49 protein-coding genes and 4 pseudogenes (2 of these 53 cut by a window edge) are annotated in these 57,507 nt (G+C 72.6%); 33 read left to right on the forward strand and 20 right to left on the reverse strand.

The features are described from left to right. A protein-coding gene (locus WJ438_RS33765; RefSeq protein WP_406729889.1) for an ArsR/SmtB family transcription factor crosses the window boundary here: on the forward strand, positions 1-176 show its 3' portion. It extends 166 nt beyond the left edge of the window; the window shows 176 of its 342 coding nt (coding positions 167-342); its start codon lies off the left edge, out of view; it ends in the stop codon at positions 174-176. Between the two features lie 135 nt (positions 177-311). On the opposite strand, the pseudogene WJ438_RS33770 reads toward WJ438_RS33765, so the two are convergent. Next, positions 312-515: pseudogene (locus WJ438_RS33770) on the reverse strand (DUF5131 family protein); the annotation flags it as partial. 94 nt (positions 516-609) lie between these two features. Further along, positions 610-999 (reverse strand): ArsR/SmtB family transcription factor, encoded by a 390-nt coding sequence (locus WJ438_RS33775; RefSeq protein WP_406728564.1) that lies wholly within the window; start codon positions 997-999, stop codon positions 610-612. Positions 1,000-1,092: 93 nt separating this feature from the next. Between WJ438_RS33775 and WJ438_RS33780 the strand changes: the two genes are divergently transcribed. The 4 genes from WJ438_RS33780 (at position 1,093) to WJ438_RS33795 (ending at position 5,137) form a co-directional block, all read left to right on the forward strand. Beyond that, positions 1,093-3,069 (forward strand): heavy metal translocating P-type ATPase, encoded by a 1,977-nt coding sequence (locus tag WJ438_RS33780; protein ID WP_406728565.1) that lies wholly within the window; start codon positions 1,093-1,095, stop codon positions 3,067-3,069. Then, the gene (locus WJ438_RS33785) at positions 3,066-3,470 is read left to right on the forward strand and encodes a (2Fe-2S) ferredoxin domain-containing protein (protein WP_406728566.1); all 405 of its coding nucleotides are present in this window, start codon (positions 3,066-3,068) and stop codon (positions 3,468-3,470) included. The genes WJ438_RS33780 and WJ438_RS33785 overlap by 4 nt, the downstream gene beginning before the upstream one ends. A 522-nt stretch (positions 3,471-3,992) precedes the next feature. Then, positions 3,993-4,757 (forward strand): HipA family kinase, encoded by a 765-nt coding sequence (locus tag WJ438_RS33790; RefSeq protein WP_406728567.1) that lies wholly within the window; start codon positions 3,993-3,995, stop codon positions 4,755-4,757. Beyond that, positions 4,754-5,137 carry a DUF3037 domain-containing protein gene (locus WJ438_RS33795; protein ID WP_406728568.1) on the forward strand — a complete coding sequence of 128 codons (384 nt, stop codon included), beginning with the start codon at positions 4,754-4,756 and terminating at the stop codon, positions 5,135-5,137. The genes WJ438_RS33790 and WJ438_RS33795 overlap by 4 nt, the downstream gene beginning before the upstream one ends. Positions 5,138-5,198: 61 nt before the next feature. On the opposite strand, the gene WJ438_RS33800 is transcribed toward WJ438_RS33795, so the two are convergent. After that, positions 5,199-5,669 (reverse strand): excalibur calcium-binding protein, encoded by a 471-nt coding sequence (locus WJ438_RS33800; protein WP_406728569.1) that lies wholly within the window; start codon positions 5,667-5,669, stop codon positions 5,199-5,201. Positions 5,670-6,180: 511 nt separating this feature from the next. Here WJ438_RS33800 and fabG point away from each other — a divergent pair. The 5 genes from fabG (at position 6,181) to WJ438_RS33825 (ending at position 11,102) form a co-directional block, all read left to right on the forward strand. Then, positions 6,181-6,945 carry a 3-oxoacyl-ACP reductase FabG gene (fabG, locus tag WJ438_RS33805; RefSeq protein WP_406728570.1) on the forward strand — a complete coding sequence of 255 codons (765 nt, stop codon included), beginning with the start codon at positions 6,181-6,183 and terminating at the stop codon, positions 6,943-6,945. 12 nt (positions 6,946-6,957) lie between these two features. Beyond that, entirely contained in the window at positions 6,958-7,716 is a 759-nt protein-coding gene (locus WJ438_RS33810) for an SDR family oxidoreductase (protein WP_406728571.1), read from the forward strand. Positions 7,717-7,965: 249 nt separating this feature from the next. Further along, the gene (locus WJ438_RS33815) at positions 7,966-9,558 is read left to right on the forward strand and encodes an ABC transporter substrate-binding protein (protein WP_406728572.1); all 1,593 of its coding nucleotides are present in this window, start codon (positions 7,966-7,968) and stop codon (positions 9,556-9,558) included. A gap of 117 nt (positions 9,559-9,675) precedes the next feature. Then, positions 9,676-10,359 (forward strand): uracil-DNA glycosylase, encoded by a 684-nt coding sequence (locus WJ438_RS33820; protein ID WP_406728573.1) that lies wholly within the window; start codon positions 9,676-9,678, stop codon positions 10,357-10,359. A gap of 206 nt (positions 10,360-10,565) precedes the next feature. Next, positions 10,566-11,102, forward strand: coding sequence for a hypothetical protein (locus WJ438_RS33825; RefSeq protein WP_406729890.1), 537 nt, complete (start codon positions 10,566-10,568; stop codon positions 11,100-11,102). Between the two features lie 52 nt (positions 11,103-11,154). Here WJ438_RS33825 and WJ438_RS33830 read toward each other — a convergent pair whose 3' ends face one another. The 3 genes and pseudogenes from WJ438_RS33830 to WJ438_RS33840 all read right to left on the reverse strand — a co-directional run bounded on the left by WJ438_RS33830 (position 11,155) and on the right by WJ438_RS33840 (position 12,905). Further along, complete coding sequence (locus tag WJ438_RS33830) at positions 11,155-11,541, reverse strand: hypothetical protein (RefSeq protein ID WP_406728574.1); 387 nt, start codon at positions 11,539-11,541, stop codon at positions 11,155-11,157. Between the two features lie 220 nt (positions 11,542-11,761). Then, a pseudogene (locus tag WJ438_RS33835) lies at positions 11,762-12,271 on the reverse strand (DinB family protein). A 43-nt stretch (positions 12,272-12,314) separates the two neighbouring features. Beyond that, a complete protein-coding gene (locus tag WJ438_RS33840; protein ID WP_406728575.1) occupies positions 12,315-12,905 on the reverse strand; it encodes a TetR/AcrR family transcriptional regulator in 591 nt (196 codons plus the stop codon). Between the two features lie 132 nt (positions 12,906-13,037). Between WJ438_RS33840 and WJ438_RS33845 the strand changes: the two genes are divergently transcribed. Then, positions 13,038-14,327, forward strand: coding sequence for an FAD-dependent monooxygenase (locus WJ438_RS33845; RefSeq protein ID WP_406728576.1), 1,290 nt, complete (start codon positions 13,038-13,040; stop codon positions 14,325-14,327). Positions 14,328-14,380: 53 nt separating this feature from the next. Next, positions 14,381-15,289, forward strand: coding sequence for a Gfo/Idh/MocA family protein (locus WJ438_RS33850; protein WP_406728577.1), 909 nt, complete (start codon positions 14,381-14,383; stop codon positions 15,287-15,289). On the opposite strand, the gene lnt is transcribed toward WJ438_RS33850, so the two are convergent. Beyond that, positions 15,210-16,787 carry an apolipoprotein N-acyltransferase gene (lnt, locus tag WJ438_RS33855; RefSeq protein ID WP_406728578.1) on the reverse strand — a complete coding sequence of 526 codons (1,578 nt, stop codon included), beginning with the start codon at positions 16,785-16,787 and terminating at the stop codon, positions 15,210-15,212. The two genes, WJ438_RS33850 and lnt, sit on opposite strands and share 80 nt — an antisense overlap. Positions 16,788-16,888: 101 nt before the next feature. Beyond that, positions 16,889-17,342: pseudogene (locus WJ438_RS33860) on the reverse strand (nuclear transport factor 2 family protein); the annotation flags it as partial. Positions 17,343-17,532: 190 nt separating this feature from the next. Here WJ438_RS33860 and WJ438_RS33865 point away from each other — a divergent pair. Next, positions 17,533-18,273 carry an SDR family NAD(P)-dependent oxidoreductase gene (locus WJ438_RS33865; RefSeq protein WP_406728579.1) on the forward strand — a complete coding sequence of 247 codons (741 nt, stop codon included), beginning with the start codon at positions 17,533-17,535 and terminating at the stop codon, positions 18,271-18,273. 62 nt (positions 18,274-18,335) lie between these two features. Here WJ438_RS33865 and WJ438_RS33870 read toward each other — a convergent pair whose 3' ends face one another. The 3 genes from WJ438_RS33870 to WJ438_RS33880 form a co-directional block, all read right to left on the reverse strand. Further along, complete coding sequence (locus tag WJ438_RS33870; protein WP_406728580.1) at positions 18,336-18,515, reverse strand: hypothetical protein; 180 nt, start codon at positions 18,513-18,515, stop codon at positions 18,336-18,338. 89 nt (positions 18,516-18,604) lie between these two features. Further along, the gene (locus WJ438_RS33875; protein ID WP_406728581.1) at positions 18,605-19,480 is read right to left on the reverse strand and encodes an undecaprenyl-diphosphate phosphatase; all 876 of its coding nucleotides are present in this window, start codon (positions 19,478-19,480) and stop codon (positions 18,605-18,607) included. A 217-nt stretch (positions 19,481-19,697) separates the two neighbouring features. Continuing rightward, positions 19,698-20,513: a TVP38/TMEM64 family protein gene (locus tag WJ438_RS33880; protein WP_406728582.1), complete on the reverse strand. Its 816-nt coding sequence runs from the start codon at positions 20,511-20,513 to the stop codon at positions 19,698-19,700. 49 nt (positions 20,514-20,562) lie between these two features. On the opposite strand from WJ438_RS33880, the gene WJ438_RS33885 reads away from it, so the two are divergent. The 3 genes from WJ438_RS33885 to WJ438_RS33895 all read left to right on the forward strand — a co-directional run bounded on the left by WJ438_RS33885 (position 20,563) and on the right by WJ438_RS33895 (position 23,746). Next, a complete protein-coding gene (locus tag WJ438_RS33885; RefSeq protein ID WP_406728583.1) occupies positions 20,563-21,285 on the forward strand; it encodes a DNA alkylation repair protein in 723 nt (240 codons plus the stop codon). A gap of 329 nt (positions 21,286-21,614) precedes the next feature. After that, positions 21,615-22,796: an elongation factor Tu gene (gene tuf / locus WJ438_RS33890; protein WP_406728584.1), complete on the forward strand. Its 1,182-nt coding sequence runs from the start codon at positions 21,615-21,617 to the stop codon at positions 22,794-22,796. Between the two features lie 104 nt (positions 22,797-22,900). After that, positions 22,901-23,746, forward strand: a complete 846-nt coding sequence (locus WJ438_RS33895) for a spermidine synthase (RefSeq protein ID WP_406728585.1) — start codon at positions 22,901-22,903, stop codon at positions 23,744-23,746. Here the strand turns inward: WJ438_RS33895 and WJ438_RS33900 are convergent. Further along, a complete protein-coding gene (locus WJ438_RS33900; protein ID WP_406728586.1) occupies positions 23,708-25,000 on the reverse strand; it encodes an MFS transporter in 1,293 nt (430 codons plus the stop codon). The two genes, WJ438_RS33895 and WJ438_RS33900, sit on opposite strands and share 39 nt — an antisense overlap. Before the next feature lie 169 nt (positions 25,001-25,169). Beyond that, entirely contained in the window at positions 25,170-26,183 is a 1,014-nt protein-coding gene (locus WJ438_RS33905; protein WP_406728587.1) for a hypothetical protein, read from the reverse strand. A 177-nt stretch (positions 26,184-26,360) separates the two neighbouring features. Between WJ438_RS33905 and WJ438_RS33910 the strand changes: the two genes are divergently transcribed. Then, a complete protein-coding gene (locus WJ438_RS33910; protein WP_406729891.1) occupies positions 26,361-26,798 on the forward strand; it encodes a DUF4442 domain-containing protein in 438 nt (145 codons plus the stop codon). A gap of 42 nt (positions 26,799-26,840) precedes the next feature. Here the strand turns inward: WJ438_RS33910 and WJ438_RS33915 are convergent, their stop codons facing one another. After that, positions 26,841-27,305, reverse strand: coding sequence for a Crp/Fnr family transcriptional regulator (locus WJ438_RS33915; RefSeq protein ID WP_406728588.1), 465 nt, complete (start codon positions 27,303-27,305; stop codon positions 26,841-26,843). A 262-nt stretch (positions 27,306-27,567) separates the two neighbouring features. On the opposite strand from WJ438_RS33915, the gene WJ438_RS33920 reads away from it, so the two are divergent. Further along, complete coding sequence (locus WJ438_RS33920) at positions 27,568-28,476, forward strand: universal stress protein (RefSeq protein ID WP_406728589.1); 909 nt, start codon at positions 27,568-27,570, stop codon at positions 28,474-28,476. A 101-nt stretch (positions 28,477-28,577) separates the two neighbouring features. On the opposite strand, the gene WJ438_RS33925 is transcribed toward WJ438_RS33920, so the two are convergent. Next, positions 28,578-29,111: a gamma carbonic anhydrase family protein gene (locus tag WJ438_RS33925; RefSeq protein ID WP_406728590.1), complete on the reverse strand. Its 534-nt coding sequence runs from the start codon at positions 29,109-29,111 to the stop codon at positions 28,578-28,580. A gap of 108 nt (positions 29,112-29,219) precedes the next feature. Between WJ438_RS33925 and WJ438_RS33930 the strand changes: the two genes are divergently transcribed. The 3 genes from WJ438_RS33930 to pspAB all read left to right on the forward strand — a co-directional run bounded on the left by WJ438_RS33930 (position 29,220) and on the right by pspAB (position 32,162). Beyond that, positions 29,220-30,011, forward strand: a complete 792-nt coding sequence (locus WJ438_RS33930) for an acyltransferase (RefSeq protein ID WP_406728591.1) — start codon at positions 29,220-29,222, stop codon at positions 30,009-30,011. 611 nt (positions 30,012-30,622) lie between these two features. After that, positions 30,623-31,537 (forward strand): zinc metalloprotease HtpX, encoded by a 915-nt coding sequence (gene htpX, locus WJ438_RS33935; RefSeq protein WP_406728592.1) that lies wholly within the window; start codon positions 30,623-30,625, stop codon positions 31,535-31,537. 22 nt (positions 31,538-31,559) lie between these two features. Next, positions 31,560-32,162, forward strand: a complete 603-nt coding sequence (gene pspAB / locus WJ438_RS33940; protein ID WP_406728593.1) for a PspA-associated protein PspAB — start codon at positions 31,560-31,562, stop codon at positions 32,160-32,162. A gap of 40 nt (positions 32,163-32,202) precedes the next feature. Here pspAB and WJ438_RS33945 read toward each other — a convergent pair whose 3' ends face one another. After that, complete coding sequence (locus tag WJ438_RS33945; RefSeq protein ID WP_406728594.1) at positions 32,203-32,610, reverse strand: CoA-binding protein; 408 nt, start codon at positions 32,608-32,610, stop codon at positions 32,203-32,205. A gap of 275 nt (positions 32,611-32,885) precedes the next feature. Here WJ438_RS33945 and WJ438_RS33950 point away from each other — a divergent pair, with 275 nt between their 5' ends. From WJ438_RS33950 to WJ438_RS33960, 3 genes are all read left to right on the forward strand, one after another. Continuing rightward, complete coding sequence (locus WJ438_RS33950) at positions 32,886-33,599, forward strand: DUF998 domain-containing protein (protein ID WP_406728595.1); 714 nt, start codon at positions 32,886-32,888, stop codon at positions 33,597-33,599. A 95-nt stretch (positions 33,600-33,694) separates the two neighbouring features. Then, complete coding sequence (locus WJ438_RS33955) at positions 33,695-34,918, forward strand: sensor histidine kinase (RefSeq protein ID WP_406728596.1); 1,224 nt, start codon at positions 33,695-33,697, stop codon at positions 34,916-34,918. Next, a complete protein-coding gene (locus tag WJ438_RS33960; RefSeq protein ID WP_406728597.1) occupies positions 34,915-35,610 on the forward strand; it encodes a response regulator in 696 nt (231 codons plus the stop codon). Before WJ438_RS33955 ends, WJ438_RS33960 begins: the two co-directional genes overlap by 4 nt. Before the next feature lie 33 nt (positions 35,611-35,643). Here the strand turns inward: WJ438_RS33960 and WJ438_RS33965 are convergent, their stop codons facing one another. Both WJ438_RS33965 and WJ438_RS33970 read right to left on the reverse strand, forming a co-directional pair. Continuing rightward, complete coding sequence (locus WJ438_RS33965) at positions 35,644-36,141, reverse strand: 3-oxoacyl-[acyl-carrier-protein] synthase III C-terminal domain-containing protein (RefSeq protein ID WP_406728598.1); 498 nt, start codon at positions 36,139-36,141, stop codon at positions 35,644-35,646. Further along, positions 36,138-36,680, reverse strand: coding sequence for a ketoacyl-ACP synthase III family protein (locus WJ438_RS33970; RefSeq protein ID WP_406728599.1), 543 nt, complete (start codon positions 36,678-36,680; stop codon positions 36,138-36,140). Before WJ438_RS33970 ends, WJ438_RS33965 begins: the two co-directional genes overlap by 4 nt. 216 nt (positions 36,681-36,896) lie before the next feature. On the opposite strand from WJ438_RS33970, the gene WJ438_RS33975 reads away from it, so the two are divergent. The 6 genes and pseudogenes from WJ438_RS33975 (at position 36,897) to WJ438_RS34000 (ending at position 51,237) form a co-directional block, all read left to right on the forward strand. Then, positions 36,897-38,405, forward strand: a complete 1,509-nt coding sequence (locus WJ438_RS33975; protein WP_406728600.1) for an NDP-hexose 2,3-dehydratase family protein — start codon at positions 36,897-36,899, stop codon at positions 38,403-38,405. Beyond that, positions 38,402-39,388, forward strand: a complete 987-nt coding sequence (locus WJ438_RS33980; RefSeq protein ID WP_406728601.1) for a Gfo/Idh/MocA family protein — start codon at positions 38,402-38,404, stop codon at positions 39,386-39,388. The genes WJ438_RS33975 and WJ438_RS33980 overlap by 4 nt, the downstream gene beginning before the upstream one ends. Positions 39,389-39,435: 47 nt before the next feature. After that, positions 39,436-39,810, forward strand: a pseudogene (locus tag WJ438_RS33985) (NAD-dependent epimerase/dehydratase family protein); the annotation flags it as partial. A gap of 62 nt (positions 39,811-39,872) precedes the next feature. Continuing rightward, positions 39,873-40,373: an NAD-dependent epimerase/dehydratase family protein gene (locus WJ438_RS33990; RefSeq protein WP_406729892.1), complete on the forward strand. Its 501-nt coding sequence runs from the start codon at positions 39,873-39,875 to the stop codon at positions 40,371-40,373. Positions 40,374-40,443: 70 nt separating this feature from the next. Beyond that, positions 40,444-41,790, forward strand: a complete 1,347-nt coding sequence (gene rfbH / locus WJ438_RS33995; RefSeq protein WP_406728602.1) for a lipopolysaccharide biosynthesis protein RfbH — start codon at positions 40,444-40,446, stop codon at positions 41,788-41,790. 45 nt (positions 41,791-41,835) lie between these two features. Further along, positions 41,836-51,237 (forward strand): type I polyketide synthase, encoded by a 9,402-nt coding sequence (locus WJ438_RS34000; RefSeq protein ID WP_406728603.1) that lies wholly within the window; start codon positions 41,836-41,838, stop codon positions 51,235-51,237. Between the two features lie 143 nt (positions 51,238-51,380). On the opposite strand, the gene WJ438_RS34005 is transcribed toward WJ438_RS34000, so the two are convergent. Both WJ438_RS34005 and WJ438_RS34010 read right to left on the reverse strand, forming a co-directional pair. Further along, positions 51,381-52,559, reverse strand: a complete 1,179-nt coding sequence (locus WJ438_RS34005; RefSeq protein WP_406728604.1) for a nucleotide disphospho-sugar-binding domain-containing protein — start codon at positions 52,557-52,559, stop codon at positions 51,381-51,383. Further along, the gene (locus tag WJ438_RS34010) at positions 52,556-54,274 is read right to left on the reverse strand and encodes an FAD-dependent monooxygenase (RefSeq protein WP_406728605.1); all 1,719 of its coding nucleotides are present in this window, start codon (positions 54,272-54,274) and stop codon (positions 52,556-52,558) included. The genes WJ438_RS34005 and WJ438_RS34010 overlap by 4 nt, the downstream gene beginning before the upstream one ends. 221 nt (positions 54,275-54,495) lie before the next feature. Between WJ438_RS34010 and WJ438_RS34015 the strand changes: the two genes are divergently transcribed. The 3 genes in view from WJ438_RS34015 to WJ438_RS34025 are tightly spaced (at most 59 nt apart) and all read left to right on the forward strand, a layout consistent with a single transcriptional unit that may run on beyond the window. Beyond that, a complete protein-coding gene (locus WJ438_RS34015; protein ID WP_406728606.1) occupies positions 54,496-55,434 on the forward strand; it encodes a hypothetical protein in 939 nt (312 codons plus the stop codon). A gap of 11 nt (positions 55,435-55,445) precedes the next feature. Then, positions 55,446-56,192 (forward strand): SDR family NAD(P)-dependent oxidoreductase, encoded by a 747-nt coding sequence (locus tag WJ438_RS34020; RefSeq protein ID WP_406728607.1) that lies wholly within the window; start codon positions 55,446-55,448, stop codon positions 56,190-56,192. A 59-nt stretch (positions 56,193-56,251) separates the two neighbouring features. Beyond that, positions 56,252-57,507, forward strand: the 5' portion of a protein-coding gene (locus WJ438_RS34025; protein WP_406728608.1) for a sialidase family protein. Its footprint extends 190 nt past the window's final position; the window shows 1,256 of its 1,446 coding nt (coding positions 1-1,256); the start codon lies at positions 56,252-56,254; its stop codon lies beyond the right edge, outside the window.

Raw genomic sequence — 57,507 nt, forward strand, 5'->3', positions numbered from 1 at the left:
CCAGGACGGCGGTGAGCCAGCATCTGGCGAAGCTGCGGCTCGCGGGGCTGGTGGAGACGCGGCGTGAGGGGCGGCACGTCTACTACAGCCTGCGGGATGGGCATCTGCGGCGGCTGGTGAGGGAGGCCCTCAGCCACGCCGACCACCGGGTGAGCGGACAGGCCCCGCACGACTGACCTGCCAGGGCACCCGGGATGTCGAGGCAGGCCCTCTTCACTCACAGGCCGGCGCGCGGTCCTTGGCCTGAGGGTGGTTCCCACCGCGGCGCGGCGGGGGAGCCGGTCGATCTCCTTGTGGTGTGCCCTGTCCCGGCACGAGCCCGGTTGCTTGACAGAGGCCGCCGTGCCGGAGGCTCGGCACTGTTCGATGATCTCGGTGGCCCACGAAAGGCCCATGGGATGAGCCCCGGGGTCGGACTCTCCGCCGACGACCACCCAGTCGATGCCGGACACGTCCAGACCGGAAAGCGGACCGAGCAACGGCTCGCAGGACAGGAGCCGAGTCGCTCGATTCACCGTTCGGCGGCATGTTCCTGCTGATGGCCTCTCTGTGCTTCACGGAGGAGGCCGCGCTGCCGGCCCGCGATGGCCGCCTGGCTGACGCGGTTGCTTATCGCCGGTTCACGGCCGGCGCTGCCTCGGAGGTGGGGGCGTCGCGCAGGCCGAGCCGCAGATGCTCCACATGGAAGAGGGCTTGCTCCAGGAGCTCGGCGACATGGTTGTCGTGCAGTGAGTAGACGATGGAGCGACCGTGACGCTCGCCGGAGACCAGCCCCAGGTTGCGCAGCAGGCGCAGCTGGTGGGAGCAGGCGGAGGCTTCCATGCCGACGGAGTCGGCGAGGTCGCCGACCGAGCAGGGGCCTTCCTGGAGCCGGGCCAGGATGTACAGGCGTGAGGGGGTGGCCAGGGCCTGGAGGGTCGCGGCGACGTCGGTCACCCCCGCCGCGTCCAGTCGCTCGCGCGGGGTGACGTTGTTCCTGTCGTCGGCTCCGTGACCCATGGCGCCCATCCTAGCGGTGACACTTGAAAGCCTGTTCAGATATTCCTGTACGGTGGAGGTCGGTTCCCCCGCCCACCCGGAAGGTTTTTTGTCATGCCCTCTGTCCTGGACCAGCGGCCCGCGCCGGCCGCCGCCGGGCCGCGTCCCGCCCCGCCGCGGCGCCGCACGCGCGTCCTGGCGCTGCCGGAGGCCCGGTGGGCGCTGGCTGCGCTGGTGTTGTTCCTGCTCGCCCTGCCGTTGTACCTGCTGGGTGCCCCGGGGTGGCTGTGGGGATCGCTGTTCGCCGCCACCTACGTCGCCGGCGGCTGGGAGCCGGGCTGGGAGGGCTTGAAGGCCCTGAAGGACAAGACGCTGGACGTGGACCTGCTGATGGTCGTCGCGGCGCTCGGTGCCGCCGCGATCGGCCAGGTCCTGGACGGTGCACTGCTGATCGTCATCTTCGCCACCTCCGGCGCCCTGGAGGCGGTCGCGACCGCCCGCACCGCGGACTCCGTGCGCGGCCTGCTCGACCTCGCCCCCTCCACCGCGACGAGGCTCCTGCCCGACGGCACGGAAGAGAGTGTCGACGCCGCACGGCTGGCGGTCGGGGACACGATCCTGGTGAGGCCCGGTGAGCTGGTCGGTGCCGACGGGAGGGTCCTCGACGGAGCCAGCGATGTCGACCAGGCCAGCATCACCGGCGAGCCGCTGCCGGTGGCGAAGCAGTCTGGGGACGAGGTGTTCGCCGGCACCGTCAACGGCACCGGTGCCCTGCGCGTGTGTGTCGTGCGTGACCCGGCGGACTCGGTGATCGCCCGGATCGTGAAGATGGTCGAGGAAGCCTCCGAGACCAAGGCCCCCACGCAGCTGTTCATCGAGAAGATCGAGCAGCGTTATTCGATCGGCATGGTCCTCGCGACCCTGGCCGTCTTCGCCGTCCCGCTCGCCTTCGGCGACGAGTTGCAGTCGGCTCTGCTACGGGCGATGACATTCATGATCGTCGCCTCGCCCTGTGCGGTGGTGCTCTCCACGATGCCGCCGCTGCTGTCCGCGATCGCCAACGCCGGACGTCACGGTGTGCTCGTCAAGTCCGCCGTCGTGATGGAACGCCTCGGGCGGATCGACGCCGTCGCGCTCGACAAGACCGGCACCCTGACCGAGGGCACCCCACGCGTCACCGACATCCGCCCGCTGCCCGGCAGCGCCCTGACCGAGGACGAGTTGCTCGCCCTCGCCGCCTCGGCCGAGCACCCCAGCGAGCACCCGCTGGCACGCGCCGTCGTCGACGCCGCCCGCGAACGCGGTCTGGTTCTTGCCGACGCGAGCGAGTTCGCCTCCGCCCCCGGTCAGGGCGTCATCGCCACCATCGCCGGCCACACCGTCCAGGTCGGCTCCCCCGCCCGGCTGCTGCCCGCCGGAGCCGACCCGGCCCACCAGAAGGTGGTGCGGGAGCTGGAGGATGCCGGGCGTACCGCGGTGGCGGTGCTGCGCGACGGCGCACCGGTGGGGGTGCTGGGGATCGCCGACCGGCTGAGGCCGGACGCCGCCGCCACCGTCGCCGCATTCACCCGCCTGACCGGCCGCACCCCGGTGCTGCTGACCGGCGACAACGAGCGTGCCGCGCGACACCTGGCCGCCGAGGTCGGCATCACCGACGTCCGCGCCGGGCTGCTGCCGCAGGACAAGGTCACCGCTGTGCGGGAATGGGAGGAGCAGGGCCGCAAGGTGCTCGTCGTCGGCGACGGCGTCAACGACGCACCCGCGCTCGCCGCCGCCCATTCCGGGATCGCTATGGGCAAGGCCGGCTCCGACCTCGCCCTGGAGACCGCCGACGCCGTCGTGGTCCGCGACGAGCTGGCCACCATTCCCACCGTCGTGAACCTCTCGCGCACCGCCCGCCGCCTGGTCATCCAGAACCTGGCCATCGCCGGGGTGTTCATCACCGCCCTGGTCGCCTGGGACCTGATCGGCACCCTCCCGCTTCCCCTCGGCGTCGCCGGACACGAGGGCTCCACCGTCATCGTCGGCCTCAACGGCCTGCGCCTGCTGCGCGAGGCCGCCTGGACCAACCCTGCCAAGGACACCGCGTGAGCAAACGCACCCGCCGTGTCGCCCCCGTCGCGGGGGCGACACGGCCCACCCTCACCGTCTGCCGCGGCTGCTGCTGCGGCACCCCCAGGATCCCCGGCCTCGACCACACAGCCCAACTGCGCGATCTGCGCCAGGCCGTGGACGGCGCCGCGACCGTACGGGTCACCGACTGCCTCGGCACGTGCGAACACGCCAACGTCATCGTCGTCCAGCCCTCCGCCGACGGCCGCGAACACGGCGGTGCTCCCGTCTGGCTCGGCCTGGTCAACGACCCCGACGCCCTCACCGACATCACCACCTGGGTCACCGACGGCGGCCCCGGCCTCGCCGACCCGCCCGGCATCCTCGACCTCTACGCCTTCCAGCCCTCACGCCGCGTCCGCGCCGAACTCCACGACTGACCGGCCTCCCGGGCCGGGCGCCCTCGCATACGGCTGCACACCAGCAGGCCCTCGCCCCCAGTGCGCCACGATCGGTACACGTTCCCGGGCCTCGAGCAGAGCGGCGTGCGCCGCGGCGAACGTGTCTGCCCGCGCCCGTCGGCGAGCACACCGCATGCCCGCGGACGTCTGACCCGGCACCGGCGCCCCCGCACCCCGACACAACCTCGGACGATCATCCCTCAGACGCGCCAAGGCCCTCGACCGTGTGGGAGGCGGGGGAGTCCGTGGTGACGACGTTGGCACGATGGCTCGGGCACTCCTCGCCGGCTGTCACGCTCGGTCACTACGCTCACTTCATGCCGGAGGCAGGGAGTAAGGGGCGCACCGTGATCGACGGACTGCTCGGGGAGCCGGGAGATCAGTGCGCCGGTCGAAACTCCCCAGAATCTCCCCAGGGCTGATCGTGGCCGACCCCCCGGAACACGGGGATCTTGGAGAGGTCATGGAATGCAAGGCCAAGGGATCGCGTAGCCTGGCGAAATGCTGACTGAGGTCACCGCAACCCGTTACATCACACCCCTGCGCGAGGGCGGCTCGCTGCCGGGACTGATCGAGGCCGACGACCTCCGCACCTACGTCCTCAAATTCACCGGTGCGGGTCAGGGCCGCAAGACCCTGGTCGCCGAGGTCGTCTGCGGGGAACTCGCCCGTCGGCTGGGGTTCCGGGTGCCGCGCCTGGTGACGGTCGAACTCGATCCGGTGCTGGGGCTGGGTGAGCCCGACGAACAGGTTCAGGAACTCCTCAAGGCCAGCGGCGGCGCCAATCTGGGTGTGGACTTCCTCTCCGGCGCGCTCGGCTTCGACCCGCTTGCCTTCGAGGTGAGCCCCGAAGAGGCCGGGCGGGTCGTCTGGTTCGACGCGCTGGTGAACAACGTCGACCGGTCCTGGCGCAACCCCAACCTGCTGCGCCGGCACGGCGAGCTCTGGCTGATCGACCACGGCGCCACCATGATCTGGCACCACAACTGGCCCGGCGTCGAAGCGTCCGCCGCCCGCCCCTACGACGCTTCCGACCACGCCCTGAAGACCTCCGCGCCGGACGTGGCCGCCGCGGCGGCGGACCTCGCGCCCCGCGTCACCGAGGACCTGCTCGTCGAGGTCACCGCGCAGATCCCCGACGTATGGCTGGCGGACGAGCCGGGATTCGACACCCCGGACGAGCTCCGGCGGGCCTACGCACGGCCCCTGCTCGCCCGCGCGGCCACCGTCCATCAGCGCGTCCACGGCCTCGGGGAGAACGAGTGAGCGACCGGCACGTCTTCGAATACGCGCTGCTGCGGGTCGTACCGCGCGTCGAGCGCGGCGAGTGCGTCAACGCGGGAGTACTCGTGTACTGCCGCCACGAGGCGTTCGTCGGGGCCCGCACCCACCTCGACGCGTCCCGGCTGCTGGCCCTCGACCCGCACGTGGACCTGGCCGGTGTACGGGCCGCGCTGCGTGCCGTCGAGGGGGTGTGCGCCGGCGGGAAGGCGGCGGGCCAGGCCGCCCGGGACGACGCCGGGCGGCGCTTCCGCTGGCTGATCGCCCCCCGCTCCACCATCGTCCAGCCCGGACCCGTGCACACCGGGCTCACCGCCGATCCGGCGGCCGAGGTGGAGCGGTTGCTCGACCTGCTCGTGCGCTGAACCGGCGGACCCCCGTGGTGGGTGTCGGCCCGGGGGTCAGCGTCGACGGCGCCTCACCACGTCAGCCGGCCGCGGCGGCGGCACCCGCCGCGAACGCCAGACCGATTCCGGTGTCCCAGTCGCTCGGCCCGGTGGCCGATGAGCCGCCCAGCCCGCCCTCCACGCCCCGCGTGGGCGCGACCGAGGCGGGCGCGGTGGGGGGCGGGGGCGTCGTCGCGGGTGCCGTGGGCGTCACGGGGCGGGTGGGGGCTGCGACGGGAGCTGCGGTGGTGGGCTCGGGCCGGGGAGAGCTGGTGGAGGAAGTGACGGGGTCGCCCCGGCGGGGAAGCGCCTCGCAGGCGATGTCGTCGTCCGGGCCCTGGTCCTCGTCGAGTCCGTTGGGATCGCTCCGGTCCAGGTTGAACAGGGCCTGCGCCTCCTCCTGGTAGGTGAAGTCCCGGCAGTCCAGATCCTGTGCGTGAGCGGTGTGGGCCGGCGGCACGGTCGCGGCGAGCGCGATCAGTATGCCGAGGGCACCGGTGCGACGGCGCATGGAGCGCCTCCTTTCCGGCCGCGAGTGGCTGCTCCGACCGTGAGTGGCTCGCGCCTCGACGCTAGGGCCTGTCCGGCGGATCATCCCGCAGACGCGGGGCTGGTGCGCTCCTCTGCGGCGTTGTCGGCGGTTGCCGAGGTTCCGCGTCGACGCCCTCCTCCGCCTTGCAGCCGGACGCACCAGCCCCCGCTCACCTGCGCTGATGGGCGCCGCCGAGGTCCTGCGACCCGATCCGTCGGACAAGCCCTGAGGGCGTCCCGCACCGGGGCGCGCAGCCATGGGCCGATCGGGTGTCGCGTGCGTGGCCGCGGGGCCGATCAGGGCGGGACGCCCCCGACCGGGGTGCGGTCCGCTCGAAGGCGGCGGTCCGGGGAATGGATCACACAGCAGGGTGTGCCGTTGACACCGGGTGCCAGGGCTTCTAGCGTCACGTCTGCTGAAGGTACTAAGCGGTCGCTCATCTACTGGGCGGGCCGCAAAAGCCGCATCCCAAGGGCGAGGAGAAGCAGCAATGTCCACCACTGAGCAGCAGCGGGTCGCGGTCGTCACCGGTGCCGCGCGCGGTATCGGCGCCGCCACCGCCGTACGGCTGGCCGCCGAGGGCCACGCGGTCGCCGTGATCGACCTCGATGAGGGCGCGTGCAAGGACACCGTCGAGAAGATCACCGCCGCCGGTGGCAAGGCTCTCGCGGTCGGCTGCGACGTCTCGGACGAGGCGCAGGTCGAGGCCGCCGTCGCGCGCATCGCCGGGGAACTCGGCGCGCCGACCATCCTGGTCAACAACGCGGGTGTGCTGCGCGACAACCTGCTGTTCAAGATGAGCGTCGCCGACTGGGACACCGTCATGAACGTGCACCTGCGGGGCGCCTTCCTGATGTCGAAGGCCTGCCAGAAGCACATGGTGGACGCCGGCTTCGGCCGCATCGTCAACCTGTCCTCCTCCTCCGCGCTCGGCAACCGCGGCCAGGTCAACTACTCCGCCGCCAAGGCGGGTCTGCAGGGATTCACCAAGACCCTCGCCAAGGAACTCGGCAAGTTCGGTGTCACGGCCAACGCCGTCGCCCCCGGCTTCATCGCCACTGAGATGACCAAGGCCACCGCCGACCGCGTCGGCATGGGCTTCGACGACTTCAAGGCCGCCGCCGCCACCCAGATCCCGGTCGCCCGCGTCGGTGAGCCGGAGGACATCGCCAACGCCATCGCCTTCTTCACCGGCGAGGCCGCCGGATTCGTCTCGGGCCAGGTGCTGTACGTGGCCGGCGGACCGCTCGACTAGGGAATACGGAACATGACTTCAGTGGAACTCTCGGGCAAGGTCGCCCTGGTCACCGGCGCCAGCCGCGGCATCGGTCACGGCGTCGCCGAGGCGCTGGTCGCGCGCGGCGACCGCGTCTGCATCACCGGCCGCAACGAGGACAACCTCAAGGAGGCCGTCGAGCAGCTCGGCGCCGACCGGGTCATCGGCGTGGCCGGCAAGGCGCACGACGAGGCGCACCAGGCCACCGCCGTCGAGCGGACGATGGAGGCCTTCGGCCGGATCGACTACCTCGTCAACAACGCGGGCACCAACCCGGTGTTCGGGCCGATCGCCGACCTCGACCTGAACGTGGCGCGCAAGGTCTTCGAGACCAACGTGATCTCGGCGCTCGGCTTCGCCCAGCGCACCTGGCACGCCTGGCAGAAGGACCACGGCGGAGCGATCGTCAACATCGCCTCCATCGCGGGCATCGCGCCCTCGCCCTTCATCGCCGCGTACGGCGTCAGCAAGGCGGCACTGATCAACCTGACCGCGCAGCTGGCCCACGAGTTCGCGCCCGGGGTACGGGTCAACGCGATCGCCCCGGCCGTGGTGAAGACCAAGTTCGCCCAGGCGCTATACGAGGGCAGGGAGGAGGAGGCCGCCGCGGCCTACCCGCTGGGCAGGCTCGGCGTGCCCTCCGACATCGGCGGCGCCGCCGCGTTCCTCACCTCGGACCAGGCGGACTGGGTCACCGGCCAGACCCTGGTGGTCGACGGCGGCATCTTCCTGAACGCCGGCGTGGGCTGAGACCGGCATCGGCGAAAGCTGAGTCGACGAGGCTGAGCCACAAGGATTCCGGTACGGGCGTTCGTTGACGAAACGGCGCCCGCTCCGGCGTTTTCGAAGACGTATGGACCGATGACAACGTAGTCAACGCAGAGTGACAACATCGTCTACAACGAGTTGATCTCAACGAGAGTACGAGGGAGGGCCACAGAGCGAGATACCGCGGTATCGTCTGCCGACTCTTGGGACGGCAGATCGAGGAGTGTGCGCGTGTTCAAGCGGAATCGATGCCTGCGAGGGGTGGCGGCCATCGCGTCCATCGCGTCGATATCGTCCTTGGCCGGATGCGGTGTGCTGGCGTCCGACACCCCGGACGACCAAGGGCCGATCATCATGGGGACCACCAGCCCGCCCAGCACACTGGACCCGGCAGCCTCCTGGGACAGCTCCTGGGAACTGTTCCGCAACATCTACCAGACGCTGCTGAGCTACCCGATCGGTGCGAGCACGCCCCAGCCGGACGCCGCCGAGAGCTGCGAATTCTCCGACAGTTCCCACCAGGTGTTCCGCTGCGAACTGCGGGAGGGCCTGAAGTTCTCCGACGGCAGTGCCCTCGACGCCAAGGCGGTCAAGTACTCCATCGACCGGATTCGCAAGATCAACGTCAACGGCGGCCCGGCCGGGCTGCTGGGCAGCCTCGAGCGGGTGCAGGCACCGAGCGACCGTGAGGTGGTCTTCCACCTCAACAAGCCCGATTCGACGTTCCCGTTCGTGCTCGCCACGCCGGCCATGTCGATCGTCGCCCCGGACGCCTACCCGGCCGACGCCCTGCGCGAGCAGTCCGGCATCGTCGGCTCGGGGCCGTACACCCTCCAGTCGTACGACGAGGGCAAGGAGGCCCGACTCGTCCGCAACGACCGCTACGAGGGTTTCGCCGACCGCAAGAACAGTGCCGTGACGATCCGCTATTTCCAGGACTCCGTCAACATGGTCAAGTCGCTGCGCGACGGGCAGATCGACCTGGCCTACCGCGGTCTCGCCGCGGACGACATCGTCGAACTCCAGGGTCAGGCCTCCAAGAAGGAGGAGCTCCAACTGGTGGAAGGCACCGGGACCAGTATCAGCTACCTGGTGTTCAACCCGAAGGACCCGTGGGCCGGCAAGAAACCGGTGCGCCAGGCGATCGCCCAGATCGTCGACCGCGCGGCGATCGCGCACATGATCTACAAGGACACCGTCGACCCGCTGTACTCGATGGTCCCCAAGGGACTCACCGGCCACACCACCGGTTTCTTCGACGACTACGGCGAGCCCAGTGTCGACAAGGCCCGGAAGATCCTCACCGAGGCGGGCATCAAGGAGCCGGTGCCGCTCACCTTCTGGTACACCACGGACCGCTACGGCTCCGAGACCAAGCTGGAGTTCAAGGAGCTGGAGCGCCAGCTGGAGGCCTCCGGGCTGTTCGAGATCACCCTCAAGAGCCGTCCCTGGAAGACGTACGTCACGGGCTATCAGAAGGGCGAGTATCCGGTGTTCGGGCGCGGCTGGTCCCCCGACTTCCCGGACGCCGACAACTTCATCGCCCCGTTCGTCGGCAAGCAGAACGCGCTCGGCACACCCTACGAGGCGAGTGAGATCAGCAATGTGCTGCTGCCGCGGTCCCGCCGGGAGAGCGACCGCGGCAACATCGTGAAGGACTTCGAGGCGGCCCAGGAGATCCTCCTGGACGACGCCCGGCTGCTGCCCCTGTGGCAGGGCCGGCAGTACGTGGCGGCGAGCCGCGACATCTCGGGCGCCGAGCGGGCGCTGGACCCGGCGACGATCATTATGATGTGGCAACTCTCCCGCAAGACCAGCTGGTAGGAACCGTCGGCGGCGGCCCTCGCGGGACTGGACCGGGGCCGGTTCGGGAGGGCGGTTGTCAGTGGTCGCCTGTAGGTTCTGGAGCCTGGAAGTGACCACAATCGTGAGGACGTCGACGTGACCGACATCGCCATGCTGCCCGAGTCCTGGCGCGGGGTTCTGGGTGACGAACTGCAGCAGCCCTACTTCAAGGAGCTGACCGAGTTCGTGGAGGAGGAGCGGGCGAAGGGTCCCGTCCACCCGCCTCGCGAGGAGGTCTTCGCGGCACTGGACGCGACGCCGTACGACAAGGTGAAGGTCCTGATCCTCGGGCAGGACCCTTACCACGGCGAGGGCCAGGGACACGGTCTGTGCTTCTCGGTGCGGCCCGGGGTGCGGATCCCGCCGTCGCTGCGGAACATCTACAAGGAGATGCACGCCGACCTGGGCACGCCCATCCCGGACAACGGCTATCTGATGCCCTGGGCCGAACAGGGCGTGCTGCTGCTCAACGCGGTGCTCACGGTGCGCGGCGGCGAAGCCAACTCGCACAAGGGGCGGGGCTGGGAGCGGTTCACCGACGCGGTCATCCGCGCGGTGGCCGACCGGCCCGATCCGGCGGTCTTCGTGCTGTGGGGCAACTACGCGCAGAAGAAGCTGCCGCTGATCGACGAGAGCCGGCATGTGGTGGTCAAGGGGGCGCACCCGTCGCCGCTGTCGGCGAAGAAGTTCTTCGGATCTCGTCCGTTCACGCAGATCAACGAGGCGGTGGCCGCGCAGGGCCACGAGCCGATCGACTGGACCATCCCGAACCTGGGCTGACGTCCTCCTCCTCCTCCTCCTCCTCCTCCGCCGCCGCCTCCGCCGCCTCCGCCGCCGCCGGCCCGACGCCCTTCGGCTGCGGTGCCGCACCCGGTGCCGGGGTGCGGCACGAGGTGTCTCGGGGCGTCGCGGAGCGGCTTGATCTGGATTGTCCCTGCCTCCCGTAGCGTCGTGAGGGACAGCCGGTGAGCGGTGCGGAGGGTGTGGTGGCGGAGCGACAGGGGCAGGCGGCGCCGGACGCGGTGCTGACGCGGATCGGGCAGGGCGTGATGCTGCACCACGCGGGGGACCGTGTGGAGGCCAGACACCGTTTCCTCGTTCTGTGGGCGGAGATCGGCGAGTACGGCGACCCCCTGCACCGTTGCACACTGGCCCACTACCTGGCCGACACCCAGGACGACCCCGGGGACGAGCTGGCCTGGGACCTACGGGCGTTGGCGGCGGCGGAAGAGGTCGCCGCCGAGGCCCACCCCGCCGGGTACGAGGGCGCCCCCGCCCTGCGGGCCCTCTATCCGTCCCTGCACCTGAACCTCGCCGCCGACTACGCCCGTCTCGCCCGCCCCGACGCCGCTCGCACCCACCTCAGCCGGGCCCGCGGAGCAGCCCGTACCCTCGCCGCCGACACCTACGGCGACAAGGTCCGGGCCGCCATCCGGAGCATGGAACTCCTCCTGGGCGAGGCGGATGCGGCAGGCGAGGAGGGGGAGACCGGGGGGTGGGGGCCGCCGAGGAGGCATCCCTAGGGCGTCCTGCGGTCCGGAGCCCCGTCGGCCGTATGCGGGGTCGACGAGCCGGTCAACGACCGTACACCTCCTCGCAGATGGCCGACTCCGGGCTGTCCGCCTGCCAACGGCCGTACTTCCTGCCCAGCGCGCAGACATCCGTCCGCTCCTGCACGTCGCGGCGCACCTTCTCCGAGCTCTCGGAGACCTCCGCGGCGGGCCCCCTGGGTGGCGCGGTCCTCCCGGCGGCCGGGCGGACGGAGGCGGTCCGCCGGTCGCGGTCGTCGGACGGTGCGGTCCGCTCCGGTGCGGATGCGGTGGGGGAGGCGCGGTGCGAGGGGGACGCGGGCGGCTCCGTGGGCCGGGACGGAGCGATCATCGCCAGGGCCTCGCGCGCCGGTGCCTGTACGACCTGTGTCCGTGCCCTGCCGTCCAGGTGTGGCGCCGACGGGTGGGACACGCCTGCCGGCGGGCCTGGCACAGGGGGACGCTGGACCGTCACACAGCCCGCGAGAGCCGAGACCGCCACGGTCACCAGAAGCGTTGCAGTGGTCGTCTTTCGATGCACTCGCGTCACTCTGCTGGCTTTGGCCGTCCGGGGGACGGTGGACTGGCGGACGATCCCCCGCAGGGGTGATCTCCGCCCCCTTTCGGGGGTCGCGGGCGTGCCGGGAGTGACGTCAGTCGCCGGTGGCACCGTCGAGACGCTCGCGGATCAGGTCGGCGTGGCCGTTGTGACGGGCGTACTCCTCGATCATGTGGGTGTGGATCCAGCGCAGACTGAACCGCTCGCCGCTCCGGTGCCTGCCCTTGCCCAGGTCGTCCAGTGAGACGTCGGCCGCGTTGCGCCGGGCGATGTCGATCTCGGCCTGCCAGGTGGCGTGGGCCTCCTGTCAGGTGTCCGTCTCGGTGAGATGGAATTCGCCGTCCGGGTCGGCCTCGCTGTAGTAGATCGGCCCGGGGTCGTCCGCCGCGAGCACCTTGCGGTACCAGCCGCGCTCCACTTCCGCCATGTGCCGCACCAGCCCCATCAGGGACAGCTCGGACGGCGGCACCGAGGCGGTGCGCAGCTGCTCGTCGGTCAGGCCTTCGCACTTGTGGGCGAGGGTCCGGCGGTGGTAGTCGAGCCAGCCCTCCAGCATGGTGCGTTCGTCGGCGGTGGTGGCGGGTTCGCGTCGCTCGGTTGTCATGGCTGCATCCTTTCCGGTGGGCGACGCCCCGCGCCAGACGTTTTCAGGCGGCGAGTATCCCGTGCAGCAGTTCTCGCAGGTCCGCCCGTACCTCGTCCAGGGTCGGCACGCGTGCGCCGAAGGAGCCGGCCACGCAGGAGAACATCAGCCCGTCCGCCCAGGCGATCAGCGACAGCGCGTGCCGGTCGGGGGAGGTGGAACCGAGCCCGACGACCAGGCCGGTGAGCTGGTCGCGGAACCGGGCGCCGGCCGCGTCGAAGTGGGCCCGCAGCTCGGGGCGGCGGGTCGCCTCCAGGGCCAGTTCATAACGGGCGAGGGTCAGTTCGCGATTGCGCGTCAGGGCGCGGTGGGTGGCCAGCGCCATCGCGTCCAGCAGTGCGTCGGTCCCGGCCCGCGGGTCCGGCATCTCGTGCAGCGCGAGGACACGCGCCTCCCGCTCGGCGAGTCGCCGTACCGCCAGCTCCAGCAGCGCCTGCCGAGTGCGCGCCACGTTCGAGGTGGAGCCCTGGGGGAGCCCGGCCGCCTCGTCGACCGCCCGGTGGGTGAGACCGCGCATCCCGCGCTCGGCGAGCAGGGCGAGAGCGGTGTCGGCGACGAGGTCGGCGCGGGAGGCGCCTGCGGTGCGTACGGACATGAGGGTCAAACTATCCGCAGCACTACGGCTGTAGTAAAGTCGGCCCGCGGGCTGACTACAGTTGTAGTTGCCGGGTGGGGGCGAAAGCCTGCGAGCCGACAGGCCGAGGACCAGAAGAACCGAGGAGGAGCCATGGCACAGATGAGGGGGATCCCCCCGCGCGAGCGCGTTCGAGCGCGAGAGAGGGCCGTCGTGATCGGCGGGGGGATCGGCGGCCTGACCGCGGCGGCCGCCCTGCATCGGCGCGGGGTGAAGGTGACCGTGCTGGAGCGGGCCGGCGCACTCGAGCCGGTCGGCGCGGCCCTCTCCCTCACCCCCAACGCGCTGCGCGGGCTGGACGTCATCGGACTCGGCGACGGTATCCGGGAGCTGTCCGCCTGGCAGGGCGACGGGGGACTACGCGCACCGGGCGGGCGCTGGCTCTCCCGGTCCAGCGCGGCGGCCGCCACCGAGCGCTTCGGCGGACCCGTCGTCCTGCTCCACCGCGCCACCCTCATCGACCGGCTGGCCGGGCTGCTCCCGCCGGACACCGTCCGCACGGCCGCCGCCGCGCACCTCATCGATCCGGGAGGCCCCGGCGACCCCGCCCGGCCCGCCCGCGTGAGCACCCCCGACGGCGAGCTGACGGCCGACCTGGTGGTGGCCGCCGACGGCATCCACTCCGCCGTACGCCACGTGCTCTTCCCGGACCACCCCGGGGCCGTGTACGCCGGCTTCACCACCTGGCGGATGGTGATTCCGCTGCCCGGCATGCGGTTCGCCTCCCACGAGACCTGGGGCCGGGGCCGCCTGTGGGGCACCCATCCGCTCAAGGACGGCCGCGTCTACGCGTACGCCGCGGCCCTGGCCCCCGCCGGGGAACACGCCCCCGACGACGAGCGCGCCGAACTGCTGCGCCGCTACGGCGACTGGCACGACCCGATCCCCGCCGTACTGGCCGCCGTCCGCCCGGAGGACGTGCTGCGGCACGACGTCCACCACATCACCGAGCCGCTGCCCGCGTACCACCGCGGCCGGGTCGCCCTGGTCGGCGACGCCGCGCACGCCATGCCCCCCACCCTCGGCCAGGGCGGCAACCAGGCCATCGAGGACGCGATCACCCTCGCCCTCCCTCACGCTCGAACACGCTCGCGCGGGGAGACCACCCTCGCCGGTGACCTGCCCGCCTACACCGCCGCCCGGCTTCCCCGTACGACCGCCATCGCCCGCCGGGCGGTGCGGGCGGCCCGCCTGAACATGATGACCAACCGCGCCGGGATCGCCGTACGCGACACCGCGATCGCCGCGCTGTCGAAGGCCGGACCGGCGCTGCTCCTGCGGAGCTTCGACGACATCGCCGCCTGGCGGCCCCCGACGTCGGACGCCGTATCCTTCCGGACAGACGACGAAGGAGTCCGCGCCGTGGACGAGAACCGCGACTGAGACCGGACCGCGGACCGGACCCGCGACGGACAACCACTGGAGGAGAACACCCCGTGAAGGTCGGCTGCATCGGACTCGGCGACATCGCGCAGAAGGCGTACCTCCCGGTGCTCGCCACCCGGCCCGGCGTGGAGCTGCACCTGCAGACCCGCACACCCGCGACACTCACCCGGGTCGCTGACGGCCTCCACCTCCCGCGCGGACAGCGGCACGCCGACCTCGACGCCCTGCTCGCCCAGGATCTCGACGCCGCCTTCGTGCACGCCCCGACCCAGGCCCACCCGGAGATCGTGACCCGGCTGCTCGAGGCGGGTGTACCGACCTACGTCGACAAGCCGCTCGCCTACGAACTCGCCGACTCCGCGCGGCTCGTGGCCCTCGCCGAGGAGCGGAACACCAGCCTCGCCGTCGGCTTCAACCGGCGCTTCGCCCCGGGCTACGCGCAGTGCGCCGACCACCCGCGTGAGCTGATCCTGCTGCAGAAGAACCGGATCGGGTTGCCGGAGGAGCCGCGCACGATGATCCTCGACGACTTCATCCACGTCGTCGACACGCTGCGCTTCCTGGTTCCCGGGCCGGTCGACGACGTGACTGTACGGGCCCGCACCGAGGGTGGACTGCTGCACCACGTGGTGCTCCAGCTCGCCGGGGACGGGTTCACCGCGCTCGGCGTGATGAACAGGCTCAGCGGCTCGGCCGAGGAGATCCTCGAGGTCTCCGGCCAGGACAGCAAGCGGCAGGTGGTCAACCTCGCCGAGGTGATCAACCACAAGGGCCAGCCCACCGTGCGCCGGCGCGGCGACTGGGTGCCGGTGGCGCGCCAGCGCGGCATCGAACAGGCGGTGCTCGCCTTCCTGGACGCGGTGGGCGAGGGCAGGACGCTCACTGCCCGGGACGCGCTGGCGACCCATGAGCTGTGCGAGCGTGTGGTGCGCGCGGTACGGGAGCGGATCGCCGCCTGAGCCGCAGGGTCCGTACGCCCTCGGCCGCTCCCCAGACTGCCAGGACCAGCAGCGCCGCCTGCGGCGGCCAGTCGCCGAAGCGGACGTAGGGCGTGGTGCCGTGGGTGAGCGGGACGTCGTACACCTGCGCCGCGCTCGCGTCCGTGCCGAGCCGCGGGCCCACGCGCTCGCCGTCCGGGCCGTGGACGGCGGACACACCGGTCAGCGTCGCGTGCACCATCGGGCGGCCGGTCTCGGCGGCGCGCAGCGCGGCGAGCGAGGCGTGCTGCGCGGGCGCCCAGCTCTGCTGGAACGTCGACGTCGACGACTGGGCGAGCAGCACATCGGCGCCGTCCCCGGTCAGGTGCTGGCTCATGTCCGGGAACGCGGACTCGAAGCACACCATCGGGCCGATCCGCAGCCCGCTCCCCGCGTCCATCAGTACCTGCTCCGAACCGCGCCCGCGGTCCTCGCCCGCCGCCTCGCCGACGGAGGTGGCCCAGCCCAGCAGGGAACGGGCTGGGACGTACTCTCCGAACGGAACCAGCCGCATCTTGTCGTACCGGTCACCGGTGAGTCCGTCCGGGCCGACCAGCACCGAACTCTTGTAGATGCCGGGCTGGTCGGAGCGCCGCGCGTCCACGTTGACCAGGAGCTCGGTGCCCGTCCCACGCGACAGCGCGGCAAGGCGCCGCGCCAGGTCCGGCCGGGCACCGAGGTCGAAACCGACGCTGCTCTCACCCCAGACGACCAGGTCGACGTCCTGGCCGGCGAGCTCCCGGGTGAGCCGCTCCTCGAGGTCGAAGCGCCGGTCCGCACTGCCCGGCCCGGAGACGACACCCGGCTGGACGAGCGCGATCCTGGCCCGGCCGTCGGCGTCCGGGAGGGGTGCCCCCACCCACGCGGCGGACACGACCACGCCCGTGGCGACCAGACCGGCCACGGCCGGCCCACGGGCCTGCCGCACCACGAGGAGCACGGCCACGGACACGTTCAGCACCACCACCAGGAAACTGGGCAGCCAGATCCCGCCGACCGACGCCAGCCGCAGCGCCGCGCCCACCTGCCACTGACTCGCCCCGAGCACACCCCAGGGACCGCCCAGCGCCTCCCAGGAACGCACCAGCTCGACGGCCAGCCAGCCCGAGGGCAGCACGACCAGCGCGGCCCCGACCCGCCCCCGCGACGGCACCCCGCCCAGCAGCCGTCGCACCAGCCACCCCCACGGCGCCCACAGCACGCCGAGCAGGGCCGCGAGGACGAACGTGAACACATGCAGGTTCGGCAGCAGCCAGTGGTGCATCGCGAACATGAAGCCGAACCCGCCCCACCAGCCGTCGTACGCGGCGCGGCGGCCCGTGGGCGCGGAGCGCGCCAGCAGAATCCAGGGCACCAGCGCGACGTAGGCGAACCCCCAAAGGGACGGAGCGGGGAAGGCGAGGACGGGCAGGGCCCCCACGACCGCGGCGACGGCCGAGCGCCGCCACGGGGAGACGAGCCAGTGGCCGGACGACTTCAACGGCGCCTCCCTACCCCACGTGTGCCTCCAGTGTGCGCCCCGGGCAAGATCCGGGACAGGGGTGCGTCGGGCTCAGCGGACCACAGGCGCCGCCGGCAGGCCGGAAAGCGCCGCCGTTTCTCCCGCACGACCACCTCGCGCAACCGCCAGCCGCCGTCCGTGCGCAGCATCGCGAACGCGTATCGTCCCCCACACGAAGTCCGGCACGGCCGGTCCGCCGTCGGCCCCCGCCGTGCCCATCGGGTTGACGTAGTCGGCCTGCACCCGAGCCGTGTCGCCGGTGTCCTGCTCCCGGACCCCGAAGCGCACCCGCCGGTTCACGATCAGACGCTGCCGCATCGGAAACACCTTCAGGCTCTCCGCGAGCCACGCCGCCACCTTCCCGGCGTCGCCCTCGATGCCGCCGGCCGAGCGGTGGTCGGCCCGCCCGTCCGCCGCGAACAGCCCTCGGTACGCCTCCCAGTCCCCGTCGTCGACCGCCACCGCGTACTCGGTGACCACCCCGTCGAGGGCCGGCCGGTCCCGCACGGTCGCAAGCTCCGCACGCTGCGTCATCGGGCGGGTCCTGGCCAAGACCCGCCCGGAACCAAGGGGGTGTGCGCGGATATTCACGGACCGCCGGTGCGGGCAGCGAATGACGTCGAACGGACCGGTCTTCCGAGCCGCCCGCATCCCACGGTGAGGAGGTTCCCGCGCGTCTGGGAGCCTGGGATCTTCGGTTCGGGCTCCAGATCAGGAGGACTTCATGAAACGCCTCGTCACCGTGGTCACCGGTGGTAGCCGGGGGATCGGGGCCGCGACCTGTCTGCGGCTCGCGGAGGAGGGGCACGACGTGGTGGTGGGCTATGTGCGGGACGCCTCGGCCGCGGAGAGCGTGGCCGCCGGGGTGCGGGCGGCCGGTGCGCGGGCTGTCACCGTGCGGGGGGACACCGCCGACGAGGGGGATGTCGACCGCCTCTTCGACGTGGCGGAGCGGGAACTGGGGCCGGTCACGGGGCTGGTGAACAACGCCGCAGTGACCGGCCCACTGGGGCGGTTCACCGATGTCGACACCGCGACCATGCGCCGGGTCGTCGACGTCAACCTCATGGGGACGCTGCTGTGTTCGCGTCGCGCCGCACGGCTGATGACGCCCCGGGGCGAGGGCGTGATCGTGAACATCTCGTCGGGGGCCGCCACCCTCGGCAGCCCCGGCGAGTACGTCCACTACGCGGCGACCAAGGCCGCCGTCGACGCCCTCACGGTCGGGCTGGCGAAGGAACTCGGCCCGGTCGGCATCCGCGTCAACGCGGTCGCTCCGGGCGTGATCGACACGGACATGCACGCCGCCATGGGCGCCCCGGACCGGGCGCGGCAGGCCGCCGCCGCGGTCCCGCTGCGCCGCCCCGGGCGGGCCGAGGAGATCGCCGCGGCGGTCGCCTGGCTGATGTCGCCGGGTGCCTCATATGCGACGGGGGCGGTGCTGCGGGTGGCGGGCGGTCGCTGAAGCGCGCGTTCGGTCGCGGGCGGCCGGTACGGGGGCGCCGGTGCGGGGACGGTGACTGGGGTTCAGGCCGCCTTGACGACCTCGTCGCGGATCGCCGCCGCCCACTCGACCACCAGGAGCTCGTACTCCGCGCGCTCCTGGGCCGACAGGGATCCGCCCGCGCGCAGCCACAGTGCTCGGATGTGCTCGTTGACCTCAGCGGCAGACCGCACGGAACCAGGGGTCACGGAATCGGGGGACATGCCGACCAGCCTAGGGCCACGCACTGACAGCGCGCTACCGGACGGTTACCCGTCCCGTATGGGTTCGGTCACGTCCCCCGTGAGGGCCGTCAGCCCGAGGACTCCGCCGCGTGCGGGCTCAGGACTCCCGTGGTCACCAGGACGATGATGACGATGCCGAGCGCGATGCGGTACCAGACGAACGGCATGAAGCTCTTGGTGGAGATGAACTTCATGAACCACGCGATCACCGCGTAACCGACCGCGAAGGCGACGACCGTCGCGAAGATCGTGGGGCCCCAGGTGACGTGACCGCCGTCGGTGGCGTCCTTCAGTTCGTAGAGGCCGGAGGCGAGCACCGCGGGAATCGCGAGCAGGAAGGAGTAGCGGGCCGCGGCCTCACGCCGGTACCCCATGAACAGACCGCCGCTGATGGTGGCGCCGGAGCGGGAGACACCCGGGATGAGCGCCAGGGCCTGGCAGAATCCGTAGATCAGGCCGTCCTTGACGGTCAGGTCCTCGAGTTCCTTGCCCTGCTTGGGCGTGCGGTGCCGGCCGCCGCCCTCGTCCCGCGCCGCCAGCCGGTCGGCGACACCGAGGACGATGCCCATGACGATCAGCATGGTCGCGGTGAGCCGCAGGTCGCGGAACGGCCCCTCGATCTGCTCCTTCAGCGTCAGGCCGAGAACACCGATCGGGATCGAGCCGACGATGACCAGCCAGCCCATCCGCGCGTCGTGGTCCCGACGCATCTCCTTGTCGGTGAGCGAGCGGGTCCAGGCCGACAGGATCCGCCCGATGTCCTTGCGGAAGTAGATGAGCACGGCTGCTTCCGTACCGATCTGGGTGATCGCGGTGAAGGCCGCGCCCGGGTCCTCCCAGCCGGAGAAGGCCGCGGTCAGCCGCAGGTGCGCGCTGGAGGAAATGGGCAGGAACTCGGTCAGCCCTTGGACGAGTCCGAGGATGAGAGATTCGAACCAAGACATGAGGCAGCGGTGTCCAAGTGCCGATCGTAGGAAGGGACGACAGGCACGCCGAAGCGCAGTGTGCGGTGATCAGGCGTGCCGAGGTCGAAGCGTAGCGCCCCAAGATGACGAACCCGATGCCAGGTGCCACGCGGACCTCCGGCCCCTGAAGCCGACGCGATGGTGCCAAAACGGCCATGACGTGGCGGCAGCGGATCTTCCCGGAGTGCTGGAGGCGTCAACGGCCGCGCAGCTGGCGCCGCTTGCGCCACGCGATCACCGCGCCCAGCAGGCCCGGCACGGTGATGCAGGCCAGCGCGATCAGGAAGGCGGGGGACGTCGGCGTCGAGGCGCGGGCGCCGGCGACGACGTAGGCGGCGGTGTTCGGGATCGAGCCGAGTCCCGTCGCCAGCAGGAACGGCAGCAGGCCCATCCGGGAGACGGCGGCGCAGTAGTTCGACGCGGCGAACGGCACCCCCGGGAAGAGCCGCGCCGCCAGCATCGAGCGGAAGCCGTGTCGGCTCAGCTGGTTGTCGGCCGCCTTCAGCCAGCGTCCCCGCAGCAGGGGACGCAGCGCCTCCTGGCCGAGTGCCCGACCGAGGCAGAAGGCCATCCCGGCGCCGAGCACCGTACCGGACAGGGCGGCACCGAGCCCCAACTGGCTGCCGAACAGCGCGCCCGCGGCGAGGTTCAGCAGCGGGCGCGGCACGAACGCCACCGTGCACACCCCGTAGGCCACCGCGTACGCCATGACCGCCGCGGCTCCGCCGAGCTGCGGCGTCCAGCCGTCGGTCAGCAGCTTCTGCGGCTCAAGGAGCAGCATCGCCGAGGCCGCGGAGGCGAGCAGCACGACCAGCAGGGACAGCCGTGACCAGGGCGACAGCAGGGCTCTGGCGCATCGGGCGGTGAGACCCGTGGCGGGCACGGGCGGGAGCACGGACGCCGGCGCGGGGGCGTCCGTGGGGACGGAGACGGCGGCAGCGGTGAGTTCCGTGACGATGGCCCGGGGAGAGGCCGTCGCGGTGCCCCCAGAGCGGTTGGTGGCATCGAGCATCCGGTGACATTAACCGACGAATGTGTCCGGTCGCCGTAGTGTGCGTCTCATGAGCGTCACAGGGGCCGGAACACCGGGGGTGCCGGGCAGCAGGCTCGCCGACACCGTGCTGGATCGGCTCACCGCCACCTACGGGGCGGCGGCCGATCCGGAACGGGCCGTCGCCATGCGGGCGTACATGAAGGACGTGGCGCCCTTCCTGGGCCTGACCGCCCCGGTCCGCCGCACCCTGTCCCGCACCGTGCTGGAGGGCCTGCCCCGACCCGGCGAGGCCGACTGCGCCGCGATCGCCCTGCGCTGCTGGGAACTGCCCGAGCGTGAATACCAGTACTTCGCCGTGGACTTGCTGCGCCGCCATGTGCGCCACTGCTCCTCCGGGTTCCTTCCCGTCGCCCGGCACCTCGTCACCACCGTCCCGTGGTGGGACACCGTCGACCTGCTCGCCGCGCACGTCGTCGGCGCGCTGGTCGCGGCCGACCCCGGACTCACGGCGGACATGGACGACTGGATCGGCGACGACGACCTGTGGCTCGCCCGCACCGCCCTGCTCCACCAGCTGCGCTTCAAGGAGCGCACCGACACCGGGCGCCTCTTCGGGTACTGCCTGCGCCAGTCCGGCCACCAGGACTTCTTCCTCCGCAAGGCGATCGGCTGGTGTCTGCGCGAGTACGCCAAGACCGATGCCGAGGCCGTACGTGACTTCCTGGCGCGGGAGGGGGCGGGGTTCGCGCCGCTGTCGGTGCGGGAGGCGCTGAAGAACATCGGCGCCTGACCGCCGTGCGGCACGGGCCACGCGTGACCGGCCGGCTCCGTGCCGCGGAAAACCGTTCGACGCCGGGCACCGTGTCAGCGATGATCGACGACATGTTCCGGTACGCCTTCCTTCTCGCAGCATCCGCCACCGCGGATGCCCCGAAGGCTGCCGTCCCCGTTCTCGTGGCCGCCGCCGACGGCGCCCGAAGCTGACCCTCCCCGGATCGTCCGGCGGACCCCCCAGAGGGAGGGTCGGCAGGTTTCTCGGGGTCCCCGTCCCGGCCGTGCGCCCGTCCGAGCGCTCCGGGGCCGATCACACGTCTGTCCGAGAGACTTCGAGGTACCGCCATGTCCAAAACGGCTTACGTCCGCACCAAACCGCATCTGAACATCGGCACGATGGGCCATGTCGACCACGGCAAGACCACCCTGACCGCCGCCATCACCAAGGTCCTCGCCACGCGCGGCGCGGGCAGTCTCGTGCCGTTCGACCGTATCGACCGGGCGCCCGAGGAGGCGGCGCGCGGCATCACCATCAACCTCGCGCACGTCGAGTACGAGACCGACACCCGGCACTACGCGCACGTTGACATGCCCGGCCACGTCGACTACGTCAAGAACATGGTCACCGGCGCCGCGCAGCTCGACGGGGCGATCCTCGTGGTCTCCGCGCTCGACGGGATCATGCCGCAGACCGCCGAACACGTCCTGCTCGCCCGCCAGGTGGGCGTAGACCACATCGTCGTCGCCCTCAACAAGGCCGACGCCGTCGAGGACGGCGAGGACGCCGTGCTGACCGACCTGGTCGAGCTGGAGATCCGCGAGCTGCTCTCCGCACACGGCTACGGCGGTGACTCCGCGCCCGTCGTACGGGTCTCGGGGCTGAGGGCGCTGGAGGGCGACCCGCGCTGGACGGCGTCGATCGACGCGCTGCTCGACGCGGTGGACACCTATGTGCCCATGCCCGAGCGGTACGTGGACGCGCCGTTCCTGCTACCGGTGGAGAACGTGCTCACCCTCACCGGCCGGGGGACCGTGGTCACCGGCGCGGTGGAACGCGGCACGGTCCGTCTCGGCGACCGCGTCGAGGTGCTCGGCGCCGGGCTGGAGTCGGTGGTCACCGGCCTGGAGACCTTCGGCAAGCCGATGGAGGAGGCACAGGCCGGGGACAACGTGGCGCTGCTGCTGCGCGGGGTGCCGCGGGACGCGGTGCGGCGCGGGTACGTGGTGGCCGCGCCGGGCAGCGTGGCGGCGAGCGGGAGCTTCACGGCGCGGGTGTATGTGCTGTCGGCCCGCGAGGGCGGTCGTACGACACCGGTGGCGACCGGGTACCGGCCGCAGTTCCACATCCGCACCGCGGACGTCGTCGGCGACGTCGACCTCGGCGAGGTGGCGGTCGCCCGGCCCGGAGACACGGTGACGATGACCGTGCGGCTGGGGCACGAGGTGCCGCTGGAGCCGGGGCTCGGATTCGCGATCCGCGAGGGCGGTCGCACGGTCGGCGCCGGGACGGTGACGGCCGTCGGCTGAACGGAGGGCGACGACGGCCGTCCGAGCGGCGGCACCGGGTGCCCACCCCGTACATGGGACGGGGCGGGCACCCGGTCGGTGTCACGACGGCACAATGGGGGACTGTGAACGAGTCGATACCCGTGACCCGCGTCGTCGGTCACGGCACCGCGAAGCTGATGCCCGACGTCGACCGCGAGCGGGCCTGGCTGCTGACGGTCGACGGGGCGCCGCAGTCGTACGTCGACCTGGACGATCCGGCTCATCTGGAGTTCGAGTACACCCGGCGGCTCGGGCACGTCTTGGACATTCTCGCCGAGCCGGGGCATCCGCTGGACGTGATCCACCTCGGCGGCGGCGCGCTCACCCTGCCCCGTTACCTGGCCGCGACCCGCCCCGGCTCCCGGCAGGACGTCGTCGAGTTCGACCGGGAACTGCTGGACCTGGTCGCCGAGCAGCTGCCGCTGCCCGAGGGGGCGAATGTCACGCTGCACGCGGCGGACGCCCGCGCCTGGCTGGAGGCCGCCCCCGACGCCTCCGCGGACGTCCTCGTCGCCGACGTCTTCGGTGGCTCACGGGTCCCGGCGCACCTGACCTCCGTCGCCTACGTCCGTGAGGCCGCGCGTGTCCTGCGGGACGGCGGCGTCTACCTCGGCAATCTCGCCGACGCGGCCCCGTTCGCCTTCCTCCGCTCCCAACTGGCCACGCTCGGCACGGTGTTCGAGGAGCTGGTGCTGATCGCCGAGCCGGGAGTGCTGCGTGGGCGCCGCTTCGGCAACGTCGTACTGGCCGCCGCGCACCGCCCCCTCGACATCGCCACTCTGGCCCGGCGCACCGCCGCCGACGTCTTCCCCGCCCGCGTCGAAGACGGCGCGGCCCTGCGGGACTTCACCGGCGGGGCGAGGCCGGTGCGGGACGAGGACGCCGTACCGTCACCCGAGCCCCCCGACGGGGCGTTCGGCATCGGCTGACCCGGTGGCCCGGGCCACCCCGGCGACGGGCACGGTCCGGCGGCGCAGGTTGCGCACGTCCGGCACGCACAGCACCGCCGCCGTGACCACGACGACCAGCACGGCGCAGCCCCACAGTGCCTCCGCACGGCCGAACGCCGACTCGACGGGGCCCGCCAGCGCCATCGTGGCCGGTACCAGCGCCACCGAGCCGAACCAGTCGTAGGCCGACACCCGCGACAGTTTCTCCTCCGGTATCTCCTGGTGCAGGGCCGTCATCCAGGAGACGCCGAACACCTCCACGGTCACCCCGGTCACGCACATCACCGCGCACAGCACCGCCACCGGTACCGGAACGGCGAGCGCGGCGGACGGCAGGGCCAGCGGGAAGACGCACAAGGTGCCGACGAACAGCAGGCGGCGCGGTTTCCAGCGCGTCATCAGCAGCGCGCCCAGCACCGTGCCCCCGCCGAAGAAGGCCAGGGCCAGGCCCCACGGCGCGGCACCGCCCAGATGGTCCCGGGCGACGAGCGGACCGTAGACCGCGTCGGCGGCGCCGACGACCGCGTTGGCGAGGGAGAACTGGACGACGATGCCCCACAGCCAGGGCCGGCCGGAGAACTCCCGCCACCCGTCCCGGAGGTCGGCGAGCAGACCGCCGCCCGGCGCGCGCGGCGGGATGTGCTTCACGTCGAGGAAGGTCCGCAGCGCCGCCGCGACCGCGAAGGCGGCCGCGTCCGCCGCGAGCACCCAGCCCGGCCCCATCGCGGCGATCATGAGGCCGCCCAGGGCGGCGCCGCCGAGCGTCGCGCCCTGCATCGCCATCCGGAACACCGCGAACGCCCGACCGGCCTGCTCGCCCTCGACCGAGGAGAGCAGCATGCCCTCGGCGGCGGGGCCGAAGAACGCCTGGCCGACTCCGCCGAGGCCGCTGAGCAGCATCATCTGCCACAGCTGGGCCTCACCGGCCAGGACGAGGGCCGCGAACGCGGCCTGCGAGAGGCAGTTGAGGACATTGGCCGCGACCATCACATGGTGGCGCGGCAGCCGGTCCGCGACGGCACCGCCGATCAGCAGGAACAGCACCAGCGGCAGGGTGCGGGCGGCGGCCACCAGGCCCACGTCGCCGGCATCCCCGCCCGCGGCCAGCACCGCGAACGCGGAGGCGATCAGCGCACCGTGACTGCCCAGGCTCGTCACCACCGCGGACGCGGTCAGCAGCGTGTAGTTGCGGCCCGCCCAGGCGGGACGGCGACGGGAATCGGTGGTCGACACACCGTGACTATCGCCGGGGTGCGGCCGACTTGCCAAATGTGTTGAGGGCCGCTCCCTCGGTTTTCCGCCTGTTCCCGTCTGCCCGGCGAGGGGAAACGACCGGACCCGGTTCTTGGTCCTTCGGGACGACGGTCCCTCGCACCGCCGTCCGCCGCCCGCTACGACTCCGTCACGACTCGGTCGGCGGTTCCTCGGTGAGGCGCACCGTGCTGAGGATCTTCTGCACGGTCGCCTCCGGGATCTCGTCCTTGACGCCCTTGGCGCCGTACAGGTTCCAGGTGACGAAATCCCCTGCACCGTTCTTGAACCCGAAGGTGATCGCCTTGCCCTCGCTGTCGCACTTGCCGTTCTGCGGAGTGCCCTCCGAGTGCGCGGTGACGACGCTGCCCTTGATGCCCGAGGCGGTCGTGTACGCCTCCGGCTTCTCGACCTTCACGCTCTTCTTGTCGGGCTGCGTGTAACCGCCGAAGATCCACCACGGCACACGGGTCTCCGCCGCCATGTCCGTGGTCTTGGCGCCGTTCTCACCACGGGTTCCGGCGGTGACGAGGGCGGTGTCCTCCTCGCGGCCGTCCTTGTTGTCGTCGCCCGTGCACCACTTGGACTTCAGATAGGCCGGGGCGGTGACGGTGGTGCGGTCGATCTCACCGTCCTCCTCCTCCCATTCGAAGCCCACGCTGGTGCCGGGGGTCTCGATCTCCCAGTCGGCCGGGACGTCGAACTTGGTGCCGAAACGGGTGTTCGTGACGACCTGCCAGCCCGGAATGGTCGCCTTCTCCGCCTCACCGCCCCGCGGGTTGTCCTCGGAGCCGGATTCGGAGGTGCTCGGCTCGGCGGACGGGTCCCCGGACGCGCTCGCGGACGACTTCCCGGGCTTCTTGTCGGCCGTGTCGTCCTTGTCGCCGCCCAGCACCAGGAAACCGGTGACACCGGCGGCCACGACGACGGCCGTCGCCGCCACGACGGCCACCAGCTTCGTCCGGTTCCCGCCGCCTCCGCCCTGCGGCGGCTGAGGCATACCCACAGTGGCCGGCGTCCCCCACTGCTGCTGCGGTGCGTAGGGGTTCGGCTGCTGGGCACCGGGCTGCTGATACGGATTCGGCTGCTGGTACCCCGGCTGCTGATACGGATTGTTCGACTGCGGGTTCTGCTCGCCCCCGGGCGGCTGGTTTCCTGGCCACATGGTCAGCCACCCTAGTCCTGCCAGTGAAACGATTGGGTCACTGCCCTTTGACAGGAACGTAGCAACCAGGGGGAACGCCGTGCGGCGGGCCGGCGGTGCGGGCCGACGGCGGGCGGGCCCAGAGCCTGGCCAGCGGGTTCTACCCGTGGGTAACATGCGGCCATGAGCCAAGACCAGATGACCATCGGCGAGATGCTCGCCGCCACGGTGCCCATGGCCCGGACCCTCAACCTCGAGTTCCTGGAGACCACTTCGGAGCGGGCCGTGGTGTCCCTGCCGGATCAGGGCGACTACCACAACCACGTGGGTGGTCCGCACGCCGGTGCCATGTTCACACTCGGCGAGTCGGCGAGCGGCGCCATCGTGCTCGCCGCGTTCGGGGAACAGCTCGCGCGAGCCGTACCGCTGGCGGTCCGTGCCGAGATCGCCTACAAGAAGCTGGCGATGGGCCCGGTCACCGCCACGGCGACCCTCGGCCGCCCGGCCGCCGAGGTCGTGGCGGAACTGGACGAGGGCCGGCGTCCCGAGTTCCCGGTGTCGATCGCCATCCGGCGCGAGGACGGCGCCGTGACCGGAGAGATGACGGTCGTCTGGACTCTCCGCCCCAACGGCTGACCAAGGGGGCAGGCGCTGGCGGTGGGCGGCGGCGGGTCCGGTTCAGGAGCCGCCGCCTGCCCCGTAAGGGCCGTACAGGTCCAGCAGCCGGATCCGGGCGGCGTGCAGCCGGTGGGCGACCACGTTGCCCATCCACTGGGAGAGGTCCCGCCCGAGGGCCGGGTCCTCCTTGCTCAGCGCGTGGACGGCAGCGGCGTCGAACTCGTAGGCCCGCACCGGGGTGGCCGCCTCGGCGCCCAGATGCCAGACGTGCGGGCTGTACAGCCAGGACCAGCCGACGAGTTCGTTGTGGTTGAGGCGTTCGATGACGGCGGCCCGGCGGCCGGGCACGTGCATGTCGAGTTCGATGGTGCCGGTTCGGATCACCCAGAACCGGTCCGCGCGGCCCCCTTCCTCGAACAGCCGGGTCCCTTGCGGGAAGGACACCTCCCGCGCGGTCCGCAGGAGCTTCACCCGGTGCTCGGCGGGCAGAGCGCGCGGCATGCCGGGGGACGGGGGAGCGAACATCGCGGGCCTCCCATACGGGGTGCGGGTACTGCCGTTGCGTCTCAGCCTCCTGCGGAACCCCGTCGGCGGCCATGGGCCGTACGGCCCTGATGCCTTACGTCCGTCCCGTGCGACGCCGGTCCCGCACGCTGATGGACCTGGTGACCCGCTTCTCCACGGGCGGGACTTTCGGCACCCGTGGGGGACCTGCCGGTCCCTGTCGTCGGGTTGCTCTCCCGCCCGACGCTGTGGATGATTCCACCGACAACAGGAGGTGCACGTCATGTCCCGCACGATCACCGTCGGCATCGACGGTTCGGCCGAGAGCCGGGCCGCGGCCGAGTGGGCGGCCCGTGAGGCGAAGCTTCATGGTCTGCCGCTGAGGCTGCTCGAGGTCCGGGAGCCCCTCCCGGAGCCGGTGTCCCAGGCGCTGTTCCGCGGCGCGGAGACAGCCCCCGCCGACGGCTGGGAGGGTGTGCAGCGTGAGGCCGCCGAGGGGCTGCGGCTGCGCCATCCCGGCATCGAGGTCGCCGCGGAGCAGATCACCGGCCGGCCCCACGAGGTGTTGACCAAGGCGGCCGAGGACGCCGAACTGCTCGTACTGGGCTCCCGTGGGATGGGCGCCTTCGCCGGATTCCTCGTCGGCTCCGTCGGTTTCGCCGTCGTGGCCCGTGCCGAGCGGCCCGTCGTCCTGGTCCGCGCCGGGGAGCAGGCCGCCGACGAGCACGAGCCGGACCCCACGGGCATCCCGTCCGCCGCGACCCGCTACCGGCCCGTCCTCCTCGGCGTGGACGCCGACCGGCCCGACGACGCGGTGATCCGGTTCGCGTTCGCCGAGGCGGCCCGGCGGGGCACCGGCCTGCGCGTCGTGCACGGCTGGAACCTGCCGCCGTACTACGTCCACGGTCTGCCGGCCGACCCGGACATGTACCAGGAGGTCAGCGCCGAGCAGGCCGCGACGCTGGCGAAGGTACTCGTCCCCTGGCGAGCGGAGTTCGGGGGCGTGGAGGTGACGGAGGAGTCCTTCGGCGGCAGCCCGTCCATCCGGCTGATCGAGGCGTCCCGGGAGTCCTCGCTCGTCGTGGTCGGGCGCCGCGTCCGCCGAAACCCGTTCGGTGTCCGCATAGGGCCCATCGCCCACGCCGTGCTGCACCACTCCGCGGCCCCCGTCGCCGTCGTCGCGCACGACTGATCCGGTGATCCGGCAGAAGGCGGGATCGGGGCGGCGGAAAGCCGGACCGGGACCGGGCACCGTCCGGCGCGCATGCGCGCCGGACGGTGCCCGGTCCCGTCTTATGGCGTGCCGTGCGCGTCGCGGTGCGCCTTCGCCAGTTCCGCGTACATCGTCCCGTTGAGCGTCAGCCCCGCACGCTCCTCCTCCGTGAGCTCCCGGCGGACCTTCGCCGGGACCCCCGCGACGAGGGAGCCCGGCGGCACCTCCATCCCCTGCGGCACCAGCGCCTGTGCGGCCACCAGGGAACCGGCGCCGATCACCGCGCCGTTGAGCACCGTGGCACCCATGCCGATCAGGCAGTCGTCCCCGACCGTCGCCCCGTGCACCACGGCGTTGTGCCCGATGGAGACCCGCTCGCCGACGGTGACGGGGAAGCCGGGATCGGCGTGCAGCGTGCAGTTGTCCTGGACATTGCTGCTCGCGCCGACGGAGATGCCCTCCACGTCACCGCGCAGGACCGCGCCGTACCAGACGCTGGTGCCCGCCCGCAGCGTCACGTCCCCGATCACCGTTGCGGTGGGTGCCACGAAGGACTCCTGGTCCACCTGCGGCTCCCTGCCGCCGATACCGGTGATCAGCGCCCTGTGCGTCATCGTCGCCTCCTGGTCGGGTGATGACAGGCACCGTACGCCAGCCCGGTGGGGTGAAGATCACAGGGCGTCAGGCTCTTCGGCGGCACGCCCGCCGACTACGGTGAGCGGGTGCCGAAGAGCAGGAACACGTTCTCGTCCTGGCTGCGCCGCCTCGCGCAGCGCGCCGTCCACGAGGGCTGGGCGTGGGCGCAGCGCACGGGCTCGGTGACCGCCGAGCACCCCGGCCGCTTCCGGTTCGGCGCGATGGGAACCGGCACCAGGCTCGCCTTCCCGCTCGGCACCGTCTTCGGCGAGCCCTGGATCCATCTCGGCGCCCACTGCATCATCGGCGAACAGGTCACCCTCACCGCCGGTCTGATGCCCGATCTGGAGCTGGGCCCCGCCCCGATCCTGCGCCTCGGTGACGGCGTCGTCCTGGGCCGCGGCAGCCATGTCATCGCCGACACCACCGTCACCATCGGCAGCGACTGCTACTTCGGGCCGTACGTCTACATCACGTCCACCAATCACTCCTACGACGATCCGCACGAGCCCATCGGCAAGCAGTGGCCGCGGATGGACCCGGTGGAGATCGGGCCCGGCTGCTGGATCGGCACCGGGGCGGTGATCCTGCCGGGTGCGCGGATCGGGCGGAACGTGGTGGTGGCCGCGGGCGCGGTGGTCCGGGGCACGGTGCCCGACCACACCGTGGTCGCGGGTGCCCCGGCCCGCGTCGTACGCCGCTGGACCCCGGCCGACGGATGGCAGCCGCCGCTGCGCACCCCGGCACCGGTGCCGATCCCGGAGGGCGTCACCCCGGAGCAGCTGCGGGCGCTGTCGACGCTGTACGCCGAGGGCGCCGAGGGCGCCGAGGGCGCCGAGGGCTCAGCCCGGCTGGCCGAGCTGGAGCCCGAGAGCTGACTCGCGCCCCACAGCAGGCTGGTGACCAGGGCGGAGTCGAGCCGGTCCGCGGTCTCGTGGGAGTGCGGGGCGAGCAGGTGGCGGAGGCGATGGCGCGGGGATGCTCCGGGGTGCTCGTGCGGGTGCCGGTCGCTCACGTGGATCCCCTTCCGGTGGGCGAGGTGGGCGGGGTATCGCCCGGGAGCCGGGGCCCAGGGGTGCTCGGTACCGCGCGACCGTGCCCGGACGCTGCTCCACGACCTGCCGCTCACCGGTCTCCGGGCAGACGTACGGCACCGGCGGCCGGTCGCCGTCCAGAGCGTGCAGCCGTACGTTCCGCACACCGAACCGGATCTGCCCGCCCCGCACGTCCGCGTACTCGCGCACCAGGTGCGTGACCGGCAACGGCTGTGGACAGAACCAGCAGTGACTGCCCGTCAGCTCCTGGTGCGGGAAGTGGTACCGCTCCCCGGCGAAGCGGAACTCGCGCCGTGCAGCTCGGCCCGGTCCAACAGGTTCCGCGCCGGGCCCCGCCGCCCCGGCCGGGCCCGTCCCCGTCGTGCGCGGAAGGAGCACACTTGCAGGAGAGGGATGTGCGGTGCGGCAGTACATGTCAGCTGGAGGTGATCCGGATGCCCAAGCCCCGGTCGCAGTCGCGGTACGCCCCGGACCGAGGACTCACCACCCGCATGGTGACGACGATGTTCCTGATCGGACTGCTCTATGTCGTCTTCGTCGGCGTCCTGCTGGCCCTCCTGCAGAACGCGTGGCCCGTCATCCTGCTGATCGCGGGCATCCTGTTCATCGCGCAGTTCTGGTTCAGTGACCGGATCGCGGCCTTCAGCATGGGGGCGCGCGAGGTGACCCCCGAGCAGGCTCCCGGGCTGCACGGCTCCGTGGACCGTGTCTGCGCCCTCGCCGACATGCCCAAGCCACGGGTGGCGATCGCCGACAGTGACCTACCGAACGCCTTCGCCACCGGCCGCAGCGAGAGAACGGCCCTTGTATGCGTCACCACGGGGCTGCTCCGTCGCCTGGAACCGAAGGAACTGGAGGGCGTCCTCGCCCATGAGCTGTCGCATGTCGCCCATCGCGACGTCGCCGTGATGACCATCGCGTCGTTCCTGGGTGTGCTGGCCGGTGCCATGACCCGCGTCGCGCTCTACACCGGGCTCGGCCGCACCAGCCGCGACAGCGCCACCGCCCTCGCGGCAGTCCTGATTCCCCTGGTCAGCGCCGCCGTGTACGTGATCAGCTTCCTGCTGACCCGGCTGCTGTCCCGCTACCGCGAACTGTCCGCCGACCGCTCCGCGGCGTTGCTCACCGGCCGTCCGTCCGCACTCGCGTCCGCGCTCACCAAGGTGACCGGCGAGATGGCGAGGATTCCGACGAAGGATCTGCGCCGGGCAGAGCCGTTCAACGCCTTCTGGTTCGCACCGGCCTTCTCCTCCAAGGAGAGCCTGAGCCGGCTGCTCTCCTCCCACCCCACCCTCGAACAGCGCCTCGACCAACTCGGCCGGATCTCGGCCCAGCTCGGCCGGGCATGACGATCCATGGAGGTGCCGTGCCGTGGGACTCCTTGACACCATCCTCGGCCGCAGCAAGCCGGTTCGCCCGGACCTCGACCAGCTCTTCAGCCTGCCCTCGGCCGCGATCACCGTGCAGGCGGGGGCGGGGTTCACTCCGACCGGGACCGGATCGGTCTGCTTCGCGAGCGTGGAGGGCGGCGCATTCGACCGGCTCCAGCAGGAGGTACGGGAACTGCTCGACGCCGACACCGGCCGGGGCGGCACACCCGTCGAGTACACCAAGGACGCGTACGGGTACACGTGGCTCCTCGTCCGTCACCCGGCCGACGACACCGCCTCACTGGTCAACGATCTGCACGCCGTCAACACGCTCCTCCAGGACGCGGGCTTCGGCCCGCAACTCCTCTGCTCCCTGGTCGGGTTCCAGGCCACATCGGACCACCGTGCCCTGGCACTGGTCTATCTCTACAAGCGCGGCACCTTCTACCCCTTCGCGCCGCTCCCCGACGGAACGGAGCGGCGCGACAACGCGTTGGAACTCCAGATCAGGGCGCTCCTCGCGGACGACCTGCGCATCGAGGCCGATCTGGCCCGCTGGTTCCCGGTCTGGGGCGCCCCAGGTCTGGCGGGGCCCCGGCCCTGAGGCATGCCGCCGGCACGGCCCCCGGCCTGCCCGGTCCCGGCTAGCCCAGGCGCGGTATCTCGATCGCCGGGCAGCGGTCCATCACCATGTCCAGGCCCGCCGCGCGGGTCCGTCCGTACGCCGCCTCGTCGATGACGTCGAGCTGGAACCACACCGCCTTGGCGCCCTTGGCGACGGCCTCGTCCGCGACCGCTCCGGCCAGGTCGCTGTTCACGAACACGTCGACGACGTCCACTTCGAAGGGAATGTCCGCGAGTGAGGCGTATCCTTGCTCGCCGTGCACCGTCTCGGCCTTCGGATGCACCGGCACCACACGCTTGCCGAAGCGCTGCAACACCTGGGCGACGCCGTACGCCGCGCGCTGCCGGTTCGACGACAGGCCCACCACGGCCCAGGTGTCGCCCGTCTCGGACAGAATTCTGCGGACCGTGGAACTGTCACCGTACATGGACGCCTCCTGCGGGTACGTAATCTCGATGCTGTGACAACCCCGTGAGTACCGCGACTATTTCGCTTCGGCGGGGAAGTGACCGGTGCCCTCCGCCGGGTGGGGGAGGCCGCCTGCCCGCAGCGACGTCCGTACCACGATCGATGTACGCCGTGCTCACGCGGAGTACGAGCAGGTGACCGCGTGGAGGGGATGTCGTCGCACCCCCTGGTTCCTAGCGTGAGAGGCCTCGGACGGAGGAGCCGTCCGGCGTCAGCGCTGAAGAGGAGTTGCTTGTGCGGACCGAGATCTTTCCCGAGGCGAAGGACCGGGGCACCGACGGCGGCGGTGTGGCGCATCCGGCGGCTCCGCTGCACCCGTCTCCCTGGTGGCTGCCGGCGGGGATCTGCGGCGCGGTGGCCGCGATCGGCGCGGCCGACCTGCTGAACCCCCAGTACAGCCGGGTGAGCGAGGTGATCAGCCGGTACGTGAACGGCACCGCGGGCTGGCTGATCACGGTGGCGCTGCTGCTCATCGCGGGCGTGTCGGCCGTGCTCGCCGTACGGCTGCGGCGGGCGGGTGCGCCGCGGGCCGGGCGGTGGGCGCTGGAGGCGTGGACTGTCGGGGTCCTGGTGGCCGGGGTGTTCCCGGCCGATCCGCCCGGGCAGTGGGGCCGGCCGTCAACCGCGGACATCGTGCACGGCACGGCGGCCGTTCTGGCCTTCCTCGTGCTGCCGGTGGCGGCGCTGGTGCTGCACCGGTGGCTGGCCGGCCGGTGGGTGCGGGGCGCCGCCGTACTGCGGGCCGTACTCGGCACGCTGCTGGTTTCCACGGCCGTGCTCCTGGTCTGCCTGGTGGACGTGATGGACGGGCCGTCGCTGGGTGTCGGCGGTGTGCCGACCGTGGTCGGGCTGGTCGAGCGGGTCGCGTTCGGCGCCGACCTCGTCTGGCTGGCGCTGGCCACCGTCGCGGCCTCCCGGCCCGCGGTTCGGCCCGCGGCCCGCTCGTGAACCCGTGGAACAGCCGCGCGACTGTGCAGAATTGGCCGGTGACCATGGATCGCACCGATGTGCCGGGAAATGAAATGGGGCCTGTGCCGGGCCTGTTGACCGCGAGAGTCAAGAACATCGCGGGGACCGTGGCGGCCGCGGTGACGGCGGTCGCCGTCGTCACCGCGGAGGCCCTGGTGGGCACGGGACCCACGCCCAGTGGAACGCTGCCGCTCGTCGTCGGGCTCGCGGTGGCGCTGCTCGCCGGCGGCCGGTGGCCGCGCGCCGCGTTGCTGGTCAGTGTGGAGGTGGTGATCGCGTTCCGGGCCGCCGAGTTGTCGGACATCGGCTGGATCTGGCCGGCCTCCGCCGCGTACTTCCTGGTGGCCGCCGGGAGCCGGTCGTCGCGTGCCCGAGGGCGTGCGGGGGCCGGGTGGACGGCGGCCGGACCCGCGTTCGCGGTCGCTGTCGGCGTGCTCCAGATCGCGTTCGCCGCCCACTGGGAGCTGTTCGTGGCCGGGATGGCGGGCCGGGAGGTGGTCGCCGAGCTGGGGGCGGAGAGCCTGTGGCTGGCACTGGTGCTTGCCGCGGCGACCGCCTACCGGAACTGGGTCAGATGGCGCGGCGAGGTTGCCGCGGGACTGGAACGCGCCGCGCGGGAACGGGAGCTGGAGGGGCGTCGGCGGGCCGAGGCGGAGCGTCTGCAGATCGCGCGCGAGCTGCACGACGTGGTCGCGCACACCCTGACCGTGGTCGGCGTGCAGCTGCGCGTGGCCGTCGAGGCACTGGAGGACGAGCCCGCGGAGGCGCGGGCCGCGCTGGAGACCGCTCAGGAGGTCCGCGCGACGGCGGTCGCCGATTTGCGCTCGCTCATCGGCGTCCTGCGCGATCCGGGCGAGCGGGGCGAGGGTGGCCCGGCCATGGAGCTGGCGCCCGAGCGCGGGCTGGACGGGGTCGGCGAGCTGGTGGCGCGGGTGCGGGCAGCCGGGCTCGCGGCGGATGTCGAGACCTCGGGGGATCCGGCCGCCGTGCCCGCGCCCGTTGCCCTCGCCGTCTACCGGATCGTCCAGGAGTCGTTGACCAACGCCGTCCGGCACTCCGGGGGCACCCGGGTCGCAGTCCGGCTGGGGTACGGCGCCGAGCAGGTGAGCGTGGAGGTCATTGACGACGGCCCGGGGAGGGCCGGTGACGGCGGGGGAGCGGTGGGCGGGTCCGGGCACGGCGTCGACGGGATGCGCGAGCGGGTCTCGGCGCTCGGCGGGGAATTCGCCGCGGGAACCGAGGAGGAAGGCGGTTACGCCGTCCGGGCCCTGATTCCTGTGCCAAGCTGGCGATCATGACGATCTCGGTTCTGCTCGCCGACGACCAGTCCCTGGTGCGGGCCGGCTTCCGCAGCCTGCTCCGCCGGACACGTGACATCGAGGTGGTGGGCGAGGCGGCCTCCGGCGACGAGGCCGTGCGCGCCGTTCGCACCCTGCGGCCCGACGTCGTACTGATGGACATCCGGATGCCGGGGACGGACGGGCTGACGGCCACCGAGTCCGTCACCCGCGACCCGGAGCTGACCGGCTGCCGGGTGATCGTACTGACGACGTTCGAGACCGACGAGTACGTGTTCGCGGCGCTGCGGGCGGGTGCGAGCGGCTTCCTCACCAAGGAGATCGAGCCGGACGACCTGCGGCAGGCGATCCGGGCGGTGGCGGCGGGCGACGCGCTGCTGTCACCGAGCGTGACGCGCCGGGTCGTCGAGGAGTTCGCGCACCGGCCGGTCACCCCGGCGGTGACCCCGGACCGGCTCGCGGCCCTCACCGCCCGTGAGCGCGAGGTGGTGGCACTGGTCGCGGCCGGGCTGTCGAACGACCAGGTCGCCGCGCGGCTGGTGATCTCCCCTCTGACCGCCAAGACGCACATCGCCCGGGCGATCACGAAACTGGGCGTCCGCGACCGCGTCCAGCTCGTCGTCCTGGCCTACGAGACCGGGCTGATCCAGCCAGGCCACACTGCCGGGGACGCCCTGCCGAAAGGCCACTGACCTCCGAAAAACCGCACCTCGGTCCGCGCCCGCTCAGGCGACCCAGCCGGGACGTTCCTCCACCCGCAGGACGACACACGAGATCGAGATGCCGGTGCCCACGCCGATCATCAGGACGTGGTCGCCCGGTCCCAGCGAACCCGTCTCCAGCAGGTGGTCCAGGCCGGCGATCTGATCTCCGGCGCCCAAGTGGCCGACGGAGCGGCTGAACTCGAGAGTGCCGCGCCAGGTCTCCAGCCCGAGCGGCGCCAGCGTCCGGCGCAGGAACCGCTCGTGCGCCCAGTTCATGTGGGTGACCCGGGCGATGTCGGAGATCTCCACGTCCGCGTCGGCCAGGGCCTGCTTGACCGCCCGGCCGGTCGCGCTGCCGATCAACTCGTGGTCGGCCAGCCCAGCCGCCGCCTCCGAGGCCGCGTACTGGGCGGCCCGCTCCTTCAGATCCACGGCCCGGCCGACGCTCGCACCCGGCGGGAAGAGCGGCTCGTCGCCCCGGTGCAGCAGCTCCAGGCTCGGCACCGAGGCGTGCGTCACCGACAGCACCCGCGCGAAGCCAGCCGCCGGCTCAGCACCAGGGCCGTCCCGGCGTCGCCGAGCACGATGTTCGTCATGCTGCGCCAGCGGTTGATCAGCGCGGTGCCGAAGTTGTCGCCACTGGTCAGCAGGGCCGCTGTGCGCTCCGGGTCGGCGTGCAGATGGTTGGCGGCCGTCTCGATCGCCGCCAGCATCCCGTTGCAGCCCTGCCGCAGCTCCAGCGCGGGCACATCGGTGCCAAGGGTGTGGCGCAGCACGTAGTGCTGGGGAGACCAGGCGTCCGGTCCTTGGTGGTGGGTATCGGTGTGCACCATCAGGTCGATGTCGGAGGCGTCCAGCCGGGAGCGCTCCAACGCCACTCGGCCCGCACGGACCGCCAGGTCCGGGGCGGGGGTGTCGCCGGCCACCGCCACTGACACCCAGTTGCCCTGGGCGGCGTCGTCCGCGTCGTACAGGCCCAGCTCGACCGCGCGCTCCACGGAGAAACGCTCCGGAAGGTGGGTCGCGAGTCCTGCGATGTACACGTCGTCAAGGCGCATGTGGGCTCCGTCTCCCGGCCGCTCATCCGGTCCCCCGACCGGGCCGCGGTCCGCTCGTGTCCGAACGGGGCCCAGGCTCTCCGGTGGGCTTCGTCCCGCGCTCGAGCCGGGAGCGATCCGGGTTCCACCGCAGTTCCAGATCGCTTCGATCCCTGGTTCCTACCGTGGCGGCGCAGAGCCTGCCCGGCGCGGGCGGCCCGAGGAGGGAGACGTGACATGCCGACGACGACGGTGCGGGCAGCGGTCAGGGGTGCTGAAACGGAGAGCGTGGCGGCAGCGGGTACGGCGGCCGGGGCAGTGGCAGTGGGGGAGCGGCCGGTGCGGGGGCGGACGGCCACCCGGTTCGCCGCCTCGGCGCTCGCCCGGGAGAGCCGGGTGCCCGGCCCGGCGCCCGACGACTGGATCGCGGAACGCGGCCGGGCCGGTGCGCTGCACGTCGAACGGATTCCGCTGGCCGACCTCACCGGCTGGTCCTTCGCACCGGGCACCGGCGACCTGCGCCACGACAGCGGGCGCTTCTTCAGTGTCGAGGGGCTGTCCGTGCGGCGTGAGACCGGACCCGTCAAGAGCTGGTCCCAGCCCGTTCTCGTGCAGAGCGACATCGGTGTACTCGGCCTGCTCGTCAAAGAGTTCGACGGCGTCCTGCACTTTCTGATGCAGGCCAAGATGGAGCCCGGAAACGCCACTCGCACCCAGCTCTGCCCCACCGTGCAGGCCACCCGGAGCAACTACAGCGGCGTGCACGGCGGCAGCCCGGTGCCCTACCTCGAATACTTCCTCCGCCCCGGCCGGGGCCGGGTTCTCGTCGACGTTCTCCAGTCCGAGATGGGCTCATGGTTCCACCGCAAACGCAACCGGAACATGGTGGTCGAAGCCCCCGACGAGGTGCCCGTCGGAGACGACTTCCGCTGGATGACGCTGGGTGAGGTGCTGGGGCAGCTCCACCGCGACGACATCGTCAACATGGACGTCCGCACGGTCGTTGCCTGCCTGCCGCTGCCACAGCTGTTGTCACCCCGGCCGTCGGCCCCGGAGCCCGCGGGCCCGCCTCGGCACGACAGTGCCGCACTGGCGCACTGGTTCACCGGGATGAAGGTCCGATACCCGATGGTCACCCGGCGCTTTCCGCTCGCGAGGGTGGCGGGCTGGAAACGCGGGCCGGACGAGATCGCCCACGAAGAGGACCGGTACTTCCGCATCCTCGGCGTCCGTGTCGAGGCCACCCAGCGCGAGGTCCGTGCCTGGTCGCAGCCGCTGCTCGCACCTGTCCACGGAGGGGTGATCGCCTTTCTGCTCCGCCGTTTCGGCGGTGTGCTCCATGTGCTGGTGCAGGCCCGGGTGGAGGCAGGGCTGCTCGACGGCGTCGAACTCGCCCCGACCGTGCAATGCACACCCGCGAACCTGGCCGGCACCGGGCTGCCCCGGCCGCCGTTTCTGGACGCCGTCCTCGGCGCGCCGCCCGCCGCGATCCTCTATGACACGCTCCTTTCCGACGAGGGGGGCCGTATCCACCACTCGCTCGCCCGGCACCTGCTGGTCGAACTCGGTGAAGAGGAGGACGGGGAGGGCACCGAGTACTGGGAGCCCGAGGGGTTCCGCTGGATCTCCGTCGAGCAACTGGCCGGGTTCACCCGCCACGGCTACCAGGTCAACGTGCAGGCCAGATCGCTGCTGAGCGCGCTCTACAGCCTGTGTGCCGCCGGAGAGGCGGGGGAGCCGTCGTGACGGACGGCGGACCGGTGCGCATCGGCGTCCTCGGTTGTGCCTCGATAGCCGAGCGGCGCGTGCTCCCCGCGCTGTGCCGGGCCGAGGCGGTGACGTTGGCAGCCGTGGCCAGCCGTGATCCGGCGAAGGCCGCCCGGTTCGCCGAGCGGTTCGGCTGCGAGGCCGCCGGCGGATACGCGGGGCTGCTGGACGATCCAGGGATCGAGGCCGTCTATCTCCCGCTCCCCACCGGGCTGCACGAGAAGTGGGCCGAGCGCGCCCTCACCGCCGGCAAGCACGTCCTGGTCGAGAAGCCGCTGGCGACCGGAGCGCGGGGCGCCGCCCGGCTGTTCGCCCAGGCCCGGGAAGCCGGACTGGTCCTGATGGAGAACCTGATGTTCGTCAGGCACAGCCAGCACCGACAGGTGGCCGCGCTGGTCGAGTCCGAGATCATCGGCGAACTCCGTGAGATGACCGCCGAGTTCGGCATTCCCCCGCTGCCCGACGACGACATCCGCTACGCGAGGGGGCTCGGTGGTGGCGCGCTGCTCGACATGGGCGTCTACCCGGTGCGCGCGGCCCAGTTCCACCTCGGCGGGCCGCTCGACGTGGCCGGCGGTGTACGGCGGTTCGACACCGCGCGTGGCGTCGACCTCTCCTGTACGGCCGTTCTCGTCTCGCCGAACGGCGTTCCCGCGCGCATCGCGGTCGGCTGCGACCGTGGTTACCGCGCCGCCTACACCCTGTGGGGCGCGGAGGGCCGGATCACCGTCGACCGGGCGTTCACCCCGCCGCCCGAGCATCGGCCCGCCGTCCGCATCGAGCGTCAGGACGTCACCGAGATCCGCCACTTCGCCGCCGATGACCACTTCCTCGCCCTCGTCCGCCGGTTCGCCGGCGCCGTCCGCGGCACCGTCGACACCGCCGACGACGAACGGCAGACCCTGGACCAGGCCACGACCCTCGACGCGCTGGCCACCCGCACCCGGCGGATCCCGCTGTGACCGGCGGCAGCACCGAGAACCGTGCTCCCGCCTCCGGCGGGCACCGTGTGCGGCGTCCGCCCCTGCCGGGCCGGCCCACCGCGCTGGTCGTCGGCGGCGCGGGTTTCCTCGGCCTGCACATCGGTGCCGCACTCGCGGACAACGGTTACCGAGTGCTGGACCTCGGCCGCACCCCCCGCCCCGGCGCCCTGCACGCCGACGTCGCGGCGGCCGGACCGGAACAGCTGGCCGGCCTGTTCGACGAGCACCGGATCGCCGTCGTCGTCAACGCGGCGGGCGCGGTCTGGGGCGGGCTGGACGGCGACACCGTCCACCGGGCCAACGTCACCCTCGTCCAACGGCTCATCGCCGCCGTTGAGTCGGCGCACCGCCGGCCCCGGCTTGTACAACTCGGCTCCGGCTACGAGTACGGGACCACGCGGCCGGCCGGGCCGTCGCCGAGGACGCGCCGACCCGGCCGACCACCACCTACGGCCGGACCAAACTGCAGGCCACCCGGGCCGTGCAGGCCGCCGTGGAGGAGGGGCGGATCGACGCGGTGGTGCTGCGCGTGGCCTCCGCCGTGGGGCCGGGCGCACCCGCGGGCAGTCTCTTCGGCACGCTCGCGGCCCGACTGCGGGCGGCGGCGGCCGCGGCTCCCGGGGGGCCGCCGTCCGAAATCGTGCTCCGCCCGCTGATCAGCCGGCAGGACTTCGTCGACGTCCGCGACGTCGCGGACGCCGTGCGGGCCGCCGCGGCCGCGGATGTCTCCGCCCGCCTGTTCAACATCGGCGGCGGACGAGCCGTACCTGTGCGCGACCTCGTCCGGCGGCTGATCGCGTTGAGCGGGGTGCCGGTCCGGCTGGTGGAACGGGACGACGGAACGGGAGCCCGTGGCGGCGGCCTGGACTGGCAGCTCCTGGACACGGAGAAGGCCCGCACCGCACTCGGCTGGAAGCCGGCGCGCGGCCCTGAGGAGGCACTGCACGGACTCTGGCATTCCTGATGCGGCAACCGGAACGACCGCACGGGCTCATGCACTTACCGAATCTCGGCTCCACGGAACGGGGAGAGCGATGACGGACACCGCCACCGGCACCGATGTCTGCGCGGACATCGGCACCGACACCAAGGACGAACTGCTCGAACGCGTCCGCAAGTACGCGCGTGAACGGCTGGCCGGGCCGGGATTCGTCCCCGGCGTCACACCGATTCCGCCCGCCGGCGGCGTCCACGACGAAGAGGACACCGCCGCGCTGGTCGAGGCGGCCCTCGGGATGAGGATCGCAGCCGGAGTCAGCGCGCGCCGCTTCGAGCGGCAGTTCTCCCGCGCGCTGAAGGTCCGCAAGGCCCACCTGACCAACTCCGGATCCTCCGCCAACCTGGTCGCGCTCACCGCGCTCACCTCGCCGCAGCTGGGAGAAGCGCGGCTGCGCCCCGGCGACGAGGTCGTCACCGTCGCGGCCAGTTTCCCGACGACCGTCAATCCGATCCTGCAGAACCAACTGGTGCCGGTCTTCGTCGACGTCGACCTCGCCACCTACAACACCACCCCCGAGCGGGTCGCCGACGCGATCGGCCCGCGCACCCGGGCGATCATGATGGCGCACACCCTGGGCAACCCGTTCCCGGCAGCCGAGATCGCAGAACTCGCCCGGGAGAAGGGGCTCTTCCTCGTCGAGGACAACTGCGACGCCGTCGGCTCCAACTACCGGGGGCGGCCCACCGGCGGCTTCGGCGATCTGTCGACCGTCAGCTTCTACCCGGCTCACCACCTGGCCATGGGCGAAGGCGGCTGCGTTCTCACCGACGACCTGGTGCTCGCCCGCATCGTCGAGTCCGTCCGTGACTGGGGCCGTGACTGCTGGTGCGAGCCCGGCGAGGACAACCGCTGCGCCAAACGCTTCGACCAGCAGTTCGGTCGGCTGCCGCACGGCTACGACCACAAGTACGTCTTCTCGCACGTCGGTTACAACCTCAAGACCAGCGACCTGCACGCCTCGCTCGGCCTCAGCCAGCTGCGCCGGCTCGAGGAGTTCACCGCTGCCCGCAAGCGCAATTGGCGGTTGCTGCGCGAAGGGCTCGACGGCACCCCTGGACTGCTCCTGCCTGAGCCCACCCCGGACAGCGACCCCAGCTGGTTCGGGTTCGCCGTCACCGTCCGTCCCGACGCGCCGTTCACCCGGCGGGAGCTCGTCGCCCACCTGGAGTCCCGGAAGATCGGCACCCGGCTGCTCTTTGCCGGCGACCTCACCCGCCACCCCGCTTACCAGGAACGCGAGTTCAGGGTCAGCGGCCCCCTCGAGAACAGCGCCGCCATCACCGAGGGAACCTTCTGGATCGGTGTCTACCCCGGCATCACGCCCGAGATGGCGCAGTACATGGTCACCTCGGTACGCGAGTTCGCCGCCGCCCGTCGTTAGGGCCTGTCCGACCCTTCCCGCTCATTCTCGACAGGGGTACCACTCATGGACGTAGAACCCGCGACGCGGCCGGACCGGGCCGCCACCGGACCCCAGCCGGCCGGCGAGCCGATCGCGGTGGTCGGGCTCGCCTGCAGGCTGCCGCAAGCACCCGACCCGGATCGGTTCTGGCAGTTGCTGAGCGAAGGCCGCGACGCCGTCGGCTCCGCACCCGACGGGAGGCCCGGCCCCCAGGTGCCCGAGGCCTACCGCAGGGGCGGATTCCTCGACGACGTCGCCGGGTTCGACGCCGGCTTCTTCGGCATTCCGCCGCGCGAGGCCACCACCACCGACCCGCAGCAGCGTCTCGCCCTGGAACTGGCCTGGGAGGCGTTGGAGGACGCCCGCATCGTCCCCGCCGCTCTTCGCTCGACGGCCACCGCCGTGCACGTGGGAGCGATCGCCGGTGACTACGCCACTCTGCTGCACGAGCGGGGCGCCGACGCCGCCACCGCCTACACCCTGACAGGAACTCACCGCAGCGTCATCGCCAACCGCATCTCCCACCTGCTCGATCTGACAGGGCCCAGCCTCACCGTCGACTGCGGACAGTCCTCGTCCCTGGTGGCCGTCGAGCTGGCCTGCGCCGGCCTGCGCAGCGGCGAGAGCGACACCGCGCTGGCCGGTGGCGTCCAGCTCAACCTGGCACCGCACTCCACCCTCGGCACCGTCAGGTTCGGCGGACTCTCCCCGGACGGTGCCTGCCACACCTTCGACGCTCGCGCCAACGGCTACGTACGCGGCGAGGGCGGAGCGTTCGTCGTCCTGAAGACGCTGAGCCGGGCGCTGGCCGACGGCGACCGCATCCACTGTCTGATCCTGGGCGGCGCCGTCAACAACGACGGAGCCGGCGAGGGCGCGGCGCTGACCGTGCCGAGCGCCGCCGGCCAGGAGGACGTGCTGCGCCGGGCCTGTGCCGCCGCCGGTGTCGACCCGGCCGACGTGCGCTACGTGGAGCTGCATGGAACCGGCACCCGGGTCGGTGACCCGGTCGAGGCAGCCGCGCTCGGTGCCGTCTACGGCTCGGCCCGCAAGGCCGTCGGCCGACCACCGCTGCACGTCGGCTCGGTCAAGACCAACGTCGGCCACCTGGAGGGCGCAGCCGGCATCACCGGGTTGCTCAAGGCCGTGCTCGCGCTGCGCCACCGCACCCTGCCGCCGAGCCTGCACTTCGACACCCCCAACCCCGCCATCCCGCTCGACGAGCTGGGCCTGCGCGTGTGCGGCGAGGCCGGTCCCTGGCCCCGCGGTGAGGGACCACTGCGCGCGGGCGTCAGCGCCTTCGGGATGGGCGGCACCAACTGCCACCTGATCCTGGGAGAGTGGCGCGAAACGCCCGCCCGCACCGTTGGCGCGGACCGCCCCGTGCGGAGCGGACACACGGCCGGCCCGGGCACCGTCCTGTGGCCGCTTTCCGGCCACACCGAGAAGGCGCTGCGCGGCCAGGCCCGCAAGCTCCTGGATCACCTCGACGCCCTACCGGAGGCGGCTCCCGGAGTCGCTCCGGCCAATGTCGGCCGTTCTCTCGCCGCCACCCGTACCGCCTTCGAGCACCGAGCGGTGGTTCTCGGCGCCGACCGCGCCACCCTCCTCGGCGGGCTGCGCGCGCTCGCAGCCGGGGAACCGGCGGCCGCCGTCGTCCGCGGCCGGGCAGGCAGCCCGCCGGCCTCGGCAGGGCTTTCGGCCGGACCCTCCCGAACCGTCTTCCTCTTCCCCGGCCAGGGCTCCCAGTGGCCCGGCATGGCCGCCGGATTCCTCGACACCCAACCGGAGTTCACCCGGCGGATGACCGCCTGCGGCCGCGCACTCGCCCCGCACACCGACTGGGATCTGCTCGAGGTGGTGCGGGGCGCCCCCGGCGCGCCCCGCCTCGACCGGGTGGACGTCGTGCAGCCCGTGCTGTGGGCCGTCATGGTCTCCCTCGCCGAGCTGTGGCGCGCCCACGGGCTGGCCCCGGACGCCGTCATCGGACATTCCCAGGGAGAGGTCGCCGCCGCCACCGTCGCCGGCGCGCTCACCCTGGAGGACGCGGCACTCGTCGTGGCGAGGCGGGCGGCCGCCCTGCAGCGCATCGCCGGCAAGGGCGGCATCATCAGCGTCGCCCTTCCCGCCGCCGAGGCCGAGCGGGTGATCGCCCCCTGGCACGGCAGGCTCTCGGTCGCCGTCCTCAACGGGCCCGCCCAGACCGGCATCGCAGGCGGCTGCGAGGCGCTCGACGAACTCGCCTCGCAACTCGACGGCGACGGCGTCTGGGCCCGTCGGATTGCCGTCGACTACGCCTCGCACACCGCGCACGTCGACGAGGTCCTCGACGACGTGCGCCGCGAACTCGCTCCTGTCACCCCGCGCGCGGGACACCTGCCGATGGTCTCCACCGTGACCGGCGAACCCATCGACACCGCCACCCTCGACGCGGACTACTGGGCAGCCAACCTGCGCAGTCCGGTGAGGTTCGAGACGGCCGTACGGCAGGTACTCGCCGACGGTGCCCGCGTCCTCGTCGAGTGCAGCCCGCACCCGGTGCTGGCCTGGGCCACCCGCGAGACGCTGGAGAACACGGGGGCGCGAGCGGCTGTCGTCGGCACTTTGCGCCGCGACGCCGATGACACGGAGGACGACGGCTTCCTGCGGTCCGTCGCCGAGGCCCATGTCCGCGGTGCCGGCGTCGACCTGTCCGCCGTGCACGGCCGCGGCCCCCTCGTCGACCTGCCGGGCTACGCCTTCCAACGGCAGCGCCACTGGTTCGACGAGGACGGGACGACGGCACCCGCGGAAGTCCCGGCAGAGCCCGGCCCCGCGACCGAGCCGGCACAGGAGGCCGACGTGTCCGCCACGGGCAGCCGTCCGGCTCGCTCCGCCACCGAGGCGGCAGCCCTGATCCGAGGCATCGCCGCCGCCGTCCTCGGCCACGGCTCACCCGCCGACGTCGACCCCGAACGCTCCTTCACCGCTCTCGGCTTCCACTCCCTGACCGCCGTCGAACTGCGCAATCGGCTGAACGAGGCCACCGGGCTCACCCTCCCCACCACCGTCGTCTACCACCACCCCACCCCCACGGCGCTCGCCGGCCACGTCGCGGCCCTGCTCGCCGAACACGGCGGCGTGAGTGGTGAGAAGTCCGTCACCGCCCCCTCTGCCGTCCCTGCCGGAACGCCCGCTCCCGACCACCGGGCCGAGCCCCTCGCCGTCGTCGCCATGAGCTGCCGATTCCCGGGCGGTGCGGATACCCCGGAAGCGCTCTGGCGGCTGCTGACCGAAGAGCGCGACGCGGTCACCGGCTTCCCCGACAACCGTGGCTGGGACCTCGCCGGGCTGTACGACCCCGACCCGGCGGTGCCCGGCGCCAGCTACACCCGGCATGGCGGATTCCTGCACGACGCCGACCTCTTCGACCCGTCCTTCTTCGGGATCAGCCCGCGCGAGGCCACCGCCATGGACCCGCAGCAGCGGCTGCTGCTGGAGACAGCCTGGGAGGCCGTCGAGCGCGCAGGGCTGGTCCCCGGCGCGCTGCGCGGTACGGACGTCGGGGTATTCGTAGGTGCCATGGCCCAGGAGTACGGGCCGAGACTTCACGAGGACGCGGCAGGCCACGACGGACACCTCCTCACCGGCGGCTCCGTCAGCGTCGCCTCCGGCCGGATAGCCCACCTGCTGGGCCTGCGCGGCCCGGCGATGACCGTCGACACCGCCTGCTCCTCCTCGCTGGTGGCCCTGCACCTGGCCGCCCAGTCACTGCGCCGGGGTGAGTGCGACCTCGCGTTCGCGGGAGGCGCCGCCGTCCTTGCCCAGCCCGGCATGTTCGTGGAGTTCAGCAGGCAGAACGGGCTCGCTCCGGACGGCCGCTGCAAGCCGTTCGCCGAGGCCGCAGACGGCACCGCTTGGGGCGAGGGTGCCGGCATGGTGCTGTTGGAGCGGCTCTCCGACGCCCGCCGCAACGGCCACCCGGTGCTCGCCGTCATACGCGGCACGGCCGTTAACCAGGACGGAGCCAGCAACGGGCTCACCGCGCCCAGCGGACCCGCGCAGGAGGACGTCATCCGCCGTGCCCTGGCCGACGCGTCGCTCGCGCCCGGCGACGTCGACGCCGTCGAGGCGCACGGCACCGGCACCACCCTCGGTGACCCCGTAGAAGCCCAGGCACTCATCGCCACCTACGGACAGGACCGGCCTGCCGGCCGGCCACTGCGGCTCGGCTCGCTCAAGTCCAACACCGGCCACACCCAGGCCGCGGCCGGTGTCGGGGGCCTGATCAAGACGGTGCTGGCGCTCCGCAACGAACTGCTGCCACGCACCCTGCACGTCGACGAACCCACCTCGCACGTCGACTGGTCGGCGGGTACCGTGCGCCTGCTCACCCACGCCGAGCCGTGGCCGCGCGCAGACCGTCCGCGCCGAGCCGGCGTGTCCTCCTTCGGCATGAGCGGAACCAACGCGCATCTGATCCTGGAGGAGGCGCCGGAGGAGGAAGCCGAGGCCTCGGCACCTGCACGGGCCGGAGACGAGGAACCCGGCGCCCCCGCCGCCCCGCACACCCCCGCCCCTGTCCCGGTCGTCGTCACCGGCCGCACCCCCGACGCCGTCGGCGCGCACGCCGACGCCCTGCGCACCTTCCTCGTCGGGCACACCGGAGCGGCCGGCGCGTCCTGCGCCCGCGGCCCCTCTCCCGCGGACATCGGCCTGTCCCTCGCGACCACACGCACCCGCTTCGAGTACCGCGCCGCCCTCACCCCGCGCACCCGCGAGGAACTGCTGGACGGGCTCGGGGCGCTCGCCGAGGGCCGCGTGGACGCGCCTGCCACCGTCCGCGCCGCCGGCGCCGTGCCCGGGCCGGTGTTCGTCTTCCCCGGCCAGGGCTCCCAGTGGGCCGGAATGGCCACCGCACTCCTGGACACCGAACCGGTGTTCGCGCGCCGGATGGCCGAGTGCGCCGAGGCGCTGGCTCCGTACACCGACTGGAACCTGCTCGATGTCCTGCGCCGGGCGCCCGAGGCGCCCGACCCGGACCGCGTCGACGTCGTGCAGCCCGCGCTGTTCGCCGTGATGGTGTCGCTCGCGGAGCTGTGGCGCGCGGCCGGCGTGGAACCGGCGGCAGTGGTCGGCCACTCCCAGGGTGAGATCGCCGCGGCCTGCGTCAGTGGGGCACTCACCCTCGACGACGCCGCGAAGGCGATCGCCCTGCGCAGCCGCGAGCTGGTGCGGCTGGTGGGCAGCGGCGCCATGCTGTCCGTCGCCCTGCCCGCCGACCGGGTCCGCGCGCTGCTCGCCCGCCGCCCCGGCGAGGTCCATGTAGCCGTCGTCAACGGACCCGGCGCCACCGTCGTCGCCGGTGAGCAGGACGCCCTCGACGCGTTCGTCGCCGACCTCGGTCCGGACGTCCACACCAGACTGCTGCCGGTCGACTACGCCTCGCACTCCCCGCACGTCGCCCCGCTGCGCGAACGCCTGTTGGAGGTCCTGGACGGCATCGCGGCGCGCACGGCCGACGTTCCCTTCCACTCCACCGCCCTGTGCCGCAGGCTCACCGGAACCGAGCTGACCGCCTCCTACTGGTACCGGAACCTGCGCGAGACCGTCCGGTTCGCGGACGTCATCCGCAGCCTGGCAGACCAGGGACACAGCCTTTTCATCGAGGTGAGCCCGCACCCGGTGCTCACCGCCGCGATCGAGGAGACGCTTGCCGAACGGCCGGGCCACGGCGCCGCCGTCGGTACCCTGCGCCGCGACGACGGCGGCCCGGACCGCTTCACCGCCTCCCTCGCCGACGCCCTCGCGCACGGGGCCGAGGCCGACCCGGACCGGCTCTACCGCGACACCGGCGCCCGCACCGTCGCCCTGCCCACCTCACCGTTCAGCCGCGAGCGGCACTGGCTCGACGCTCCGCAACCGGCCCCCGGGCCGGAACGGCTGGGCCTGGCCGACGCCGGACACCCGCTGCTCGGGGCGGCGGTGCCGCTCGCCGACGGCGCCGGGCTCGTCCTCAGCGGCCGGCTCGACCCCACCGGACAGCCCTGGCTCGCCGACCACGTCGTCGCCGGGACCACTCTGCTCTCCGGCACCACCTGCCTCGAACTCGCCCTGCACGCGGGCGCGCTCACCGGCTGCGACGGCGTCGCCGAACTGACCCTCGCCGCACCGGCCGCGCTGCGCGAGGGCGGCACCGCCCAGCTTCAGCTGTTGGTCTCGGACGCCGCCGACGACGGCCGTCGCACACTCGGCGTGTACCTCCGCGAGGACGCGCCGTACGATGCCGGTGAACCGTGGCAGTGCTGTGCGACGGCCGTGCTGACCCCGGCGGCACCGGCCGGCACCCCCACCCCCTCGGCCGCGGGCGAAGCGTGGCCGCCCGCCGACGCCGTCCCCCTCGACCTGGCCGGCGCCTACCCGTACCTCGCCGGTGAGGGCTACGGCTACGGCAAGGCCTACCGCGGCCTGCGCCGTGCCTGGCGCCACGGTGACGACCTGCTCGCCGAGGTCCACCTGCCCGATGGCACCACCGCGGACGGCTACGGCCTGCACCCCGCGGTGCTCGACGCGGTCCTGCACACCGCCCTGCTCGTGGGGGAGCGCGCACCCGGCCGCCTGGACCTGCCGATCGCGTGGAGCGGAGTCCGGCTGCACTCCGAGGGCGCCGCCGTGCTACGGGCCCGCCTCACCCCCGTGGCCGCGGGCGCCTGGCGACTGACCGTCACAGGGCCGGACGGTACGCCCGTTCTCGACGCCGACGCGGTCGAGTGGCGCTCTGCCGAACGTCGGCGGATCGCCGCCGCTGCCGCCCCGGGCACCGTCCTGCACCGGCTGGAGTGGCGCGAGCACCGGCCGGACGCGACCGCCGGAACGGCCGGTGTCCCGGCGGCCGGCACGGTCGAGCTGCTGGAACAGACCCTCCCCACCGCGCCGGAGGCCGCCGCCTCCCCGGCCGCGGCCGACGCACCGGCGCCGAGCACCGTGGCCGTCCTCGCCGAGCGCGGCGCCGACGCACGTGAGCAGACCGTCGCCGCGCTCGCGCTGACCTCCTGGTGGTTGGAGAGCGCACGGTCCGCCGGGGCCCGCCTGCTGGTGGTCACCCGGGGCGCCGTCGCCGTCCGGCCGGGCGACCCGGCACCCGACCCGGGCCAGGCCGCCGTCTGGGGTGTCCTACGCAGCGCTCAGACCGAGCACCCGGGCCGCTTCGTCCTCCTCGACACCGACCCGGCCCACGGTGTGGAGCAGGCAGAGCTCGACGCCGCGGCCCACACCGGCGCACCGCAACTCGCCCTGCGCGCAAGCACACTCCATGAACCGGTGCTGGTCCCGGCGGTCGACGACACCACTCTTGTCACACCGGACGGGCCCTGGCGGCTCGACGTCGCCGACGGCGGCGGAACCACCGACAGCCTGTGTGCCGTCGCCCATCCCGAGGCCGAACGGCCGCTGGGCGAGGGTGAAGTGCGTATAGCGGTCCGCGCCGTCGGCCTCAACTTCCGGGACGTCTTCGTCACCCTGGGTGCTCTGCCCGGTGCCTCCGGGGTCGGCATCGAGGTCGCGGGCACCGTCCTGGAAGCCGGTCCCGGTGCGGGCGGGCTGGCCCCTGGAGACCGGGTCGCCGGACTGGTCCGGCACGCCGGGTCCGTCGTCGTCACCGACCACCGGCTCGTCACCCGCGTCCCCGACGACTGGACGTATGCGCAGGCCGCGACCGTCCCCGCCGTCTTCCTCACCGCCTACTACGCGCTGTGCGACCTGGCCCGGCTGCGCCCCGGCGAGCGGTTGCTGGTGCACGCCGCCGCGGGCGGAGTGGGACTCGCCTCCCTCCAGATCGCCCGCCACCTCGGAGCCGAGGTCCACGCCACCGCCGGGCGCGGCAAGTGGCCCGCGGTGCGTGCGGCCGGTGTGCCGGAGGAGCGGCTCGCCGACTCCCGCACCCTCGCCTTCGAGCCGGAGTTCCTCGAGGCCACCGACGGAGCCGGCATGGACGTCGTCCTCAACTCGCTGACCGGCGACTTCCTGCAGGCTTCGCTGCGGCTGTTGCCGCGCGGCGGCCGGTTCGTGGAGATGGGCAAGACCGAGATCCTGCGCGCCGACGACGTCGCCGAGCAGCACCCCGGCGTCGCCTACACCGCATTCGACCTGCTCGAAGTCGACCCCGACCGGATCCGGTCCATGCTCGCCGAGCTCGGTGAGCTGTTCCGGGCCGGTGTCCTCACTCCGCTGCCGGTCACCGCCTGGCCGGCCGGGCAGGCGCGCGCCGCCCTGCGCCACCTCCAGCATGCCCGGCACGTCGGCAAGCTGGCGCTGGTGCTGCCCGCGCCCCTCGACCCCGACGGCACGGTTCTCGTCACCGGCGGCACAGGAACCCTGGGCGCTCTGCTCGCCCGCCACCTCGTCGCCGTCCACGGTGTGCGCCACCTGGTGCTCGCCGGCCGCCGCGGGCACCGCGCGGACGGCGCGGCCGCGCTCGCCGACGAACTGGAGGCACAGGGTGCCCGGGTGACCGTCGTCGCCTGCGATGTCGCCGACCGTGAGGCGGTGGCCGCACTACTGGCCGCCGTCCCCAAGGAGAACCCGCTCACAGCCGTCGTGCACGCGGCCGGCGTCCTCGACGACGGCGCCGTGCACACGCTGACGCACGAGCAGGTCGACCGGGTGCTCGCGCCCAAGGCCGACGCCGTACGCCACCTGCACGAGCTGACCCGCGACGCCGACCTGACCGCCTTCGTCTCCTTCTCCTCGGTCGCCGCCACCCTGGGCACCGCGGGGCAGGCCAACTACGCGGCGGCCAACGCCGTCCTGGACGCCGTCGCCGCCCGCCGCTGGGCCGTCGGTCTGCCCGCGACCTCCGTGGCGTGGGGCCTGTGGGACCGCGACAGCGGTATGACCGGGCACCTGGGCGAAGCCGACCTCGCCCGGATGAGGCGAGCCGGTGTCGCACCACTGGCCGACGCCGAGGGCCTCGCCCTCTTCGACGCCGCGCTCGCCAACGGTGCGGCCCACCTGGTTGCCGCCGCATGGGACCGCCCCGCCCTGCGGACCCGCGCCGAACGCGGCACGCTGCCGCCGATGCTGGCCGGCCTGGCGCCCGTGCCGGTCCGGCGGCGCCCGGCCGCACGGGCCGCGGCACCGGGCGCGGACCGGCAGACGCCGCTGCCCGAGCGGCTGGCCGAGCTGGAGGCGGACGCGGGCCGGGCACTCGTCGCCGACCTGGTGCGCTCGGCGGTGGCGGCGGTCCTCGCACACGACTCCGAAGCGGTCGACCCCGACCGTGCACTGCGCGAGCTGGGCCTGGACTCGCTGACCTGTGTCGAGCTGCGCAACCGCCTCACGGCCACCACCGGCCTGCGCCTCGCCGTCTCGGACATCTTCGCCCACTCCACGGTCAACCGTCTGGCCGGACACGTGTACGAGGCCTTGTCCGCCCCTGGGCCGGCCTGACGCAGTACCCCCGGCTCCGCACGCGCCTCCGGGCGCATGCGGAGCCGAGGCCCGGCGACAGGTCCACGGACATGAGAAGTCCCGCTCCCGTGCGAGGGAAGCGGGACTTCTCCGTGTCGGAAGAGGAGGGCGCGTACGTGACGTCAGGCCGGCGCCACCAGGGCTTCCAGGCCCTGGGCCGTCCGGGCCGGTGAGGGCAGCGACTGCACCTCTTGGCGCAGCCGGGCGGCGGCCCGGGTGAAATCAGCGTCCGACAGCAGGATGTGAACGGTCTGAGCGACCAGTGGGCCGTCCGCCAACGCGGCGGTGTCCAGGCGCAGGCCCGCGCCGGCCGCGACCACGCCGCGGGCGTTCTCGTCCCCGTCCACGACGGCGGGGAAGATCAGCTGGGGCACTCCGGCCGCGGACGCGGTCAGCGTCGTGCCCGCGCCGCCCTGGTGGACCACCGCCGCGCAGGAGGGCAGCAGCAGATGCAGCGGCATCGATTCGGCGACGCGGACCCCCGGCGGCAGTGGTGCGAGGTCCCGGCTCGTGGGGACGGCGAGCACCAGCTCGGCGTCGAGGCCGGCCAGCGCCGCCGCGATCCGCTCCACCGGGGCCGGGCCGCGCGCCGCCGACCGCGTCGACGTGCCCCATGTGACGCACACCCGAGGCCTGCGCGGCGGCACGCGGAGCCATGCCGGCACCTCGCCCGCGCCGTTGTAGGGGACGTGCGCCGTCGGCAGCCGACGGATCGGCGCGCCCGCCTCGCCCGGTGTGCCGGGCAGGCGCAGTGACGGTGGGCACGGATCCACCGTCACGGCGCCCAGCGGGTTCACGCCGGCGGCATCCAGACCGTGCGAGGCCAGCAGTGCGGAGAGGAACGGGCTCTCCTCGGCCCAGCGGCCGGCCGTGTAGTCCGTGCCCCACAACTGGCGCACCAGCGGTACCCGCAACACCTCGGCCGCCACGAGCCCCGCGTAGGCGCGGGGCTCGTGGACGACCAGGTCCGGTGACCAGTGACGGGCGTAGTCCAGCAGGTCCGGGGTCATGGCCTCGCCGACAGCCGCGAACATCGTCATCGCCCGCGCCCGGCGCTCCCGGGTGTGCGCCGCCGGATCGACGCCCGCCCCGCCGAGTACGTCGAACCCGCGCCACAGGGCGCGAGTGTCGACATCCTCGCCGCAGCTCACCCAGGGCAGCCCCGAGCCGAGCACCAGCTGGGCCAGCGACGGAGAGGAGGCGACTCGGACACTGTGTCCGCGAGCCCGCAGCGCCCACGTCAGCGGCACCAGCGGGAAGAAGTGGGACGCCTTGGGGAAGGCGGAGACCAGGACCTTCACCGCGCCAACACCCCGCGCAGCACGCGCTCCAGCTCTTCCGCGGCCTCCTGTGCCGTCCCGGCGGGACCGTGCGCACGCCACGCGACGAACCCGTCCGGGCGGACCAGTACCGCGCCGCCCGCGCCCACCCCGTGCGCGTCGGCCCACGAGGTCTCCCGGGTGGTCAACTCGGCACCCGTCCGGGCCAGTCGTCTGGCGCGCGCCGCCACGCCCAGCCGGGCGGCGGCGGTGTCCAGCGCGTTGGCCCAGCGGTCGCCCGACAGGCCGGTGCCTGCGAGCAGTACGAAGCCGCGGCCGTAGAAATCGAGCGTGGAGGCCTCGGTGCCGGCGTGCTCCACGGGAAGGTGCGGGGCACGCGTGCCGGGGCGGCCCCTCAGCTCGCCCGGTGGCAGCGCCGGTGGCAGCGCCGGGTCCGCCCCTGGCACGGCGGCCGAGCGGTAGCAGTAGCCGAGCACGGTGGCGTAGTACTCGTACGGCCTGAACGGCGAGGCGTCCGTTCCTGCGGACTTCTGCTCCCCGGCACCGGGCCGGGCGGCCTTTGGCTCTCCGGCCTCGGCTCCCGCGCTCCCCGGCTGCGCACTCGGGGCCTTCGTCCGCCGATCCAGCTGCAACAGAGCCTGGGCGACCGTGAGTTCGGCGACCGGGCGGCGCTCCGCGTCATAGCTGTCCAGCAGTGCCGGGTCGGCCTCCTTGTGGTGCACGGCGGCCAGTTTCCAGGCCAGGTTGTGCGCGTCGGCGATGCCGGTGCTGGCCCCGAACGCCCCGGTCGGCGGCATCACATGGGCGGCGTCGCCGACGAGGAGCACCCGGCCCTCGCGGAACCGGTCCGCCACCCGCGCCGCCAGCTCGTAGCCGAGGACCTTTGTGCCGTCGGCGAGTTGCGGCACGATCGCGACATCGAGGTCGGGCACGCCGATCGCCTCACGGACCAGGGCCACGCAGCGCTCGTCGTCGAAGTCGGCCAGAGTCTCCCCACGTTCCGGGTCGTACGGCATGCTGAACACCCAGCGGCACTCCCCGTCGTGCTGGAGCAGCACGGTGCCCGTCACAGGGCGGTCCAGGTGGCACACGCCGAGCCGGCGGCCGCGCAGCGGCTCGGTCAGGTCGGCCTCGAAGACCAGCGTCATCGTGGAACCGATCAGGCCACGCCCGTGCGTGCCGATACCCAGTCCGGTACGGATCGGGCTGCGGTTGCCGTCCGCCGCGACCAAGTATCCGGCGCGCAGTGTCTTCTTGGTGCCGCTCGCCCGGTCCCGGACCACTGCCGTGACGCCCTCGGCGTCCTGCTCGAAGGAGACCATCTCGGCTGCGAACCGGATGTCCGCGCCCAGCTCGACGGCTCGGTCACGCAGCACCGTCTCCAGTTTGTCCTGATCGATTGGCGCCCACGGTTTGGGCGTGACCGTGCCCACGGTGCTGGGCGGGTCGAGCGGCGAGCGGAACACCTCCATCCCGGCGAGCGTCTCGCCGCGGAACAGCAGACCGCCCGGCCGGCTGGAGTAGGAACGATGCGCGAGCACCTGTTCGACCAGCCCGAACTGGTCGAACAGTTCGACGCTGCGCGGATTGATGCTGCGGGCACGCGGGTGCACCATCGCGCCCGTGTGCTTCTCGACCAGCACCACGGGCACGTCCTGCGCGGCCAGGAACACCGCGCTGGACAGACCCGCCAGGCCGCCACCGACTATCAGGACGGCAGGGTTCTCGTCGTACATGACATCCTCTCGGCCACTGGTTGACTGACGCGCGGATGCTCGCACCCGGCCCTCGAGGAACGCTGAACCCACCCTCCGGCCGGTCCCGGTCCAGTCGTGCTCGATCGGACGTCGAGGAACCGGTGGGAGAACAGGGGCGGTCCCGCGCACCGCGGACCCCGGCCCTGCGGCGCGTCCGCGGCGGGCGCCGGACCGGCGAGCACGAAAGCAGTCACCCCTTCATGTCCTCAGTCATCCGACGCGCCGTGCGGCGTCTGGGAGCGGTCGCGCTGGCAGCGGCTCTGCTCGGCGGCGCCCAGAGCGCGCACGGCTCCACCACGGCCACCGCCGAGGCCGCCGCGGCTTCCGCCCCGGTCTCCGCCCCCGCCGATGTCCTGGATCTCGTCCTCACCCACGAAGGCCTGACCCTGCCGATCACCGGCCACCGGCCCGGCTGGCTCACTTTCCGCGCCACCACCGAAGACGCCTCCGGCCACTACCTGTCCATCCTCAAGCTCGCCGACGGCGTCACCGCCGACGACGTCAGCGCCCTCATGGGCAAGGTCACCAGCAGCGACCCGGCGGTGGCCGTCCCGGCCGTCAACCGCCTCTACAGCGACGTGGAGTTCAACGGAGGTGCCTCCGTCCAGGCCGGCAAGCCGGTCTCGGTCAGCGTCAACCTGGACCCGGGCACTTACCACGTCGTGGAGTCGTCGGCGAGCTGGACGTCCGGTCGGCCCGCCTACTACGCCCAGACGCTGGAGATCGCCGGCGACCGGCTCAACTCCCGCCCGCCTGCCCACGACAACGTGCTGCTGGCCGTTCCGCACGGAGACAAGCCCGCCTTCATCGCCCCGCGGCACGCCGACACGGACTCCGCGTACCTGGTCGTCAACCTGACGGCCACGCCGCAGGAGGTGATCTTCCGGCCGGTCACCGCCGGTACCACCGACGCCGACATCCAGGCCTATTACGACGCCGACAAGGCCGGAACGCCGTTGCCGTCCCCGTTCACCGGGCGGGCCGGCGGAATGCTGCCGATCTCGCCGGGCAAGACCGCCGTTCTCCGGTTCGAGAACACCGTGCCCGGCGAGTACGCGGTCAGCTCCTTCACCCGCGACCTGGCGACCGCCGAGAGACATGCCTACAACGGCATGCACCGCGTGATCACCCAGGACTGACGATGGAACGGATGATCGAAACCGTCGCGCCGGACATCGGCCTGGTCGGCCGGAACGCGTTGGTCACCGGCGGAACGCGGGGTCTCGGCCGAGCCGTCACCCTGGCCCTGGCCGAACAGGGAGCGAGCGTCACCGCCTGCTACCGGGAGGACGAACAGGCCGCAGCGGCCCTGCGAGCGGAGCTCGCCCGGCTCCCCGGTGACCACCTGGTGCTGCGTGCCGACGTCACCACCGATGACGGCGCCCGGCGCGCCGCCGAAGCCTGCCGCGAGCGCTCCGGGACCCTGCACGTCCTGGTCAACACCGTCGGCACGATGGAGCGGGCCGCGCTGACGACGCCCGGCGACGCGGTGCTGCGCCGGGCGCTCGCCACCAATCTGGACGCCGCGTTCCTGGTCACCCGGCAGGTGCGTCCCCTGCTCGCGGCCGGCTCGTCCGTCGTCAACGTCGGCAGCGCCGCAGCCCGTCGGGGGCTGCCCGGACACGTCGCCTACACCGCCACCAAAGCCGGGCTCGCCGGACTGACCCGTTCGCTCGCCAAGGAGTGGGGCCGCGACGGTATCCGCGTCAATCTCGTCGACCCCGGCATCCTCGGCGGTGCCGAGCTGCCGCCCGCCCAGGCCGCACACCTGCGCGGTCTGACCGCTCTCGGGAGGCTGGGCACGCCCGCCGAAGTCGCTGCCGTGATTGTCTTCCTCGCCGGTGACCTGGCCGGATACATCACCGGAGCCACCCTCGTCGCCGACGGCGGCATCTGAACCATGACCGTTCGGGACCTCAGCGCACCACTCGTCGTCATCACAAGGAGATCTGCGACATGAGATTCGTCCGAAGTTCGGCCGTCGCGCTCGCCGGCGTGCTCGCCGCGACGGCCCTGCTGGCCGCCGGGCAGGCTTCCGCCGCGCGCGGAGCCGCCGGCGCCGACCTGTCCGGCAGCACACCGTACGCCGACTGCCCGACCGACTCCAGCCAGTACACGGAGGGTTCGGAGACCGAGCCGTGGGTCGCCGCCGACCCCACCGATCCCGACAACCTCGCCGTCGTCTGGCAGCAGGACCGGCACGCCTGGGGTTCCTCCCGCGGCATCATGATCGCCGTCAGTGACGACGGCGGCGACTCATGGACGACCAAGCCGCTGCCGGGCTTCGTGCCCTGCACCGACGACATCGGCCGGGTCACCAACCCCTACCTCTCCTACGGAGCCGACGGCGCGCTGTACGCCTCCGTCACGATGATCGGCGAGCGCACCTCGGTCTGGGTCACCAAGTCGGACGATGCCGGCGAGACCTGGGCACCGCCGGTCGCCCTGGTCGACGACGAGCGCACCGTCATCCACGACAAGCAGGCCACCACCGTCGACCCGCGAGACCCCGACCGCCTGTACGCGGTGTGGAACCGCCGCACGCTTGCCGAGGACAAACACGACCTGCTCCTGGTCACGAGTGAGGACGGCGGCGCCACCTGGACCGAGGCCCGCTCCATCTACCGGCCGGAGACGACGGCCGGCACGGTCGGCCCCCAGTTGCTGGTGCAGCGTGACGGCTCGCTACTGATCGTCTTCTTCGAGAGCGACCACCCCATCGGCGGCACCCCCACGCCGCTCCTGCCCGAGCAGATCAAGTCGATCCGCTCCACCGACGGCGGTGCCACCTGGTCCGAGCCGGTCGTCATCGCCGACAACCAGCTCAACGTCCCCGTCCTCCCCGGGACGACGAACCAGTTGATCGCCCCCGGTATCGTCCCCGACGTCGCCCTCGACCCGGTCTCCGGCACCGTCTACGCGGTCTGGGGCGACGCGGGCCTCAGTACGAGTGGCAGCGCCGTCGGCATCTCCGCCTCCTACGACCGCGGCCGTACCTGGACCACTCCGCGCAAGGTCAACGCCACCCCCGACAGCGTGGCGGGCGGCACCGGCCAGGCGTTCCTGCCCCAGGTCGACGTGCACCCCAACGGCACGGTCGCGGTGAGCTACTACGACTTCCGCGACGACACCGCGGACACCACGTCCACGCTCACCAGCCACTGGCTGGCCACCTGCCAGGCCCGCGGCTGCGCGACGATAGCCTCGGCCTG

Source organism: Streptomyces sp. GD-15H (assembly GCF_045291515.1).
Classification (GTDB): domain Bacteria; phylum Actinomycetota; class Actinomycetes; order Streptomycetales; family Streptomycetaceae; genus Streptomyces.

Coding starts and splice junctions, on each gene's coding strand:
- WJ438_RS33905 (WP_406728587.1), bottom strand. CDS start 26,183: ATGTGGCCAGGAAACCAGCCGCCCGGGGGCGAGCAGAACCCGCAGTCG.
- htpX (WP_406728592.1), top strand. CDS start 30,623: ATGCCCAAGCCCCGGTCGCAGTCGCGGTACGCCCCGGACCGAGGACTC.
- WJ438_RS33975 (WP_406728600.1), top strand. CDS start 36,897: ATGCCGACGACGACGGTGCGGGCAGCGGTCAGGGGTGCTGAAACGGAG.
- tuf (WP_406728584.1), top strand. CDS start 21,615: ATGTCCAAAACGGCTTACGTCCGCACCAAACCGCATCTGAACATCGGC.
- WJ438_RS33845 (WP_406728576.1), top strand. CDS start 13,038: ATGGCACAGATGAGGGGGATCCCCCCGCGCGAGCGCGTTCGAGCGCGA.
- WJ438_RS33800 (WP_406728569.1), bottom strand. CDS start 5,669: ATGCGCCGTCGCACCGGTGCCCTCGGCATACTGATCGCGCTCGCCGCG.
- WJ438_RS33790 (WP_406728567.1), top strand. CDS start 3,993: ATGCTGACTGAGGTCACCGCAACCCGTTACATCACACCCCTGCGCGAG.
- WJ438_RS33870 (WP_406728580.1), bottom strand. CDS start 18,515: ATGTCCCCCGATTCCGTGACCCCTGGTTCCGTGCGGTCTGCCGCTGAG.
- WJ438_RS33875 (WP_406728581.1), bottom strand. CDS start 19,480: ATGTCTTGGTTCGAATCTCTCATCCTCGGACTCGTCCAAGGGCTGACC.
- WJ438_RS33885 (WP_406728583.1), top strand. CDS start 20,563: ATGAGCGTCACAGGGGCCGGAACACCGGGGGTGCCGGGCAGCAGGCTC.
- WJ438_RS33810 (WP_406728571.1), top strand. CDS start 6,958: ATGACTTCAGTGGAACTCTCGGGCAAGGTCGCCCTGGTCACCGGCGCC.
- WJ438_RS33780 (WP_406728565.1), top strand. CDS start 1,093: ATGCCCTCTGTCCTGGACCAGCGGCCCGCGCCGGCCGCCGCCGGGCCG.
- WJ438_RS33865 (WP_406728579.1), top strand. CDS start 17,533: ATGAAACGCCTCGTCACCGTGGTCACCGGTGGTAGCCGGGGGATCGGG.
- WJ438_RS33840 (WP_406728575.1), bottom strand. CDS start 12,905: ATGTCCGTACGCACCGCAGGCGCCTCCCGCGCCGACCTCGTCGCCGAC.
- WJ438_RS33915 (WP_406728588.1), bottom strand. CDS start 27,305: ATGTTCGCTCCCCCGTCCCCCGGCATGCCGCGCGCTCTGCCCGCCGAG.
- WJ438_RS33910 (WP_406729891.1), top strand. CDS start 26,361: ATGACCATCGGCGAGATGCTCGCCGCCACGGTGCCCATGGCCCGGACC.
- rfbH (WP_406728602.1), top strand. CDS start 40,444: ATGACGGACACCGCCACCGGCACCGATGTCTGCGCGGACATCGGCACC.
- WJ438_RS33775 (WP_406728564.1), bottom strand. CDS start 999: ATGGGTCACGGAGCCGACGACAGGAACAACGTCACCCCGCGCGAGCGA.
- WJ438_RS34015 (WP_406728606.1), top strand. CDS start 54,496: ATGTCCTCAGTCATCCGACGCGCCGTGCGGCGTCTGGGAGCGGTCGCG.
- WJ438_RS34010 (WP_406728605.1), bottom strand. CDS start 54,274: ATGTACGACGAGAACCCTGCCGTCCTGATAGTCGGTGGCGGCCTGGCG.
- WJ438_RS33880 (WP_406728582.1), bottom strand. CDS start 20,513: ATGCTCGATGCCACCAACCGCTCTGGGGGCACCGCGACGGCCTCTCCC.
- WJ438_RS33920 (WP_406728589.1), top strand. CDS start 27,568: ATGTCCCGCACGATCACCGTCGGCATCGACGGTTCGGCCGAGAGCCGG.
- WJ438_RS34020 (WP_406728607.1), top strand. CDS start 55,446: ATGATCGAAACCGTCGCGCCGGACATCGGCCTGGTCGGCCGGAACGCG.
- WJ438_RS33970 (WP_406728599.1), bottom strand. CDS start 36,680: ATGCGCCTTGACGACGTGTACATCGCAGGACTCGCGACCCACCTTCCG.
- WJ438_RS33945 (WP_406728594.1), bottom strand. CDS start 32,610: ATGTACGGTGACAGTTCCACGGTCCGCAGAATTCTGTCCGAGACGGGC.
- fabG (WP_406728570.1), top strand. CDS start 6,181: ATGTCCACCACTGAGCAGCAGCGGGTCGCGGTCGTCACCGGTGCCGCG.
- WJ438_RS34000 (WP_406728603.1), top strand. CDS start 41,836: ATGGACGTAGAACCCGCGACGCGGCCGGACCGGGCCGCCACCGGACCC.
- WJ438_RS33960 (WP_406728597.1), top strand. CDS start 34,915: ATGACGATCTCGGTTCTGCTCGCCGACGACCAGTCCCTGGTGCGGGCC.
- WJ438_RS33925 (WP_406728590.1), bottom strand. CDS start 29,111: ATGACGCACAGGGCGCTGATCACCGGTATCGGCGGCAGGGAGCCGCAG.